Source organism: Microbacter margulisiae (assembly GCF_014192515.1).
Classification (GTDB): domain Bacteria; phylum Bacteroidota; class Bacteroidia; order Bacteroidales; family Paludibacteraceae; genus Microbacter; species Microbacter margulisiae.
Genome location: NZ_JACHYB010000001.1, coordinates 980,415 through 1,038,085, shown reverse-complemented (window position 1 = coordinate 1,038,085; position 57,671 = coordinate 980,415). Strand labels below are relative to the sequence as shown.

Sequence of the window (57,671 nt, the reverse complement as noted above, 5' to 3'; positions counted from 1 at the left end):
TTATATTGTTCCAATACATTCTCAAATTCATTTTTGCGAAGCAACCCATTATTGACAAAAATGCAGGTTAAGTTACTACCGATGGCATGATGCATTAAAACGCCTGCTACGGTAGAATCTACACCTCCGGAAAGGCCCAATACAACTTTATCATTTCCAAGTTTTGCTTTTAGCTCATTAATGGTTGTTGTAATGAATGATTCTGGTGTCCAATTTTGTTGGCACTGGCAAATATTGACGACAAAGTTTTTTAGAAGCTGAGAGCCCTCGGTTGTATGGTAAACTTCAGGATGAAACTGGATACCGTATGTTGGTTCATTTTTTATCTTGAAAGCCGCATTTTTTACGGTGTCTGTTGACGCAATACACTCAAAATGATCTGGAAGCAAGGTTATTGTATCCCCGTGCGACATCCAGACCTGTGTTCGTTCACTGATTCCTTCAAATAAAGGGGATTGGGAGAATCCAACATTTAACATGGCACGTCCATACTCGCGGGTTTCTGAAGCCTCCACTTTCCCTTTTTGGCTGTAGCATAAATATTGCGCTCCGTAACAAATACCAAGTACCGGTACATGGCCTTCTATTTTTTCTAAATCCGGGATTAATGCATCCGGTTGATGGACGGAATATGGACTTCCGGAGAGGATTACACCTTTTACCGTTTGGTCAATCGCCGGGAAATGATTGTAAGGGTGGATTTCACAATACACATTCATTTCACGAATGCGCCGACCAATTAATTGGGTATATTGAGACCCGAAATCAAGAATAAGAATTTTGTCAGTCATGCTGCTATGAAGGATTTTGCTGCAAAGATACGTTTTTTTGCTAACTTTGCAGCGAGTTTGGCTGTCCTTTTAGATGCAATGAGGTTAGTCCTTGTTGATTCGTATTTAGTGTTTTGTCGAACTATTAGATTTATTTTAATTTTGAAAGTATGGGAAATAACTTATTATCCGGTAAGCGCGGAATTATTTTTGGAGCTTTAAATGACATGTCAATTGCATGGAAAGTTGCAGAGCGTGCAGTTGAAGAAGGGGCGATAATCACTTTGTCTAACACAGCTTTAGCTGTTCGGATGGGAACTGTAGCTGAATTAGGAAAGAACTTGAATGCAGAGATCATTCCTGCTGATGCAACCAAAGTTGAAGATTTGGAAATGGTATTTGCCCAGTCGCAGGATATTTTAGGTGGAAAAATCGATTTTGTATTACATTCGATCGGCATGTCGCCTAATGTACGTAAAAAACGTGCTTATGATGATTTGGACTATAATCTGTTGCAAAGTACCCTTGATATTTCAGCTATCTCTTTTCACAAGATGATGCAGGTTGCAAAAAAGATGGATGCAATCAACGAATGGGGGTCTATTGTTGCTCTTTCTTATGTTGCAGCTCAACGCACTTTGTTTGGATATAACGATATGGCAGATGCCAAAGCTATGTTGGAATCAATAGCGCGTAGTTTTGGTTACATTTATGGTCGTGAAAAGAATGTGCGCGTGAATACAATCTCGCAGTCACCAACTCTTACAACTGCTGGTAGCGGCATCAAAGGTTTTGATGGCCTGATGGATTTTGCAGATCGAATGGCTCCTCTTGGAAATGCTACGGCTGATGAATGTGCAAATTATTGTATCGTCATGTTCTCAGATTTGACCCGTAAGGTAACCATGCAAAACTTGTATCATGATGGTGGTTTTGCTTCTATGGGGATGAGCTTAAAAGCCATGAATCAATATAATAAGAGCTTTGAAAACGAGTTCAAAGACGAAAACGGACATATTATTTACGGATAAACAATCCATTTAACTCAATTTTTCATGTCATCTTTAGCAAAAAAGTCCATTTTGACCGTTTTTTTCGTTCTGGTGGCTGATCAAAGTTTGAAATTTTTCATCAAGTTACATTATCCTCTGGGGTATGATCATCCTATTTTTAGCTGGTTTCACATCTATTTTATAGAAAATAACGGGATGGCTTTTGGCATGGAACTTTTTGGTAAATTATTTTTGAGCCTTTTCCGTATTGCTGCGAGCGTATTTTTGATCTATTATATTGTTAAAATCATTAAACGTAATTATCCTGCAGGTTATGTAATTGCGATCTCACTCATTTTAGCAGGTGCAATAGGGAATTTGCTTGATAGTATGTTTTATGGAGTGCTTTTTTCTGATAGTGCAGCTGGCATTGCCCAGTTATTGCCAATAGGAGGCGGATATGCACCTTTGTTTTATGGAAGGGTAGTGGATATGTTATATTTCCCGTTAATTCATGGACAGCTTCCTTCGTGGGTGCCATTCTGGGGTGGGGAAGATTTTATCTTTTTCCGTCCTATTTTTAATCTGGCTGATAGTGCTGTCACAGTTGGCGTTTTTATTATTCTGCTCTTTTATCGTCGATATTTGTCAGACACAACGGAGACAAGTAATAATGAGACTAAAATGAAAGAATGAAGCGATTAATGTTTTTTTTAGGGTTGGCTGCGTTGTTGCTAAGTTGCAGCGAGCAACCGAGAGGTATATTGTCAGAGCAAAAAATGGCAAACATCATTTATGATGTTACATTAGCCAGTAATTGCATGATGACAAGAGGTTATATGCCTCACAATGACAGCCTTAAAAAAAAGAATTTTGAATATGTGCTTCAGAAATATCATGTTTCACCAGCGGAATTTGATTCGTCAGCAGTATGGTATTCACAACATACAGTGAAATATGAACATGTTTATACACTTGTGATTACGAAATTCCAGGTGCTGCAAAAGGATTTAAATGCTGAAAAATTTAAAGATAAAGAGGTTGTGCGTACCAAGATTGATACAATAAATTTGTGGTCTATGCCCCGCGATTTTCATATCAAACCTTCTAAAGTGCCTCTACTCAAGAACCAGTCCCGGAATAAAATTCCTTTTCGAATAGAAGGAAGCCAATTGAATTTAGGTGATAAATTATTAATGACTTTCTTGTTGAATGTTTCTTCTGCTGACAAGGCAACGAAGCAACGCATGTGGATTAAAGTTCATTATTTCCCAGATAAAACCGATAGTTTGGTGTCTTATATTAAAAATGACGGGAAATGGCGGAAATATTCACTCATCTTTCCTTTGTCATCTACACAAAAAGTAAAATATGTGGAAGGGGCAATTTTGGATTGTACTTTAGCCAAAGGCAAACAACATGCTGACGTGGATAGCATCCGATTCGTCCATATCTCATATCCTACACCTAAAATAATACCTAAAAAAATTGTCAAACACAAACCATGGTATTGGCCATTTTGATACATAACTAATTAGACTTAAATTCAAAACATGAGTACATCACTTTATCCGTTAAAATTTAAACCCATTCTTATGTCTCGAATTTGGGGTGGACAGCGGCTTAGAGAATTAGGGAAACCTGTTGCAGGCAACGAATGTATCGGAGAAAGCTGGGAATTATCTGGAGTTGAAGGAAATGAATCGGTGATCTCAGAAGGGTTCTTAGCTGATAATAGTTTATCTGAAGTCATTGAAGTCTATATGGATGAAATGGTAGGTAAGAAAGTGTTTGATCAATTTGGTACTCAATTTCCTTTGCTTATTAAGTTTATCGATGCGAATGATGATCTTTCCATTCAGGTGCATCCAGATGATGCTTTAGCTCAGGAACGTCATAATTCTTTTGGTAAAACGGAGATGTGGTATGTACTTGATGGTAAGCCTGATGCAGAACTAATTTCCGGTTTTATGCCGAATATGGATAAAGCTATATATCTGAACCATTTACAAAATGGGACACTGGATAGCATTATGGAACATTTCCCGGTAGCAAAGGGGGATGTCTTTTTTATTCCTGCGGGTCGCGTCCATGCTATTGGGAAAGGATGCTTTATTGCTGAGATTCAGCAAACGTCAGATATTACTTATCGTCTTTTTGATTATAATCGAAAGGACGATCAAGGGCATCAACGGGAATTGCATACTGAATTGGCATTAGATGCAATTGATTTTCAATATATTTCTGATGCTAAACAACATCCGGCTGTTACACCAGATGTACCTTGCGAGCTTGCTTCATGCAATTATTTTACGACTAATCTGGTGAAATTGACTCATGCATTATCACGGGATTATTATTTATTGGATTCTTTCGTGATTTATCTCTGTATCGAAGGTTCTTTTGTAATTGAATATTCCGGTGGCAAGACAACTGTTATGAAAGGTGAAACTGTTTTACTGCCGGCTTTGTTATCAGAGGTTACATTGCATCCTATGCCTCAGGCAGAATTATTAGAAATTTATATACAGTAATCTCAAATGCCTGTTACCCTTGCTCCACGTAATAGAACGCTTCTTGTGACAGAAGAAGAGAGGTCGCTATTAAAAGAGCTGTTAATCGACTTTTCTGAATCTATTCCTGTTGTTGCTTTGAACCAAATTGACAATAGGATTATATGCGGTGATACTATAGCTGTTTTGCCAAAATTACCACAGGCCTTTGCTGATCTGATTATTGTTGATCCCCCGTATAATCTTACGAGAAAGTTTGGCGACCAGGTTTTTGCGAAAACTTCGTTTGCTGATTATGTGTCCTATCTTCAACGCTGGTTTTCTTCATTAGTTGCTTGTCTAAAGCCGAATGGCTCAATTTATGTCTGTGGTGACTGGCAATCAAGTTCTGCTATCCAGATGGTAATGGGTGAGTATGTTACATTACTGAATCGCATTACCTGGCAAAGAGAAAAGGGTCGGGGAGCTGCAAATAACTGGAAAAACGGAATGGAAGATATCTGGTTTGGGGTGAAAGATCCAAAACATTATTACTTTAATGTTGATGTGGTTAAAATGAAACGTAAAGTGATTGCTCCCTATCGAAAGGATGGTAAACCCAAAGACTGGATTGAAACGGATGATGGTAATTTTCGGATTACACATCCATCTAATTTCTGGGATGATATTACGATTCCTTATTGGTCAATGCGTGAGAATACAGAGCATCCTACTCAAAAGCCTGAAAAACTGATAGCAAAGTTAATTTTGGCTAGTTCACAAGAAGGAGATGTAGTGTTCGATCCTTTTCTTGGTTCGGGAACGACAGCTGTGGTAGCAAAAAAATTGAATCGTCATTTTTGTGGCGTTGAAATGGATGAAACCTATTGTTGTGTGGCACAAAAGCGCTTGCAAATAGCTGATTATGAAACTTCCATACAGGGTTACGAGGATGGCGTGTTTTGGGAGCGTAATACGCTATCATCCCATTCTAAGAAACGAAAATAGTTGCTACAACTTATCATGTTGGTTGAACGAGATTAGCTCTTTCAATTGACTAAAATGCTTTTTGCGGTATAAATGATATGCCAATACTAAACTTCGATTAAGAATTCCTGACGGTTTGGTAATAATTTTATTTTTTTGATTTTCAATTCTTTGGTTGGCGTATAAATTGCGCATTGATTTGAAATCATGCCTTGCTTTCCAAACATGATAGGCATGACCACGCTGAAATGTAAGCACCATTTGTAACGCTGCGACATAATCAAAAAAGAAGCGGAAGAAATAAATAGGGAGAAGCTCCTCATCAGTCAGATTTTTATATAGCATCAACCAGTTATTTCGAAAATTCAGATATGTTTTTCTCACATTTTTTGCATCCAGACTTCCTCCACCAACGTGATAAATAGCACTTTGAGGGATACATACGATTTGATATCCTCTGTTTTTTAACCGCCAGCAAAGGTCAATTTCTTCCATGTGTGCAAAAAAGGTATCGTCAAAACCACCCATTTGAGCAAATAAGACTGAACGAATTACCAGACAAGCACCGCTTGCCCAGAAAACGTCGGCAATGGTATCATATTGACCAAGATCTTCTTCCAATGTTGTAAACATCCGTCCTCTACAAAATGGATATCCATATTTATCGATATATCCTCCACAGGCACCTGCATGTTCAAATCGGGATGGTTCTGCATATGAAAGAATTTTAGGCTGGCAGGCTGCTACATTAGGATGTTCGTCCATGTAGTTTATCAATGGCAATATCCAGTTTTCTGTAACCTGTACATCAGAATTGAGTAAGATGAAATATTCGGCATCAATTTGTGTCAAGGCATGATTGTATCCACCTGCAAATCCATAATTTTTATCCAGCAAAATAAGACGAATTGCAGGATAGCTATGTTTTAAAAATTCAATGGAATTATCTGTTGATCCATTGTCTGCTATAATAACTTCGTAATCATTGTTATATAATGAATTTGTAAGCACAGAAGGCAAAAATTGTTCTAACAATTTTTGCCCATTATAATTTAGGATGACAATGCTTACTTTCATTGATAGTCGTTTTGATTATGCAGTTTTCTCTTGATTTCGCTTATGTTTCCACCGTTTGTGTGTCCATAGGTATAAGGATGGATTAGCCATAATAGTTTTTTCTACATTACGAATAAATTGCTCACTCAGTGCTTCTTCCGTCCATACAGATGCATCTTCTGCCAGTATTGACAGTGTACTGGTGTAATAGCCACGTTTTACCTGCTGCATGTCAATATAATAAATTGAAAAATGCATTTGTTTGGCTATATGCGACATGCCGGTAATGACTGCTGTGTCCTGATGTAAAAAAGTTGTCCAATAATCGAGTTTATTGCGTGATGGCGATTGATCGGAGACCATTGCTACAATGAATGGATTATTTTGTTGTTTTAATCGGATAATCTCGCGTAATGTGTTGTTTTTTTTTATATTATATATGTTGAACCGATCGCGGATGCCCAGAAAGAATTGGTCAAAGTGAATATTACTTAAAGGTTGATATACAACTGCCATTGTTGTTCCTGCATGTAACTTTCGTTGTAAAACATTGAGCCAATCCCAGTTGGCATAGTGTCCCATCACAAGAATGACATTACGCCCCTGATTCAGCTGCTCATAAAAGAGTTCAATATTGGGCAATGTCATGCGTTTATCCAATTCTTTTTGTGATATATGCATAAGCTTGATTAATTCTACCCCGTAGTCACAAAAATGATGATAAAACTGTTTTTGAAGTTTTTGTAATTCTTGTTTGTTTTTGTCTGGAAACGAGTTTTGTAAGTTTGTTTGTACTACTCTGACCCGATATCGAACTATATAATGTACTAATGGATATAGGACAAAATCTGAAATAAAGTATAACAAAGATAATGGAGCCCAGGATAAAATCCAAACGATAACGTAGAACAACGAAAACCCTATAATATGCACTGTTTTTTTCATTTCACAAGTTTCAATACGCTTATTTTGAAGGAATTATATATCCTATACTATAAGTAAATCCCCATCCTGAACCATTTACAATACCAAAGCCAGGAACATACCAGGGTGAGAATGTCTTTTTTGTTATCGATAACCCTGTTTTGAGCCGGGCTGTCCATCCTAAAGTGATATTTTTGATTACGTTTACCTGTACTCCTGCAACGAATTCTCCCCAGGTAGCTGAAGCGTTGTTATTATCGCTTGATATCGCCTGTGTCGTTTTCCAGTAATTATCTGTGATTGTTATGTTGTTAATGTTATAATTAAAAGAAGAATGTCCTAGACGTAACCCGGCATAAAAAATTGATTTTACAGGTTTGATGATATTTTTATTATTGAGGATACTTATATTAAACCCAATTCGGTTAAATATTGCTTTGGTCGTAAATTGGGCACCATCTCCGTCAGTATGGTTTATATTAGCATAGCCAAATTCCCACACAGGAAACCAGGTGTTACGTATATTTACATTTAGCGATGCTTCGGACGAAAAAATATCTGGTGTGAAAAATTTACCGGAAATGGGAGAAGCAAGATCCAGTTGAACACTCCAAGCTCGAAAAAAAGGCTGCTTTACTTCTGATTTCTTCTCTGTTTTATCTTGTTTGGATTGCTCTTTTTGGCCAAAACATGGTTGAATCAGAAAGAAAGCTATCAATAGGCTAATAGAAGATTTGAATATTTTCTGTGGCTTGACTGGTAACATTTTTCTGAACGATTTGAACCGATTTTATTCGATGTGTAGTTGTTTTCACTGAATCCAACTGAAAATTTATTTCACATCCACATTCAAGAGAAATATATTGTTGAATGTTGGTATGATAGCAGGTCAGGGTGTCGTATACGCTATTACTACGAATAACAAACTGGGTAATGTTTTTGTTTTCCTGCAAAGGTAAGCTTAGCTGCGATACTGATGCTGTGTTATCGTACAATACGGAGTCATTTCTAACGCCTGCAACCCAAACACTATCCAATGTCATTGTTTTAACGGTATCATTTTGTATAGTATCCAAATTTGCTGTCATTACCACATAAAGATTTTGATGGCAACCTCCGGCATTGGAACAATTGATTAGCAACAAGGAAAGAATTATTCCGGTAAAAACCAAAAGTAATTTAGATTTCATGGTAGTTGGCTAGCGATATTCAACCAATTCACTTAATGGTTTACGCACTTTTTCATCTAAATCTTCTTCTTTTTCATCAGAATATCCGATTGGAATGAGTGCCAGTGGCTCTATATTTTTAGGCAATGACAAAATGATTTTACATTGTTTGGCGTCGAAGTTACTAATCCAACATGTTCCCAGCCCTTGTTCCGTGGCAGCTAGCATTAAGTGCGTTGTTGCAATCGCTACATCTATGTCACAATAATCTTTTTCGTCACTTGATCGTTTCCATGAGCGGTTATGATCTCCACAAGCTACGATGCACAATGGAGCTGTTTCAAACCAATTGCGTGGATAGCAAGGCTGAATTTCTTGGAGTTTTTTACCTTGTAAGACAATAAATTTCAGTGGTTGAAAATTGACGGCTGTTGGAGCTATCTGCATAGCTTGCAATATATAATCCAATTTTTCCTGTTCAACAAGCTTTTGTTGAAATTTTCGTACCGAGGTACGCTTGGAGGCTAATTCTAAAAAGTTCATATTGTTCTTGTTAATAGTTTGCGTTTAATTTTTACTTTGTATTATCCAAAGCGTTCGTTCATCTCTTTTTTTAATAAATCGATAGCTATCTGAACTGGTGTTTCGTCAACTGCATGATATGTATCAAGAATCAAACTCGCTAATTGTATTCCGCTATCTTGCGGTGTAAGTTGAGCTGCACATGTATTCACAAGTTGTACCATGCTTTCTTTGGCATGTTGAACCATAATCCAAACATCATTGCCTACATAAAGTTGTTGAGAAAGATTATGTTCGTTTTCCTTTCGAATAGTTTCTAATAAGCTGGTATGTAGTTGATTTGCATTTAGTTGGTTACAAGGGATTCTGGTGACTAATTGGTCGGGAACTATACGCTCCAGAAAGAGCGTTAATCGTTCGTAAGCTTGTAAGCGTACTGGGGTTAACGATGACGAATAAACACGTAATAACTCTGTGCGACGTCGTTCTGCTTCACCTTTTAAGAGCTGCTTTTGAGTGAAATAAATTGCAATCAATACAAATAAGGCTGGAAGCGTATATTGTAATATGTTTAATGCAATTTCCATTATGGATAAGTAATTAGCGTTATGATTTTATATTTCCTTTTCGATATTATATCTGTTTCTTTCAACCGAATTTCTTGAAATTAATTCGCCAACAAATCCTGATAAAAACAATTGTGTCCCAACAATCATCATCGTGAGTGACAAATAAAAATAAGGAGTCGAAGTTACTAATGGAGCTCTTGTGTGAGTGATTAAAGCATGCCATTTCATAATTCCTACGACAAGTACAGCAATAAATCCCAGTAAAAACATAACGCTACCCCAAAAGCCAAAAAAATGCATGGGTCTTTTCCCGAAACGAGCTAGAAACCAAAGAGAAAATAAATCCAAATAGCCATTTATAAAACGATTGAGTCCAAACTTGGATTTTCCGAAGCGACGAGCCTGATGTGTCACTACTTTTTCTCCGATTTTTGTAAATCCAGCAACTTTAGCTAAGTAGGGAATATACCGATGCATTTCACCATATACTTCGATATTTTTAACTACTTCATTGCGGTAAGCTTTTAGGCCGCAATTCATATCGTGTAGTTTTAGTCCGGTAACTTTTCTTGCTGTTGCATTGTATATTTTTGATGGTAGATTTTTGCTAAAAGTGCCATCATGTCGTTTTTTCTTCCAGCCAGATACCAAATCATATCCCTGATGACCAATCATATCATACAATCCGGGAATTTCTTCAGGACTATCTTGCAAATCAGCATCCATTGTGATAACCACATTTCCCTGAGCTTTTGCAAATCCAGAAAAAAGAGCCGGAGATTTCCCGTAATTTCGACGAAACTTAATGCCTTTTACGACGTTAGGTGCCTTTTGATGCAGTTCTTCTATTACGTTCCAGGAATGATCTGTACTTCCGTCATTGATAAAAATGATTTCGTAACTATAATGATTTTTTTCCATGACTGTCGTGATCCAGAAAAATAATTCTGGAAGAGATTCTTCTTCATTGAACAGTGGTATGATGATGGAAATATCCATAGGTAAAGCTCTGAAAATTATTGATATGGATTCGCTTTTCGTTTGACAAATGCTGCTATAATAAGCGAAAGGATTGCCCCGCTAATTAAAGTATACATGATAAAGTCGGTTAACACATATAAATTCGGATGTGTCATGATTTTTTCCATGATATCAAGATTCTGATGTGGCATAGACAAGTTCATCTTATCCATCATTTGCGTGGTTTGCTGCAATATGTCAGGCAAATATGTTGTGTTGATGAATTGAAAATAAACGAATTGTATAACTTCCAGGATCATTCCTCCGAAAAATATAATCCAAAAACTAAGTGACCACCCCTCATGAAAAGATATAAATCCCCCTAATTGTTCATCGCGATATTTTTTTACGATTAAATAAATGAAGAATGGAATAGCCAGCCACATAATCATTGCAAAGAAACTTAGAAACGCACTTTGGGTCATGGCCAAAAAGAATTTTGCACCTAGAATGAGGCCAAGATAAAGGCCATATTGCATGGCATGTTTAATAATATCTGCTCGCATTTGGCTTTATTTTAATGATAATTTTGTTTTTGAAAGTTCGGATTTTGAATATTACGTTTATACTTTTGTGTTTAATCACTTCGCGAAGATGAAGACTGAGTATTGTTATAAAAATAAAAAATCCCTGCTTTTTAGTGTACAAAAGTAGGGATTTTTTTTTGCAATATGAAACGTATCTTCTGGATCAAGAGATTGTCCTAAATAGTTCTTTATGTGATATAAAGCTTTTTTGTATCATGTTTTTTGATTGGGACATACCTGATCATACTTGGTTCATTGTTTTGCCGGAGCTTCTTGCAGCAAAATTTCATTGATAGCTTGTTTTAATGTTTCTTTGGGAAGTGCTCCTTGTGCCATTTGTGGCTTATCGTTTAATGGACAAAACAAAATTGAGGGAATACTTTGAATGCCAAAAACAGCCGCTAATTCTGGTTCGTCTTCTGTATTCACTTTATAGAAATCTACTTTACCAGCATACTCAGGTGATTCTGCCAATTCCTCCATAATCGGAGATAACATTTTGCAAGGGCCGCACCAGTTGGCATAGAAATCTATAATACAAGGTCTTTTCCCTTCAAAAACCCATTGTTGTGGGTTTTTTTCGTAATTCATTACTTTTGCCAGAAAATCGGCTTTTGTTAATTCAATTGTTCCCATTTTATTTACTTGTTTAGTATTGTTATTTGCTTCTTTTTTATTGTTGCACGACAAAAACAACAAAGGTAAAGCCAAGCTTAGAAAAACCCATTTTTTGAGATGATTCATATTGATGGTTGTTTAATCGTTGTTTTCTTCGATATGCTTTTGTTTTTTCTTATTTGGCTTGAACATGCTGAAAAGCAGCCAGCCAAGAATAGCGCCATACAGGGTGCTATAATAAGGTGATCCTGTAATAGGGCAGTGCCCGGAAGTACATCCTACAAAATGCCAATAAAAAAAACCACCAATAGCGCCTAAGACAATACCTATGATATTCAAATAGTTATTTTTCAAAAACTTTGTAATCCAATTTTTCATAAAGCGGTTTTTGTATAATTGTTTTGATTAATTGCCTGTCGAAGTTCTATAATAATGGTTTTAATAATTCTGGGATGTTTTGCTGAAAAGCATTCACAGCCTTCAACATGGCTTCTCCTTTTTCTGAGAGTCCAAAAAACATGTTTCTTTTGTCAGTTTTGCCTAAGGTTCGTTGTATTAATTCTTTATCTTCTAATGATTTCAAAATCTTTGATGTTTGAGAACATTGTAAATCACTTACTTCTGCTAATTCAGACGCACAAAGACTTTTGGTCTCTAAAGAACACAATATCATGGCTTCGTTAAGTGTAAGTCCGTACTTGCTCGCAAATTCCTTTTCGCACTGATTAACGGCTTTATAGATATTTCTCAAAGTACAAATGCAGTTCACGCGAAGAGTATATTAGTTGTTAAACTATTTATTTTACAGTAATGTTTTGCAAAGGTACGACAATGTTTTCTCATTTCAATATTTTCCAATGGAAAATATTTATAAATAAAAATAATTGCATCAACTTTATTTCGTCAATGCAATTATTATTTTGATTTATAGTGAATTAAGTATGGATTTTACTTTTTCTGCAATTACCTTCCCTTCAGCTTTACCGCCTAACTGTTTGTTAGCAGCACCCATTACTTTTCCCATGTCTTTTGGTCCACTGGCTCCAATCTCAGTAATTAGGGCACGGATTGCTACGTCTAATTCTTCGTCACTGAGAGATTTAGGAAGATATGTCTCAATGATTGCTGCTTCGGCTAATTCGTTTTCAGCCAATTCTGGACGATTTTGTTCTATATAAATTGTAGCGCTATCTTTCCGTTGCTTGACCATTTTTTGCAAAATCTTCAAGGCAACATCGTCATGCAATTCGCCATCGGATCCTTTTGCGGTTTTTGCCTCAATGAATTCTTTTTTTACCCCACGCAACGCTTCGAGGCGTACTTTTTCCTTAGCCAGCATAGCGGCTTTAATATCTTCGCTTATGGTTTCAAACATGCCCATAATATATTGTTTTTGATTGTGTTATTGTAGCTGATGAATTTATTTTTCTTGTTTGCGTTTGTAAGCCGGAATATTTTCGATCTTTGAAAGTGTTTCATCATCATCCATGTCTTCTAATTGAAAACTAAGTTGAGGCTTACGTTGCGAAAAAGTTTTATTTCCATAAAATTTTTCGATTACCGGTTGTTGTGCTACTGTTTGCGTTGGACTAGCCGGTTTAGATGTTATTGGCTGTGGTGATTCAATGGTGAAGGTAATATCCTGATCGACTTCGGTTATGAGGGGTTGCCTTGCTGGAGACTTCTTGGTAATCTTCAGCTCTTCAATGTTTTTGTCACCAATCATATCGGGTATTTGATCAATATCGAATCCTGTTGCAATGATGGTTATTTTTACTTTTTCTTCTAGTCCATCTTCGAAACTTGCCCCCCAAATTACTTCAATGTCAGAACCAGTTGTTTCCATAAACCGGTTGATTTCAGACACTTCTTCCATTTTTACAGGATCGGTTGTTGAGCAGTAGACATTTAACAAAATTTTCTTGGCTCCTTGAATGTCGCTGTTATTCAATAATGGAGAATGTAAAGCATCTTCAATCGCCTTAGTTACCCTGTTTTCACCTTCTGCATATCCTGTGTTCATAATAGCAACACCACCATCTTTCATAATGGTATAAACATCGGCAAAGTCAACATTGATGTAGCCGGGAACCGTTATGATTTCTGCAATGCCTTTGGCCGCATTAGTTAAAACATCGTCAGCTCGAGCAAAAGCATTTGGAAGTTCAAGGTCAGGGTAGATGAGACTGAGCTTTTCATTGTTGATGACCAATAATGCATCTACATATTTTGCCATTTCGTCGACACCATCCAGCGCTTGTGCTATTTTTTTCTTTCCTTCAAACGCAAAAGGAATGGTAACAATCCCAACTGTGAGAATGCCCAATTCTTTAGCGACTTTTGCTACTACAGGTGCAGCACCGGTTCCTGTACCACCACCCATACCAGCAGTAATAAATACCATCTTGGTATTTGCTTTAAGCACTTGTTCAATTTCTTCAATTGATTCTAACGCAGCTTCTCGAGCGCGTTCAGGGCGGCCACCGGCTCCTAATCCTTCTGTGGTTTGGGCACCTAATTGAATTTTAATTGGAACTGGTGATTTTTGTAATGCTTGATTGTCTGTGTTACATACCACAAATGTGACATCAGTGATACCACGATGAAACATATGATTTACTGCATTGCTTCCGCCTCCACCTACGCCAATTACTTTTATGATAGATGTGCTTTCCATCGGAAGAACGAAGTCGATAAATTCGTTGTCTGGTCCCATAGTATTTCAATCGAAAAATAATTTGTTAATTTCTAGCTCTTTGTTTTGTTATTGTTCGTGTCTCCTTTTGTCAATGTGTTGTAATGCTTGGATAATTCATCGTTGGAAGACTTTATGTTATTTATATTAAATTCTTTATGATTCGTTTTTGAAAAGATCTACTAAACTATCTGCCAACTTATTCCCAATTTTGGAAAATGGATTTTTCCGTTTAATTTTTGGTTCATTTACTTCAGATGATTCTTGTGTAGTAACTTTGTAGAGGCAATCCTGATTGGCAGTAAGCAATAACCCAATAATCGGTGCATATGAAATGTCATGATATTGCGGATGTGTACCATCAGCCAGAAAACGACTGTGGGATCCAAATCGAACAGGTAAATTGGTTTGTTGTTGCAACAATTGATCTAAGTTTTGTAACTTGGCTGCATTGCCGGCAAGTATAATGCCAGCTCCTAAATCATTTGAAACTCCGGAACGTTGAATGGCTTTCCAGACTGCATCTACTATTTCTGTTGCGCGTGCTTCGGTTACCATGGCTATGGTTTGAAGAGGGAGTTTCAGAATGGTCGTTTCATCGGCTTCTGAACGTACATTTACACGTTGTGTCGCATTAACAGATTTTGAAATAGCATTTCCAAAACGTATTTTCAATTCTTCGGCGATTTCTTCTGATACGCCCAATGACATGAGATCCCGGGTAAGGTTATTTCCACCCAAAGGGAGCACCCATAAATAACGCATCAGGTTATGGTGATATACAACGATGGATGTGCAGCTTGCTCCAAAATCCACCAACACACATCCTTGTTCGCGCTCAATAGGGGAAAGCATCGCCTGTGCGGTTTTTATAATTTGCAGAGGAGTCTCCACTGTTGTATACCCTGTTCGGTCAAAACATCTATTGACGTTTTCTCCTAATTCGGGCTTCCCAACAACTACGCGAAAGTTTGAAGCAATAGATAAACAATTGCATCCGACAGGATTCATTTCTGGTTCTCCGTCAATAAGAGTTTCTTGTTGAAAAATGTCGTAAATCTTTCCTTCTTCAAGTTGAGCCTGATTAATTTCCTGATACATATCTTCAAGTACAAACGCTTGAATATTTTTTTGTTGTGGAAATTCACGTTCAAGAGTTGTATTGAAAGTTTTCAGGGAACGTCCATTAATACCGACATAAACGCGTGCAATCTTTTCTTTAATCCGATTCTCCAATAATTCAAGCGTGTTTTTGACTACAAAACCTGTGGCACTGGGATTAAGAATCTCTCCATGACGAATGCCTTCAGAAGGTCTTCTTTCAGATGCTAGGATACGGATTTGACTTTCGTCATTGACTTGTGCCGCTACTGCAGTGATGTATGCACTTCCTATGGATAGAGCTATATATGTGTTTGTCGCGTCCATTGTGAATAATCAGTTTATCAGTTTGTGAGAGTCCTAATGTGTAATTTTAGAGCTTATTTGCTCTGTTGTTCTAGGTTACGTTTGGTGCATATAACCCGATTCGTATATTGTAAATCAATATATGAATATCGGTTCCACCCTACTTGATTTAATGCATGTTGATACAAAGCCATTAACTTGTTCATTTTTTGCTCATATCGGTCAATTGTGCCTAAGTTTATAATACAATCACCCAGACGTGGAACTAATTGAACAATAGAATCACTTGGAAGATAAATTTGTTCTATTTGTGCATTCCAAAATGTATGTTGATGTATGAATTGTATAAAAGGGAACAGATCCCGTTGCAAAAATGTATCACTTACAGCTCCCGAAATGATTGGAACAAATGCTGGTTTACCTCTCAAAACAGGCAGCTTATTTAATTTATTATCAATATAATAATTTGTTATCCCCATAACTTCAGCAATAGGTTCGCGTTGGGATACTCTTATATTTATTTTGTTGTCAAGAGTTTTGTAACATTCTACTTGATTAATATAAGAATTGTTTGAAAGTAAACGGTTGATCTGTGATAAATGTAGCCTGTCCATGATAACACCTTTCATAGAAATTCCGCTTTCTTTCAATAATTGCCTGATTTCATAAGATGTTACGAAATTTGCAGAAGCACTGTCAGTTACAACAATATTTACTCCACGACAAATTTCTTTAGCTGATTTTCCTGAAAAAATTACCGTTATAGCAATAATATACGAAGTAACTGCTAAACAGCCTATTATAATTCCGATTATTTTCCAAGAAAATTTCATTCACAAATATGTCTTCTTTCAGGGTTGTTGTTTGTTTTTCTGTTTTTATAAAAAGATCACGTTACATTTCCTTTGAAAAAGGCAGATGATTTTCTCGGGATTTTCGAGCATTATCCATTAACACAATATAATGCACTGGCTAAACAAACTGCATCTTGCATGAAAAACAATTATTTAATAGCCCCCTTATTTTATAGACAAAGATAGAAAAACTATTTTGATCAAATGGATTATTGATAAAAAAAGCTGTAAATATAAAAGTCGGGGAGGGTATGGTTTTTATTGAGGTACGCACAGATTATAGGCCTATACGTTTCAGAGTGTAGTTTACTACAAATCCGAAAAACTATTTGTTTGTAGAGCGAGAACTGATTAAATCGCGTAAGCGTGCTGCTTCTTCATATTGTTCGTTTTCAATTGCTTGTTTGAGTTGCTCTTGTAGTTCTTCTAATGTAGGCGGATTTTCGTTGTCCTCTTTGTCGTTTTCCTCGTTCTCAACTGTTGTTTCTTCCATCTCAATGGCGAATTCATCAAAAATAGCTTTGTCCATATAAATCGGGCAACCAGTTCTTACTGCCAAGGCAATTGCATCAGAAGTTCGTGCATCTACCACTTCAGAGTGTTCGTTTCCTAATAGCAGAAGCTCGGAATAAAAAATGCCATTTTCAAAGCGATGAATATATACTTCGGAAAGCTGAATGTTAAACATTTCTAAAGCATTGAGCATCAAGTCGTGTGTCAATGGTCGTGGTGGAGTAATCTCCTGAAGTTTTAAAGCGATCGATTCTGCTTCCATAGGTCCGATGATGATGGTAACACGACGTGTTCCCGTTTCTTCACCCAAAAGTAAGGCAAACGTTCTAACGGTTGTTTTACTACTGATAAGTCCCTGGATCGATATTTTTACTCTGCTATTCATATTTTCATCTATTATAAAGCAAATGTATATTCATTTTTCTAAAGTTGGATAATAAATCGTGTTTTTTTAGGACGATTTTGAGACTTTAGTGCCTAATTTGTTAGACCTTTATGTAAATGAATTGCTTATCAACTACTGATTTGATTTTATATTGTAAGAAGGACGATGCGTATATCTATGGTTTACCCAATGTTTCAAATTGATATTATACGCCGTTTCTCTATTAAATATTTTTTTCATTAATCAGGGGTTTTTGTGGTAAAAGTTTTTTATCTTTGAAGCGTTAAAAGAGGCTCGTATAATTGCTCTGTTTTTTGAATAAATTATTATACATCAATTTATTATGTCGAATCCAGATTTTTTCTATCAAGAACCGTTTCCATTGGGGAAGGATAAAACCCAATACACTTTGTTGACCAAAGAACATGTGTCCGTTAGTAATTTTGAAGGGCATGAGATGTTGAAAATAGAACCGGACGCGCTTACTTTATTGGCTAGAACAGCATTGCGGGAAGTGTCGTTTAAATTAAGACCTGCACATAATGAGCAAGTTCAGGCAATTCTCTCGGATCCTGAGGCAAGTCAGAATGATAGGGCTGTAGCTTTGACAATGCTTTTGAATGCTGAAGTTGCTGCTGAAGGCCAACTCCCATTTTGCCAAGATACCGGCACTGCAATTGTAATTGCCAAAAAAGGCCAGCAGATATGGACAGGCTGTAAAGACGAAGAAGCTTTGTCGAAGGGAATTTACGAGACTTATACCAAAGAGAATTTGCGCTATTCTCAGACAGTTGCGTTGGATATGTATACTGAAAAAAACAGTGGATGTAATTTGCCTGCTCAGATTGATATTTATGCCACTAAAGGTATGGAATACTCATTTTTATTTATGGCAAAAGGAGGTGGATCAGCTAATAAAACTTATTTATATCAGGAAACAAAAGCTTTGTTGAATCCGGCTACTTTGGAAAATTTTCTAATCGAAAAAATGAAAACTTTAGGGACTGCTGCTTGCCCTCCTTATCATATAGCTTTTGTGATTGGGGGCACGTCTGCTGAGACTTGTTTGAAAACTGTCAAACTGGCTTCTGCAAAATATTTGGATGAACTACCTATGCAAGGTAATGAATATGGCCAGGCTTTCAGAGATCTTGAATTAGAGGCTAAACTTCTTAAAGCCGCTCAACGTATTGGATTGGGAGCTCAGTTTGGAGGTAAATATTATGCTCACGATATTCGGGTTGTTCGGTTGCCGCGCCATGGCGCATCCTGTCCTGTAGGTATGGGGGTCTCTTGTAGTGCAGATCGTAACATTAAAGCCAAAATCAATAAAGATGGAATTTGGTTGGAAGAAATGGATGCAAACCCAGGAAGATTGATTTCTGAAGCTTTTCGAAGTGGAGATAGCAAGCTTCAAGGCGTGCCAATTAATTTAAATCGTCCAATGAAAGAAGTTTTAGCAGAACTTTCAGGTTATCCAGTTTCCACCTTCTTGTCCTTGACCGGAACCATTGTAGTGGCACGTGATATTGCACATGCAAAATTAAAAGAGCGTTTAGACCGAGGCGAAGATTTGCCTCAATATTTAAAAGAACATCCAGTGTATTACGCTGGCCCGGCTAAAACTCCGGCGGGTATGGCATGTGGGTCCATGGGGCCTACGACAGCCGGAAGGATGGATGGATATGTTGATTTATTTCAGAAAAAGGGCGGTAGTATGATCATGATTGCCAAGGGAAACCGTAGTCAGGAAGTGACGGATGCCTGCAAAAAACATGGTGGTTTTTATTTAGGTTCTATTGGAGGCCCTGCTGCCATTCTTGCTAAGGAAAATATTAAACATATAGAATGCCTTGAATATCCTGAATTGGGAATGGAAGCCATTTGGAAAATAGAAGTTGTCGATTTTCCTGCATTTATTTTGGTTGATGATAAAGGGAATGATTTTTTTAAGCAGATTCGTTCTACTATTTCGGTAAAATAAAGTGACTAGTCCTAAAAAACCGTTACAGGTTTAATGAACAAAAATACTCTTTTTATCAAACCTTATCAAGGCTAGCCTTGATAAGGTTTTGCTTTTTATAATTTCTAATTTTTATCTCTTTTTGGCAGTGCATCCGTTCAGGTGTTTTCATGTAACAAGACCAGTGTGGCCTTTGTGTATTGTAAATATGAACAGCATCTTCTACCAACAATTTCATTGTTTTGATATCTACCGGATAATCCTCCAGAAAAAACTCCTGTTTTAATATCCCATTTACCCTTTCAGCTATCGCATTGGCATAAGGGTCATAATGCTCAGTCATACTTGGTATAATCTTTTTCTTTTTCAATACATTTTGATAATCGTTACTGCAATACTGTAATCCTCTATCCGAATGGTGGATCAGTTTGTTTTTATATCTCTTTTGTCTAATGGCCATGTTTAAAGCTCTTAAAAAACTTTCTGTGGACAAGCTATTAGAAACATCATAACCCATGATCTTTTTGGAATATGCATCTGTAACTAATGCCAGATAGCAGTTCCTATTCCTGCCCCCGATGTAAGTTATATCCGATACCCAAACCTGTTCGGGATGGGTCAGTTCTATATCTGCCACCAAATTCTTGTGCTTTCTAAAACGATGGTGGGAGTCTGTGGTTATACGATAATTTCTCTTTGGTTTAATCAACATCTGATTAGCCTTTAGTATAGATAGAAACTTGTCACGGCCAACATGTAGATCTTTAAGTCGGTCATAAAGAAGATAATATAACTTCCTGAATCCTATTCGGGGCATATTCTTCCGTATGGAACGAACCATAGCTAATACTTGCTCTGCCTGTTTTTCTAAAAATGCTTTTTGCTTTTCTAACACCTTGATCTTTTGATCTTTACTTTTTGGTATATTACCCGGCGTTTGATTTTCCCAATCAAAGGTACCATATTTTCTGAGCCAACCAACTACTGTGGATCTTCCCTGTATACCATATTTCTTCGTAGCTGATGTGACTGAGATGTCTCCTCGTTCTATCTCTGAAATAATCGATAATTTTAAGGACATGCTATAATCCTTTTGAGTGCGCTTTACATACTGATTCTTAATTCCTCCCATTATTTTACGCTTTTTGTGTAACGCTATTTCAGGACGAGACAAAAGCACACAATAAAAAAGGCGTTGGAATTTTCCAACGCCTTTTTTATTGTGTTGTGACAACCACTTTATTTTGTTTTCTTCTTTGTCGCTGGAGCTGTTGCAGGTGCAGGAGCTGCAGCGGATGTGGCTCCAGGGGTAATTCCTAATTGTTTTAGAACTAATGGAGTTACATCAATACTTTGATCGGATTGATAGACAATAGAAGGGACTTGCATGTCGAAAATATAGGTGAATCCATTTTCTTTTCCTACTTCTTCGATAGCCTTTTTAATTTTATCAACAATAGGTTGAATCAGTTCCTGTTGTTTCTTTTGTATATCATTTTTAGCTGTTTGATTCAAAGTGTTAATACGTTGTTCCATGTCAGCGATTTCACTTTGACGGGCTTGTTGAATTGCTGCAGGTAAACTATCCCTTTGATCAACAAATTGTTTTACTTGCCGATTGTATTCATTTTGCATTTCGGTAAGCTGTTTCTGATAAGTAGTTGCCAGATCTTGCAACGTCTTATTTACAGTTGCTGCTTCAGGCATAGCATTGAAGATCTCTTGTGTGTCCAAATGCCCAAATTTGTATTGTGCAAATAACGTGATGGGGGCAAAAAGTAAAGCCAACACTAAAATTTTCTTAAACATGACGAATTGATTTTTTAGGGATTAAAAACTGAGTGACAAATGTACGTATTTATTTTGAATATCCAAGTTTAGCTAATATATCGTCGCTAATATCAAGCTTTGGAGAGACAAAGATAATATTGGTCGCCGATGATTTATCCAGAATTAATTGATAACCACGATCGGAAGAAATTGCCTGAATTGCATTATAAATTTCATCCTGAATTGGTTTGATTAAACTTTCTCGTTTTTGAAATAGTTCTCCGTTTGGGCCAAAGAAGTGTATTTTCAAATCTTGTACCATTTTTTCTTCGGAAGCAATTTCATTTTCGCGTTTTGTTTTCATTTCTGGCGATAGAAATACAATCTCTGCCTGAAAGGTTTTATACTTATTCTGAGCATTTTGATTTGCCGTGTCTATTTCTGCCTGCCATTGCTTCGAAAGTGCATTTAATTGATCATTTGCTGCTTCATATGCAGGTATATGCTTCATTATATATTCCATATCAACTACAGCAAATTTTTGTGCCTGAGTTGTTCCAATGGATACAATACACAGCCCCAAAAAAATAACTGTTGTTCTGATTATGGTTTTCATCTCTAAAATTCTTGACCGATGACAAAGTGAAAATGACTTCCACTATATTGTTTGCTCCCATTAATCGGATCAAACCCATATCCCCAGTCAATACCCAAAAGGCCAAACATAGGCAAGAATATTCTAACCCCTACGCCTGCAGAACGTTTCAAATCGAATGGATTAAACTGATTAAATGAGCTCCAGCAGTTTCCTGCATCGAAAAATGCCAAGGCATAAATATTGGTCGATTGTTGCAAAAGAAGCGGATAGTGTATTTCAGCACCGACACGGGAATATACATAACCCATTTGTCCGGTTTGCCCTCTATAGGTAGAGATGGGGGTCAATGAGCCATTTTCATAACCTCTCAACCCAATGGTTTCTGTTCCATAAGTCGTGTATCCGCTCATTCCATCTCCTCCCATATAGAATGTTTCGAATGGAGACTGTAAGTTTTTATTGTAATATCCCAAAAAGCCATATTCAGCGCGTGCCATAAGAACAAAAGGATGTTCTGAAGCTGTCAGCGGAACGAATACTTTAGAGGCAAATTTGATTTTATAAAACTCAACCCATTTATAAGCCTGTGCATCCGTCATATTTGCATAATCTTTGTGTGGTGAAAACAAAGAATAGGGTGGAGTGAACTGTCCGGATAATGAAAATGTGGAGCCGGAACGTGTGTAAATAGGATTGTCTATTGAATTGCGGCTTAAAACGACATCAAGACTAGCCAAATTTGACGTTCCATTTTGCATTATGAAATAATCCCAATTACTCAGTGAATAATGTTGGTACTCGAGGCCAAGATTTAGTTGGAAATAATCATCCGGCCATTTTAAACGTTTGCCCCAACTGGCGGATAACCCAAATGTGTGAATGTATTTTGTCGGATCTGCTTGATAGCTCAAAGCGCTTGAGCTATAAGGACTTCCTCCATACATCGAACTTGCATAATAACTGTTATAATAGCTATTTAGATAATTTGAATAGTTGCTACTTACTCCTGTTTGAATTGAGTAATATGCTGAAACTGAAAGTGAATTTGGTCGCTTGCCTCCTAACCAAGGTTCTACAAAATTAACGCTATATGCTTGATAATAGCTTCCATTTGTTTGTGCTGAGATAGCAAATGTTTGACCTTCTCCTTCCGGTACAAATCGATAAGTGGATGGCTTAAATAAATTTTGAATAGCGAAATTGCTGAATTTCAATGATAAGCTTCCGACAATCCCCGTTTGTCCCCATCCAGCCGAAAATTCAATTTGATCGTTGGATTTTGACACCAAAGGCCAACTGATATCAACAGTTCCATCGTCTGGATTAGGCTGAATATCAGGAGTTAGCTTTTCTTGTTCAAAATTACCCATTTGTGCTAATTGTCTCATTGTTCGGGTAATATCGGATTCATTATATAATTGACCAGGACGAACAAACATTTCACGCCGAATTACATTTTCATACACATGGGTATTGCCGCTAATTGTCACATTATTTACAGTAGCCGGCTTTCCTTCGTATATGTGCATTTCAAAGTCAATTGAGTCATTCGAGGTATTTACTTCAATAGGATCTACGCTCATAAACAAATATCCTTTGTTTTTGTATAGTTTGGCAATTGCGTCGTCATCAGTATTCAAACGATCATCCAATAATTTAGCATTGTAGATATCGCCTGGCTTTATGCCAAGCACCATGCTTAAATATTCGGAAGGATATACTGTATTTCCAACCCATGAAATGGAACGGATATAATAGCGTTGCCCTTCATGTACCTTAATATAAACGTCTACTTTATTGTTGCCGACATTTGCTATGCTATCCCAGACAACAGCAGCGTCGCGAAATCCTTTGTCATTATATCGTTTCACTATAAGCTTTTTATCGGCTTCAAAATTAGCATCAACAAATTTCTTTGTTTTGAAAAGATTCAAAAGAGTAGGCTCGTTTGTTTTTTTCATTGCCCCAACTACTTCGTGATATGTTAGCGCATTATTTCCTTCTAGGTATATTTTGTGGACTTTGATAACCGGTCCTTTATCCACGTTAATGCTTACCCGCACCATCCCTTTTTGGTCTGGATCATCTTTTTCCACAACGTTGACACTTGCATATCGGAATCCTTTATCCAGTAGATATTTTTTGATGATCTCTATGGCTTTGTCACGCGCATCTGGAGTCATTTGATTTCCTTTCGTAATGCCAATTTTTGAAGATATATCATCAAAATATGACTTGGACAATCCTGTATAGGTAACCTGAGAAATACGGGGTAATTGTTTTAATTCAATAGTTAGCCATATTTTATCTCCTTCAATTTTTGATGCTAATATTTTTACATCCGAGAAAAAACCCTGCTTCCAGAAGCGTTTGACTGCATTCGTAATTTCATCACCCGGAATTTTAATCCTTTCGCCTACAGTTAATCCGGAAAATCCTATAATGACATAGCTTTCATAAGTTGTAGAGCCTGTAACATTGATTCCTGCGATTTCGTATTCTTTCGGATTCTGTGTATAACGAATCACTGGAGCGGAATTGATTTTTGCAGTGTCAGATTTTATAGCCGGAATTGAATCTTGTGTTTGGCCAAAGACAATGATATTTACAAACAAAGTAAGTAACGTAAAAAAAGTGCGTTTTGACATAAGATGTTTTTAGATGAATGGGCGTTTGTTGATCTCTTTTGAGGTCATTGATTTTTTAGTTGCTCTCCGGTTTTACCAAATCTGCGCTCTCTGTTTTGGTAATCATAAATGGCTTTACAGAAATCTTCCTTTCTAAAGTCTGGCCATAAGGTTTTTGTAAAATACAATTCAGTATAGGCTAATTGCCACAGTAAAAAGTTGCTTATTCTTAACTCTCCACTAGTGCGAATCAATAAGTCAGGATCAGGAATATTTTTTGTAGTCAAATGATTTGAAAATACTTTATCGTTTATTAAGTCTGGCGATAGGGATCCTGCTAAAGCTTCCTGACATAATTGTTTAGTGGCACTCACAATTTCCCAACGGGCTGAATAGTTGAGAGCCAATACTAAAGTTAATCCTTGGTTATTTGCTGTTAATGACATGGATTCATCCAGTTTTTTCCAAACTGTTTCGGATAGACGCGTTTTATCTCCGATCATTAAAAGCCTTACGTTATTTTTATGTAACGCCGGCGTTTCTTGCTCTATCAAGGTCGCAAGCAATTCCATTAATGCATCAACCTCACTACTTGGCCTTCCCCAGTTTTCAGTTGAAAATGTATAAAGAGTTAAGTACTGGATACCTAATTCAGAGGCGATTTCGACTACATCCCTTACCGAAATAGAAGCTTGCTGATGCCCATAGATACGACTGAAACCTTTTTGGGTTGCCCATCTTCCATTTCCATCCATAATTACAGCTACATGATGCGGCAATCTGGTTTTGTCTATTTGATAAAGTGTCGAGTTTTCCATTCTGAATGACTAAAAACCTTTTAATAATCCTGTTCTGCATGAACAACGTTTCGTATAGAAGGCAAATGTGAGTGATACAGATAATACAGAAAAATAATCGTTATTTAAAAACAGAGATTTGTTCAGGGTATATGGATTGTTTAATGGAGCTACTCCTTCAAAATCATCTGCAAAAGTTTTATTCATGGTCCATTGACAATTTAAATCCCAACGACTATTTAGTTTGAATTTAACTCCTAGACCGCCAGTTAACACTGATGTGGCTGATTGGTAAGAATAAGAAACAATTCCCACACCACCCAGTATGTAAGGATCAATGGTTGAACTTTCAAGGGTTAGATTGTATCGGTCATAAGAAAAAAAATTAAATTCAATGTGAGCACTTGAGAAGAAATACGAATTTTTAAATGATTGTTCTGTCTTATTTGATTGATTTATATATTGTCCAGTTATACTACTGCGTAACCCTTCAAAACTTATTGCAACGCGTGTATTTAAGGGGAATCGTATGACTCCACCCCATGCAGGCTTATCGTTTCTAAACCATGTGCCATTAGCATCTCCAAGATAGAAGGATGACCCAACAGTCGGCCCAATTTCAATGGTTGGTTCAAAAGCTTGCGCTACAGTGAGTTGGCCTGTAAATAAAACTATCAGAAAAACAATTGTTTTTTGAACCATTTATACTGTGTTTTTCAGTTCTGCTAACTTTTTTGTTCCACTTTGCACAAGGATTCAAATCAAAAAATTGATACAAAAGTAGCAATTATCTTGCTATGCCGTGAGATACAATTTCTTTTCGAGAATTATTTAACATAATATCACAAACTCATTCCTCTATTGATTCAAATTTGTAGAATTCATTACAATTGACCTTTTGTCGATTAGCATACTGGAGTTTATTAGTTAGCGCTTCCATTCAAAGCCGTCTTTTGTATCCTTAACTTCAAATCCAAGTTCTATGAGTTTATTACGGATATTATCAGCTGTTTGCCAATCTTTTTTTGCTTTTGCTTCCAATCGTAGGGTTAATAACAAATCTACTGCTTTATGATAAGCTTCTGTTGATTCGTCGGCGGAAAGATCATCAGAGGTTAAGCCAAAAATATCTTCTACGAATGTTTTCATTGTGGCTTTTAATTCTACCAAATCATTTAGAGAGATCGAGGCATGACCATCATATATGGAATTAATTGCTTTTACAGCTTCAAATAAGTGAGCAATGGCAACAGGGCTATTTAAATCATCATTCATAGCTTCTTCGCATCGCTGTTGTAATCCTTTTACATCAACAGTTGAAGTTACTGAGGCTTCAAGTTTGTGTAATCTTTTGTAGCCATCCATCAAACGTGAAAATCCTTTACTGCTTGCCAGGAGTGCTTCATTGCTGAAGTCAAGCGTGCTTCGGTAATGCGCCTGCAAAATGAAGAAACGAATACTCATTGGCGAAAATGCTTGATTTAAAAGAGGATGCGAGCCGGAAAATAGCTCTTCTAAAGTAATGAAATTCCCGAGCGATTTTCCCATTTTTTGACCATTAATAGTTATCATATTGTTGTGCATCCAATAATGAACTGACTCATGTCCTAAAGCAGCTGTCGATTGGGCTATTTCGCATTCATGGTGAGGAAACATTAGATCCATTCCGCCTCCATGAATGTCAAAAGTCTCACCTAAATATTTAGTTCCCATGGCAGAACATTCCAGATGCCAACCGGGGAAACCCTCACTCCAGGGAGATGGCCAATGCATTAAATGTTCTGGACTGGCTTTTTTCCAAAGAGCAAAGTCAATTGCGCGACGTTTTTCCTGTTGCCCGTCAAGATTGCGGGTTGCATCCATCAGTTCGTCAATGTTTCTTCCCGATAGTTTCCCATAATGATATTTCTGGTTGTATTTTTCAACATCGAAATAGACAGATCCTGCGCTTTCGTAAGCTAGTCCACTGGCTAAGATTTTCTTTACAAATTCTATTTGTTCTATAATATGCCCTGATGCATGAGGTTCAATGCTTGGAGGAAGCACATTAAGTGCACTCATTGCCACATGATATCTATTGGTATAATACTGAACTACTTCCATGGGCTCTAATTGTTGTAGACGGGCTTTTTTCCCAATTTTATCCTCGCCTTCATCTGCATCATTCTCCAAATGTCCCACATCTGTTATGTTTCTTACATACCTTACTTTGTAGCCTAAGTATCTAAGATAACGAAATAACACATCAAAAGTAATAGCTGGACGAGCATGTCCTAAATGAGCATCGCCATAAACTGTTGGGCCGCAGACGTATAATCCAACATGGGGAGAATGCATAGGGTGGAAAAGTTGTTTTTCTCTTCCTAAAGTGTTATAAATAAAAAACCTATCTTCCATATGAGCTGTCTTTATTACATGTGAAATAAATGTTTGTTTTGTTTGAAGTTTACTTTGATGATCTTCTTATTGAAGTCATCTTGACTTTTTCTGTTTAGTAATTTTCTTAAGTAGTATCACGATAAAAGCGATAAGGTTAAAGCTTTGCCAACTGGAGCAAGTAACATCAAATCTGTTCAATAGAGATCTGAAACTATCCATCCATGCATTGGTTCTTTCTATGCAATAGCGTTGCTGATAGAGCAATTCATCGAAGAATATATCATCCGTATGTGCTGCGTTACGCCAGTTAATAGCGATGTTGGGTATTATTTCATGGGAAGAACAGAATTCTCTGAACTCCGCAGAGTCAAAACCTGCATCGGCATTAAGAAAAAGACCATCAACTCTTATATCGGAGTTATTCAGCGAATCAATAATGTCGGTAAAACGTTCTTTAATTTGATGTAAATCATTGTGATTCCCTTCTATCGGGTCTGATATGGCCAATGGGATACCTTGTCTGTCTGTAAGATAAAGAGCATTGGTAGTCTTCCTTTTCTTCCGACCCTGATAAGCAACCTGTTCTCCTCCACGTAATGCGGGGGTATGGCTGCCATCCAAATCAACACTGGACATGTCCAATGAGGCTCTGTATTTATTCAATAAACCAAACCAGATTTGTTGTAACACTCCTGATTTACACCATGTACGAAAATAACCGAAAACAGTCTTATAATGCAATACGACATTAGAAAATAAACTTTTAACGGGCAACATATGCCATTGACAACCTGTTTTTAATTTGTACAATATGCAGTTAACAATCTCGGCGATATCACACTTTGTCCTGAACCCTCTCTTGGGTACAGGGATGAATGGCACTATTTCTTTATTTATTGTATCTTTGTCGAGTACTAAGTACATGGGGAAGAGTGGTGTTTTATAGTTTTGCTTTTCATAAAACGGCTCTTCCCTTTTTTTAGTATTTAAAGCTTGTAAAAGTCAAGACGAATTCATTTAATTCAAATGAGCAAAAGTCTGTATCAATTAATTTAACAACAAAGGTACAATTATTTTCATTACTGAAACTAAGGCTGTGTCTGTAGTAGCTTTGCTTTGACCTTCAAATAATTTCAAAGAAGTTATTGTTTCAGAGAAAAATCTCAATTAAACAGAGGAATACTCTTCCAGTTTGCATGAATAAGAGCTTTAAATATTGTATTTGGAAAGCTAGATAGTCAAAAAAAAGTGTACATTTGCACTTTGTTTTGATATAAAAGTATGACGAAAAGTACATTCACCGGGATGGGCGTAGCCCTTATTACTCCTTTTAAGAACGATGAATCTGTTGACTTTGATGCTTTACAACGTTTGGTTGAGTATCAAATTAAAAATGGTACTGATTATTTAGTCGTTTGTGGAACTACAGCTGAAACAGCAACATTAACGGATGAAGAAAAAGAGGCTGTTACCCGCTTTGTCGTTTCAGTGAATGCCGGGAGATTACCTATTGTTCTTGGTATTGGTGGCAATAACACAAGGGCTGTTATTGATAAAATACAACATCAGAACCTAGAAGGCATTGATGCTATTTTGTCAGTGACTCCATATTATAATAAACCGTCACAGGAAGGTTTGTATCAACATTTCAGATCTATAGCTCTGGCATCTTCCTTGCCAATTATTTTATATAACGTTCCAGGGAGAACTGGCGTCAATATGTCTGCTACTACTACATTGCGTTTAGCAAACGATTATAAAAATATTATTGCCGTTAAAGAAGCGTCGGGAATTTTTTCTCAAATTGATGATATTATAAAAAACAAACCAGATAATTTTGTAGTTATATCAGGTGATGATGGAATTACTTTCCCGTTAATTACCTTGGGCGCTGTAGGGGTAATTTCGGTTATTGGTAACGCATTCCCATATGAATTCAGCCGTATGGTAAGGTTAGCTTTAAATGGACAATATGATGCTGCACGTGAGATCCATCATCGTTTTACTGAGTTGATTGCGCTATTATTTGTCGATGGAAATCCTGCTGGTGTTAAAAGTATGTTGTCTGTAATGGGTATGATTGAAAATAAATTGCGTCTTCCTTTGGTACCGACGACCATTACAACATTTGAAAAGATTCGTACTGTATTAAACCAGTTAAGTATTAAATGCTGATATTGGCAATGGAATTGCGTGTCGCTGCTATTTATTGATATCTACCTATAAACAACTCCTAAAATTAGAAGTTATGACAGATGTGAAACAAGTTCTGAAGTCGGCTGAAACTAAAATGGCCGCTTCTATAAGTTTTTTAGATGAAACGTTTGCACATATTCGGGCTGGTAAAGCCAATCCCAGAATATTAGATGGCTTACATGTGGAGTATTATGGCAACCATGTACCTATTAGTGCGGTAGCTACGATTACAACACCTGATGCTAAAACGATTACGATTCAACCATGGGAAAAGGCTATGATAAGTGTAATCGAAAAAGTTATTATGGCATCTGAAATAGGGATCACTCCAATTAATAACGGAGAAGTCATTCGTTTATCCATACCTATTGTAACTGAAGAAAGACGTAAGCAATTAGTAAAACAGGCTAAACATGAAGCTGAAGAAGCTAAAGTCAGCATTCGGACTGCAAGACGAGATGCTATTGATTTAGTTAAAAGAGCAACTAAAGATGGTATGCCTGAAGATGAAGTGAAAGATGCTGAAAATGAAGCACAAAAGATTCATGACAAATTTATAAAGAAAGTGGATGAGATGCTTCTGGCTAAGGAGAAAGAAATTATGACTATATAAATCTATTGGTTTACGCCATAAAAAAACGTCTCTATTTTTATGATAGAGACGTTTTTTTATTTATATATTTTATTTACAATAGATTACCATCTGTTGTTGCGGCGTTCGTTCCCATAACCACCGCTATTTCTGTTGCTAAATTCTCTACGAGGACGTTCTTCACGAGGTTTTGCTACATTAACGTTAATAGTCATTCCATTGACTTCTGATTGATTGAGCGCCTCAATAGCTTTATTTGCTTGATTGTCATCAGGCATTTCAACAAATCCAAATCCTCTGGATTTTCCTGTAAACTTGTCAGTAATTACCTTAGCAGAATCTACTTGCCCATAAGCTTCAAAAACTTCTCTTAAGCCGTTGTCATCAACTCCATAGCTGAGATGCGAAATGTAAATGTTCATTTGATAAATGATTAAAAAATATGAATACTAAATTATGCTATTGAGAACAACCTTACTTAAGAAATCGCTATCAACCATAATCCGTTGCAAAGATAGTCTATTTTTGTCATTTGGTGCAGGTTGGGCGAAAAAATCTTCCTTTTTGCGTTGATTTTAATATAAAAAAACATAAATGTTGTATTGGCGGTATTACTAAGGCAAATGAAAACAGTTGTTTTATGCCTCATGACTGCTAAACAATAGTTTTTTGTTTGAATGAGTCATGATGAGTAAAACAAATTTATCCTCATTCGAAGATAAATTTTATCCATATATCGTAATATCCTGTTTTGTTGTGATTAATATTTATCTTTGCCTTGAAATGTGTTTATGATAGGTTGATAAGATATTGATTCATTGCTAGTGAAAGATATTTACAAACATTTATGTGAGCGGGAAGATATTCCATTGTTTCAACAGGCATGGTGGATGGATACTGTATGCATCAAAGGTGACTGGGATCTGTTTCTTTATAAAGTGAATAATGATATTGTGGCTGCTATGCCTTTCCATTTTCGTAAAAAATTTGGATTGAAATTTATTATTGAACCTCAGTTAACTCCTTACAGCGGCATTTGGATAAAACCTAATCAGCCTTTTCTGTTGAGGAATCAATATGAGCTTGAGAAAAAAATTGTTACATATTTTATAGAAGAACTTTATAGATTCGGTTTTGTGTATTATTTGCAGACATTTCATCCTTCTTTTACCAATGGGTTACCTTTTTATTGGAAAGGATTTGGACAAACTACACGCTATTCATTCGTTATAGAGGATATTTCTAATCCAAAACTGGTTTTTGAAGCTTTTAGCAATCGGAAAAAGCGAGATATCCGTAAAGCTGAAGCATCCTTAATGATTTCTTTTGATCTGAATCCGAATGCATTTTATGAATTTACCCAGATGGTTTGGGCTCAGCGGAAAAAGAAGCTCTCATATTCTTGGGAATTTTTTTGTCGAGTGGCGACTACTGCTTTGGAAAGAAATCAGGGAATAATAATGGCTGCTCATGACGATCAGAATAAATTGCATGCTGCACTTTTTGTGGTTTGGGATAAACGAAGCGCATATTGCTTGACATATGCCATTGATGAAAGTTACAAAGGTTCGGGAGCGCTCAGCTTGTTAATTTGGAGCGCTATTCAATATCTTTCGGATAAAACAATTGCTTTTGATCTGGAAGGTAGCATGATAGAGTCCGTAGCAGATTCTTATGTGCAATTTGCCAGTAGCAGGTTGTCCTATTTTGAAATAAAAAAAACGAATCTCCTAGTTGATTTGTTGATGAAATTCAGGAAATAAATACTCTTCAAATTTTTAGGCTATCACCATTTGGTATATTTTCAAAATTTGTTTTGCAACTATATCCGGATGTGCCAAAGCAAGTGCAGTTCCTCTTATTTTTTTTATGTCGAACTCCTGATAATGTTCAATCATTTTCAACATAGCTTTAGCAAGCATTGGAGGATCATTAACAGGAACACGATATCCGACATTTGAAGTCAGCATAACTTCGGGGATGACTGCTGTTCCCACGACAGGTAAGCCTATGCACATTGCTTCCAGAGTGGCAATAGATTGTGACTCTTCACAGCTTGATAATACGAAAGCATCGGCATTGTACAATAAACTTCTGATTCCTTCCGGTGATTGCCATCCCAATAATTCAATTTTATCGTGATGGATGGTTGCGCGCATTAATTGTTTCCCTAATTTTGTATTAAATCCATTTCCTGCTATATGTAACTGTACATTGGGATTATGTTCACAAAGTATGTCAAATGCTTGAAATAAGATATGATATGCTTTGGCTGGTACATTAGAATTCGCAGCAGCAAAAATAAAATTATCGTGTTTAGTGAGTTTCAATTGGCGTAAACTAAAAAAATCAACATCCAAGAGGTTGGAGACACAAAATAGGGGGACATCAGTCTGGAGAAACTGTCGAATACCATCCAAAACTTCGTTTGAAACTCCGATAATAGCATCAGCATGATTGTATGCTGTTCGTATTTTATGATTAATCCAATCATCCGATTTCATTTTATCAATAAAATCAGAGTTTGGATTCAGTTTGCCGGAATGTTCGGTGATAATATAAGGAATTTGATATTTTTCTTTGATGATGGAACAGGCGTATCCAGCGCATTGCCAACCATGAGCGTGAATTAAATCAGGTTTACCATTTTTTTTAATGTATGCCGATACCCTATTTACTGTTCCTTTGATCCATCGTTCTAAATTTATTTTGTTTGTTTTTGGGATGTTGCGTTGGTATGTGCGATATATAGGAATGCCGTTTTCTTCTGTCATGTGCTCAAAGGGAGAATATCTGATATTGAATGCAGCTTGAAAAGGTAATATGACATGTGCGATAATGACCGGGTCGATTCCTGATTTTTTTAATGCAACACTCTGTTCCATACAAAACTCACCACCTCCGAATGGCATGAAATAGGAGGGGAGCTGTACTATGTGCAATGGTTTATTCATAGTCATTGAAGTGTTCGTTTACGGGTTATATAGGGTTGCAAAAAGTGAAAGATGAATTTTGCTCTGCTAAAAAGGGTGACCAATGCAAATTTTCGATCTTTCCGCCATGTTAGTACAAAAGGAAATGTTTTTGCAACACGACAAGCATAGTCAAAATCATTATGTTTCCAAGCGATTAGCAATTGATCGCTTTTGTGGATATATTCATTTTTTAGCAAACTGGATTTTTGATTTTCTCTTGCTTTTTGGATAAAAAAGAGACGAATACGATAAATAGACTCACGAAATTGAAGTTCATCATGTTGTAATATTGGACGGCGTACACTTCCGGCTTTCCAGGTATAAACTGTTGTGACGTCTGATAGAAATGTTCCTGTTGATGTAAGGCTAAATTGCAGAAATAGAGGTAAGTCAGGAGTTAAGAAATGATTTTCAATGAATCGTTGGAATAATGCGAAATCGAATATTTCTCTACGAAACATGATGGTAGATGACGTGATCGCCTGATCAAATAATGTTTCTTCGAATAAATTATTCGAGGGTTTGTAGTGTTTCATTCCTTGAATCAGGGTGTGGTGTTGTTCATCGGAATAATAAAAATCGGTGTATACAAATCCCACCTGATCTTTCTTCAGGATAGCCAGTTGTTTGCTCAACTTTTCTGGATCAATCCAGTAATCATCTCCTTCTAAAATAGCAATATAAGGCGCAGATGCCGCTTTTATCGCCTGATACCAGTTTGACAGGACTCCTCGGTTAATTGACGAACGGATGAACCGGATAAGAGCAGGATAGTTTGTCTGGAAGTTTGTACATATCTGAGCTGTTCGATCGGTAGATCCATCGTCGCTGATTATTATCTCTATACCAGCATCTATTTTTTGTGCAAGAACACTTTCAATAGTGCGTTGGATATAATGTTCCTGATTATAGGTGATTATGCAAACGCTGATAATATTTTCTATTATTGCCATGAGAGAATAAATGTAGAGCCTCCTATTTTAACCGCCAGGGACATATTGCTATTTTGCTATTTAGCTCTAACTGGAATCTATAAGCAAAAATAGGCAAAATTTTTGTTTGTAGTGTGTCTTTTTTTGAACAAAAATCAGCTACGAATGAAGATGATTTAGAAAAAAAGAGTATCTTGCACTGGTTTTTTACCGTAAAATAGCAACGCTTAAAAACAAAGGTGTTATGTCGTATTTGAAATTTGATAAAAGCAGTTTGACTAATTTAGAAAAGTCTTTACGTAAGGAAATTCTGAGAACTAATAAATCAGGAGCCTATAGTGCTACTACATTGGTTGATTGCAATACGCGTAAATATCATGGCTTATTAGTTGTTCCAGTCCCTGAATTAAGTGATAGTAATCATGTCCTGTTATCATCTTTAGATGAGACTGTTATACAACATGGAGCTGAGTTTAATTTAGGTGTGCATGAATACGAAAATAATTTTTATAGTCCTAATGGGCAGAAATATATCCGGGAATTTCATCTTGAAACAGTTTCAAAAACCATTTATCGTGTAGGTGGCGTTATTTTGTCGAAAGAGCGCATTTTTATTTCTCATGAAAATCGTTTTGTGATTCGCTATACCCTTCTTGATGCTCATTCTCCTACAACGCTTCGTTTTCGGCCTTTTCTGGCTTTTCGTAGTGTACACGAGCTTTGCATTGAAAATGATGTGCTGAATGATAGTATAAATGATGTAGCGAATGGCATATCGATGTGTTTATACCAGGGTTATCCAGCTTTGTATATGCAATTTTCAAAAAGTAATCAATTTGTATCTGATCCTCATTGGTATAATGGAATTAAATATTTCAAAGAACAGGAACGGGGATATGATTACAAAGAAGACTTGTATGTCCCAGGTTATTTTGAATGTGCAATAAAAAAAGGAGAAGCACTTGTTTTTTCGGCAGGGACCAGCTCTGTAGAACCGAGGACTCTTTTTAAATTATATGATGATGAAGTAGCTAAGCGTACCATAAGGAGTGATTTTTTTCACACTTTGAAGAATGCGGCTCAGCAGTTTTATTTGAAATCTGGTGATAATTATTATTTGCTGGCAGGTTATCCGTGGTTTAAAGTAAGGGCGCGAGATGAATTTATTGCGCTTGCAGGAGCTACCCTGGTGATTGATGACAGGGATATGTTTGAGAAAATTATGCAAACGGCTTCTGTTACCATTCTTTCTTTTTTAGAGGGTAACCTTATTGAAAAGAATCTATATGAGTTAGAAGCTCCTGATGTTCTGTTGTGGGCTATTCGTGCTATACAGTATTATGCTGATTTTTATGGAATAAAAGATACAACTGCAAAATATGGAGATTTGATTCTTTCTATTATAAACTTCATTCGGAAGCAGAAACATCCAAATCTATTTTTGCATGAAAATGGACTTCTCTATACCAACGGAAATCAAAAAGCTGCAACGTGGATGAATGCTACTGAAAATGGAATTCCTATAATTCAACGTAGTGGGTATATAGTTGAAATTAATGCATTATGGTATAATGCTTTGAAATTTTCTGTTCAAATTGCGACAGAACAAAAAGATGAATATAATGCTGATTTGCTTGATTATCAGTCAGAAGTTACTAAGCAATCTTTTGTTGATGTTTTTTGGAATGGTACATACTTGTATGATTTTGTTGATGGACAAAATGCTAATGTTGAGGTCAGGCCTAATATGGTTATGGCTGTTGCATTACCTTATTCTCCCTTAGATAAAGAACAACAAAAATCGGTACTTGATTTGATAACCAGAGAACTATTGACTCCTAAAGGATTGAGGACATTAAGTCCTAAAAGTTCACTTTATAGACCATTTTATGTGGGAAGTCAATTGCAACGGGATCGTAATTACCATAATGGTCCGGTTTGGCCATGGTTGGCGGGGGCTTTTGCTGATGCTTACCTGAAGATTTATAAACGTAGTGGATTTTCGTTTATTGAAAGACTTTTAATCGGTTTTGAATCAGAGATGAAAGAATTATGCGTCGGAACACTTTCGGAATTGCATGACGGAAATCCTCCTTTTTTAGGTCATGGGGCAATGTCGTTTGCAATGAGTGTTGCCGAAATTTTGCGTATTTATCGTATCGTTTATATTGATCAAATTCAGCTATAGAATGGAGAAGAAAGATAATTTAAAATAAGCAAATTCAGCTAACTTAAGCGATGTTCGAGGTTGTTATGCCTCACTTACTTCAAAATTTTAATTACCCCGTTTTTCTAGCAATTTAATACACGAATATATGAAAGCACTGATGTTCGGATGGGAATTTCCTCCTCATATTTTAGGCGGTTTAGGTACAGCTAGTTATGGCTTAACCAAAGGAATGTCTTTGCAGCAGGATATGGAAATAACATTCGTAATTCCAAAAGCGTATGGAGATGAAAATCAGCGTTATTTGAAAATTATTGGTGCTTGTTTTATCCCCGTTGTCTGGAAAGATGTAGATTGGAATTTTGTGCAAGAGCAATTGGGTCAATTTATGTCACCTGATGAATTTTATCACTTGCGTGATCATATTTTTTATGATTATAGACGCATAGGAACCAATGAGCTGGGATGCATCTCTTTTTCCGGACGGTATCCGGATAACCTATTGGAAGAAATTTCTAATTATGAGGCTGCGGCAAGCGTAATTGCACATACATATTCATTCGATATTATTCATTCTCACGATTGGTTGACTTATCCGGCCGGAATATTTGCCAAACAGATTACAGGCAAACCTCTGGTGATTCATGTACATGCAACAGACTTTGACCGGAGTAGGGGGAATGTCAATCCTATTGTTTATAATATAGAAAAACGGGGAATGGATGCTGCTGATCATATTATTACAGTGAGTGATCTGACTCGCAATATTGTAATTGATAAATATCATATTGATCCGAGAAAGGTGACGACGGTGCATAATGCAGTTGAACCTTTGTCAGACGTTGATACCTTTAAAAAACTACCACATAAGAATAAGATTATTACATTTCTAGGGCGCATTACTATGCAAAAAGGACCTGAATATTTTGTTGAATCTGCTGCACGAGTTTTGCAAAAAACCAAACATGTTCAGTTTGTTATGGCAGGCAGTGGCGATATGATGAATGCTATGATACGCTTGGTTGCTGAACGTGGTATTGCTGACAGATTCCATTTTACAGGCTTTTTGAAAGGCCGGGATGTATATGAATTGCTTGCTCAAAGCGATGCTTATGTAATGCCATCTGTTTCGGAACCCTTTGGAATATCTCCATTAGAAGCCATGCAAGTGGGGACTCCTACCATTATATCCAAACAATCCGGTTGTGCGGAAATTCTCACTAATGCAATTAAAATTGACTATTGGGATGTAGAAGCAATGTCCGACGCCATGTATTCAATTGTCAAATACCCGGCAATGTACAGGCATTTACACGAAGAAGGACTGAAAGAAATCAACACGATTAAATGGGAATATGCCGGACAGAAAGTACGAAATATATATAATCAGGTATTGGGATATCACTAAGCATTCAAGCAAGTCTCTTATTCTTCTTTTCGATCAATCCAATTTCGCAATAATAAGCCATTTCTTATTAGATTATTATAAGAATTGCTTTTTCATTTTTGTCGATTGCATTTCAATTAATATGTTTAATTTTGCGCTCTCAAATTTCTTGGTATGAAATTAAATTGAAGCATAGGAATGTTTGCTTTGTTTGTTTTATGTCAATGTGAATGAATTAGATCGCGCAATATTTGAATATCTAACTTAGCTATTTCATATATATACGACATGAAAAATAAGTATATTGATTTAATTGAACAATCTTTTGAGTTTCCGAATGAAGAGTTTTCTCTAGTGGATAATGAATTGTATTGGTTTAATATCCCTTTGATGGATATTATAAAACAATATGGTACTCCGTTGAGAATAAGTTATTTGCCTAAAATCGCAAAAAATATACAACGTGCGCGAAGGATGTTCAATGTGGCAATGGCCAAAGTTGATTATAATGCTGAATATCATTACTGCTATTGTACGAAAAGCTCACATTTTTCTTTTGTTATGGAGGAGGTTTTAAAACATGGTGTTCATGTAGAAACTTCATCTGCATTTGACATTAATATATTGGAGTCTTTATTTGAAACTGGTCATCTTAAACCAGATACTTATGTCATATGTAATGGGTTTAAGAGGCCTCAATATATAGAGAATATTCAAAACTTGATTAATGTTGGATTTGAGAATGTAATTCCTGTTCTGGATAATAAGTTTGAGCTGGATCTTTTACTGAAGGACTTTGACCAGCCGGTGAAAGTAGGCATTCGGATCGCTTCAGAAGAAGAACCCAAGTTTGATTTTTATACTTCACGATTGGGTATTCGTTATAATGATATTATTCCATATTTTGTTGATAAGATCCAAAATAATCCTCAGGTTGAGCTGAAAATGCTGCATTTTTTTATCAATACTGGTATCAAAGACACTGCCTACTATTGGAATGAATTAAATAAAGCTGTCAATTTATATTGTGAATTGAAGAAAATTTGTCCGCAATTAGATAGTTTGAATATTGGAGGAGGGTTTCCCATTCAAACACATTTGGATTTTCCTTATGATTATGATTATATGGCAGAAGAAATTGTGGCGCAAATTAAAAATACTTGCACTCAAAATGAAGTGCCCGAACCTCATATTTTTACCGAGTTTGGTTCTTATACCGTAGGTGAAAGCGGAGCAATGCTTTATTCCATTGTCAACCAGAAGCAACAAAACGACCGTGAATTATGGAACATGATTGATAGCTCATTTATGACTACACTTCCTGATACATGGGCTATAGATCAGCGGTACGTTTTTTTGGCAATCAATAATTGGGATCTGGAATATCAACGGGTTCATCTGGGGGGGCTGACTTGCGACAGTGAAGATTTTTATAATGCGGAAGCTCATTCCAATGCTGTGTTTTTGCCAACCATTTCTGAAAACAATGAACAATACATAGGTTTTTTTCATATGGGTGCTTATCAGGAAGCTCTTAGTGGTTTTGGTGGCATTCAGCATTGCTTGATCCCTGCTCCGAAAGTTGTAGTAATTGATGTTGATGAACAAGGAGAATATGTAACGAAATTATTTGCTAAGGAGCAGAGTTACAAGTCGATGCTGAAAATTCTCGGATATTAATTTTTGATTTGCTCTTTTGGTTTAAAATTCTCATATTTGTAGCATTAAATAGAGCTAGCCTTTACTTTTAAAAATACTTTGACAATGAAAAAAACAGCTTATTTATTGATTATTCCTGTTGCTTTAATGTTGGGTTCATGTAAGACGCTTCATCCGGCAGGAATCTATGAGAAAGCTCCGGCAGTATCCCAAAGTCAACCTGCAACAGAGATTACGTCTCCTACGGTTTCGTCTTCAACAACAACGTCAACTGCCTCTCAGAATCCGGCTCCTGCTAATCCTGTGGCTACTACCAACGAAAATGTTAGAACAGAATCATTTACGCTGGCACCTTCTGAAACGAATCAAAATCCAATTCACATGAAATACAATGTGGTGGTAGGTAGTTTTGAAAATCAATCAAATGCACAAAGATTGTCAGCTACGCTAAAAGCAGAGGGGAAGGATCCAGCAATTGTGGTGAATAAGAATGGAATGTTCCGGGTGATCTACGATTCGTTTAATGACTATGCTAAGGCTACTCAAGAGAAATTAGGCCTTCAAGGCAGATTTCCTGGTGCTTGGTTATTGGTACAAGCTGGTCAATAGTAGTATTATATCGAATTTCTGAAATACATTTTTAGGAGTGATTTTTCAGTTGTATTTCAACCTAACAAATACATATGTTTGTTAGGTTTTTTATTTATCGTCCTGTTAGATAACTCAGATAACGATGCCTTTCTTGTATGTATAGCAATAAAAACATTTTCTCGCTTTCATATCCTATCTTTTTGACTTTGCTTGCACAAAGCGTGGTGAATGTTACTGATTCTGCTTTTTTAGGACGCATTGGAGAAGTGGAACTTGGGGCGTCAGCTTTAGGTGGCGTTTTCTATATGGCAATCTTTGTCGTCGGGATGGGATTTGCTAACGGAGCGCAGATCCTTATGGGAAGACGTAATGGGGAAAAGAATTTTATTCCTTTGGGAGATATATTCAATCAGGGAGTTTTATTTTCCTTCATCCTTTCACTGGTCGTGTTTAGTTTATCTTATTGGTTTACATCGCCTTTATTGAGGATGTTTATCCACTCAAAAGAGATATATGCAGCCACGGTTATCTATTTGGATTATCGTGTTTTTGGCTTCTTCTTTGCTTTTGTGAATTTGATGTTTCGAGCTTTTTATGTAGGTGTCATGCGTACAGGTATTCTTACAATCAGTGGTTTTATTACTATGGGCGTCAATGTTTTGTTAAGCTATACGCTGGTATTCGGCCATTTTGGTTTTGCACGAATGGGAATTGCCGGGGCAGCATTGGCTTCTGTACTTTCAGAAGCTATTACGATGCTCTTTTTTGTTGGATATACCGTGTCATTTGTGCATATTGATATTTATAAACTATTCCGATTTAATCAAATTCGAATTCATGTGATTAGGGAGATCTTAGACGTTTCCCTTTTTATGATGTTGCAGTCATTTATATCTATTTCAACCTGGTTTCTCTTCTTTGTATTTATCGAAAAATCAGGAGAACAACCTCTTGCCGTTTCGAATATTATCCGGAGTTTATATTCGCTTTTAGGTCTTCCTGTAATAACATTTGGTATTACCGTTAGTACGTTGGTCAGCAATTTAATGGGAGAAGGTAGGGTTTCTCAGGTGTTACCCATGGTACGTCGTGTAGAGAGGCTAACCATCCTTATCAGCATCCCAGTTGTTTTACTGACTGCATTTTTCCCTCAATTGTTTGCATCAATCTATACCAATGATTTAGTGTTAAGGCTGGCCACTGTCCCAGTGTTACATGTTTTTTGTTTAATTCTGGTCGTATTTTCTTTTGGCAATATTTATTTCAATGCTGTTTCCGGGACAGGCAATACACGGGTAGCTTTGTTGTTTGAATTGATAGTTATGATTGTTTATCTGGTGTTTATCTATTCAGTCAATTTTATATTTCATGCACCTGTTGCTGTCGCTTGGCTGTCGGAAGTAATCTATTGGGTTGGTCTCGGATCGATGAGTTATGTTTATTTGAAGCGAGGCAATTGGCAGACAAAGAAGATTTAATGAAAAGAAAAGCCGTACCCAAAATAATTGTTGAATACGGCTAAACCATGCATGAATAAAAACGAGTGTTTATTTGTTTTTCTTTTTCCAAAGGCTCTCCATCTCTTCCAACTTTTTCCCTTTTGTTTCAGGGACAAACTTCCACATAAATATAGCGGATAGAATTCCCATGATTCCATATATCCAATATGAAAATCCATGATGGAATTGATTTGTGAGCCAAGTGTTGTCATTCATCATAGGGAATGTTAGCGATACTATCCAGTTGGCAATCCATTGCGCAGCGACTGCAATAGACATTGCTCCCCTGATGGAATTCGGAAAAATTTCTGCCAGTAAAACCCAGCAAACAGGACCCCAACTCATTGCAAAGGCTGCTGTGTAAAGAAGCATAAAGATCAAAGCTAACAGTCCAACATGTCCTGAGAAGAATGTGAATCCAAGAGCGATCATGCTAATAGCCATGCCGATAGAGCCAATGATCATTAATGGTTTACGGCCAAACTTATCTACTGTCAGTATAGCAACAACTGTGAATGTCAGATTGACAATGCCAACGATAATAGTTTGCAAAAGGGATGAATCTGTAGAAGCACCCATATTTCGGAAGATATTTCCTGCATAATAAAGTACGACATTAATGCCTACAAATTGTTGAAACACAGAGAGCATGATGCCAATAAAAATCACCAGAAACCCGTATGAAAGCCACGGAGCATTAACTTCGTGCAACGTACTTTTGATTTCTTCCAGTACAGTGGGGGCACTGTCTTTGCCAGCAATCTTTTCCAATACTTTTAATGCTTGGCTATCTTTCCCTTTTAATGCAAGATAACGGGGTGTTTCCGGTACAAAGAATAAAAGAATTAAGAACAATCCAGCTGGGATAGCTCCTGAGAAAAACATCCATCTCCATCCGGTAGCAACCAACCATTGTTCATTTCCTTGTTTGGCTATGAAATAATTGACAAAATAGATAACCAACATGCCAAAAATGATGGCGAATTGGTTGAATGATACTAATTTTCCTCGACTATTAGCAGGTGCTATCTCTGCAATATACATAGGCGAAATCATAGATGCAATACCAACTCCAATGCCACCAATAATCCGAAAGATCACGAAAGCATAAACGTCTAAAGTTCCGAAAATATTGAAACTTTCAGGATGCCAGGCTCCGATGGCTGAAATGAAAAATGCTACTGCTGCAATGATTAATCCGTTTTTACGTCCAATAGCACGTGAGATAAAACCTGCTAAAGCACCTCCGATAATACATCCGATTAGCGCGCTGGCAACGACAAATCCCTTCACAGCGTCTGCCGTATCTTTGATGTCAGCCGGATTAGTCGGAATTGCTTTGGTAAGAAAATTTACTGCCCATATGGTAAAAATCGCAATAATCAGGATACCGACAATACCTCCTTTCTTTAATCCCATCAGTTTGATTAATTGTCCACTTATGATAAAAAAGACAAGATATAATACAATAACCATCATCAGACGATATTGGCTAATAACTGAAACAATATCTGATACATAATTATATCCAGTGGCTGTCGTTTTGTAAATATAAAATTCTACCAATGATTTTTCTGCTCCATTAACTACAGCCGTGTCATATCCAAATAATAAACCTCCCAAAGTTGCTACTAAAGTCAGCAACATAATATAGACCGGATTCCCTTTATTGTAAGAGCTTACGGTGTTTTTCGATGATGTGTCTATGAATGACATTGTAAATGAATTTAATAGTTTCCGGTTTTTGAATTAAGGCAAAGATAATCTGCCGGCAATTTAAAACCGGCAGATTTAGAGCGATCAATTAGATATACATATTAATTAGAGCTTCGTACAATTCTTGTTTACCACTGATTTGTTTGGGTTCTCCGTCGCGAAGTGCAATTTTATGCAAATCTTCCAGAGTTAATTGGCTTTGAGTAAACAATTTTCCTTCTCCATTGTTAAAAGAAGCATAACGTTCTGCACGCATTTTCTTGTAATCAGATTGTTCAAGAATAGTAGCTGCTGTTTCTAATGCACGGGCAAACACATCCATCCCTGCAATATGAGCAATGAAAATGTCGTCAAGATCTGTCGAATTCCGACGTGTCTTTGCATCAAAGTTTGTCCCCCCAACTAATCCACCTGCTTCAAGAATGATTAACCAGGCCTGTGTTAGTTCATAAATATCAATTGGAAACTGATCAGTATCCCATCCGTTTTGAGCATCGCCGCGGTTGGCATCTATCGAACCAAGCATACCTGCATCCACTGCTGCCTGCAATTCATGTTCAAATGAATGCCCGGCCAAAGTGGCATGATTTACTTCAATATTTAATTTGAAATCTTTGTCAAGGCCATGTGCTCGCAGGAATCCGATGACAGTTTCCGAATCTACATCATATTGATGTTTCGTTGGTTCCATTGGTTTTGGTTCTATAAAGAAAGTCCCCTTGAAACCTTGTCCCCTTGCATAGTCTCGTGCCATGGTGAGCATTCTGGCCAAATTTTCTTTTTCCAGCTTCATGTTGGTGTTGAGCAAACTCATATAACCTTCACGTCCACCCCAGAACACATAATTTTCACCTCCTAAAGCGATAGTAGCGTCTAATGCATTTTTGATTTGAAATCCGGCGCATGCTACTGCTTGAAAATCAGGATTTGTGGCGGCTCCATTCATAAAACGAGGATTACTGAAGACATTTGCTGTACCCCAAAGCAGTTTAACTCCCGAAGCAGCTTGCTTTTGTTTTGCATAATCAACAATTGCATGCAGATTCTTTTCATACTCATTGAATGAAGATGAATCGACTAAGTCAATGTCATGAAAGCAATAGTAGTTTATGCCTATTTTGGTCATGAACTCAAATGCAGCATCCATTTTGTCCTTAGCCCTTTCCACGGCGTTTGATTTTGCGTCCCACGGAAATACTTTGGTGCCTGGTCCAAATGGATCGCCTCCTGTTCCACATAATGTATGCCAATAGGCCATCGAGAATCGCAACCAATCTTTCATTTTGCGTCCAAGAACTACTTTTTCAGCATCATAATAACGAAATGCAAATGGATTTTTGCTTTCTTTTCCTTCAAATTTAATTTGGCCAATGCCTGGGAAAAATTCTTTATCCCCTAATAAAATACTCATGATAGTTTTTGATTAATGTGATTTATAAATTGTCTTTGTGTGTATTTTTGATTTATTTTTCTGTACACGAAGATGATAAAACAGTATTTAATGTGTTCTCCCATTTGTCATAAGCAATATGAACAGCTTCTTCTTGTTTTCTGTTTGGGGTGATCGTTTCCATTTTTGTAAGCGAAGCAAAAGCTTCTTCATTATTTTTGAAGATTCCTACGCCAATACCTGCTCCCTTGGCTGCTCCTATAGCTCCGTCAGTATCATAAAGTTCTATTGTAGCTCCCGTAATGGTTGAAAGCGTCTCACGGAACAAAGAACTGAGGAACATATTCGCTTTGCCGGCACGAATTACTTTGATTTCCATGCCCAAATTGTTCATTATATCAATGCCATATTTGAACGAGAACGCAATTCCCTCTTGTGCAGCACGTATGACATGGGCTTTGCTGTGAATGTTGAAATTGATTCCGTTTATTGAACAGCCGGTTTCTTTATTGCTCAAAACTCTTTCCGCCCCATTCCCAAAAGGAAGCACGGATAATCCAGCCGCTCCGACAGGAACGGTTGCGGCTAATTGATCAATTTCTTTGTAACTAAGATTCTCCGGTGCCACATTATTTTTAATCCATGTGTTGAGAATACTTGTACCGTTGATGCATAGCAATACTCCTAAACGAGGTTGATCGACAGAATGGTTCACATGGGCAAACATGTTGACACGTGATAATGGATCGTAATTTATTTGGGCATTAACACCGTACACTACGCCTGAAGTTCCAGCTGTGGCTGCTATTTCTCCTGGATTAAATACATTAAGCGATAAAGCATTGTTAGGCTGATCACCTGCCCGGTATGTTACCGGAATTCCTGCTGCCAATCCTAGTTCTTTGGCAATATGAGGCATAAGCTCTCCTTGTATGCCAAAAGTTGGTACAATATCAGGCAAGATATTAGATGAGAATCCGAAATAATCAAGTAAAGGTTTGGATATATAGTTCTTTTTGAAATCCCAAAATATACCTTCCGATAATCCTGATATAGTTGTCACCGCTTTACCTGTCATGCGCATGGCAATATAGTCTCCGGGCAACATAATCTTGTCTATCTTGTCATATAATTCCGGTTCATGTTGTTTTATCCATGCAAGTTTTGCCGCTGTAAAATTACCGGGAGAATTTAGCAAATGTTCTAAACATGTTGTTTTTCCAATAGTTTTGAAAGCATTTTCGCCATAAGGAACCGCACGACTATCGCACCAAATAATAGACGGTCGAAGCACCTGCTGTTGCTTGTCTATTATGACCAATCCGTGCATTTGATAAGAAATGCCAATGGCTTTAATATCTGCCGGAGATACTTTTGACGTATTTAGTATGGACAATGTGGCTATTTTGAGATTATTCCACCATTGATCTGGATGTTGTTCTGCCCATCCGGCCCGTAAAGCAGTTATAGACATTTCCTGTTTCGGCGAAAAATCTTCTGCTACACATTTCCCTGTTTCGGCATTAACTAAACTTGCTTTTATGGATGAGCTGCCAATATCGTAGCCTAATAAATACATATAAGTGTTTTTTGTTTAGATTGAAAAAATTAGCGATGTATCTGATTATAAATGATTTTATCAAAACGATAATAACGGGCAGCGCGATGTGCCACATTCTCTTGCTTTTCGTCAAGTGGCACAACATAGTGCAAGGACAGAAATTTTTTATGAAAGTTGCGAATATCCACTTTTGTGCCAAAAATGATCTCGTGCAAATTACGCAATTCCGCTTCAGTAAAACGCTTTGGAAGCAATTCGTAAAGTCCAATAGGATCATCTTCGAGTTTTAGCCTTACGTAGTCAAGCGCTTTTTCTACAATGATATTATGATCGAACGCCAGTTGTCCAATGTTATTTATATCGCACCAATGCGCCTCATATTTGTCGGAAAAGTTTTGTAGTTTTTGTCCTATCTTGATAAGTGCCACATACCCGATAGTAACGATTCTGCCTATTTTCATATGAATGGCATTTTCCAGCCAAACTATATCCTGTGGATTCTTAGTTCTTTCAGGAGAACCAAAACTATGGAACTGCTGAAGATAGATATTTTTGATCCCGGTTAATTCATGAAGAACACGATAAGCAGCATCGTCAAGATCTTCATTTTCATAAATCACACTTCCCGGTAACTTCATGTCATTATAACACTCTTCTTCGTTGATTCCACTCCTTGAAATCAACAGGATGTTGAGCTTTTCACCGGTAAAGCCAAAAATAACGCAATCGACTGATACATGAGGGTATAGTGTTGATTCTGGCATAAGACGAAGATTAAAAATATGAACCTGTAATATTCTTATGCAAATAAACTCATTTATTTTCTTATTCACAATATTATTGGCATAAAAAACTGATAATAAGAATTTTGTAGAATGTATATTTTACATTAAGACATGTGATAAAACAAGATGTTTTTCAATACAATGAGACTAGGTTATAAGATGTATTAATTACAATAAGATGATCGAGTTAAATAATATAAAATATTTGAGTATCTAATGATTATGCCCTTGCAGAAGTTCGGAATAGTAATTTTACTTGCTGATGGTTGATTAATGTACAACTGAGATTTGAAATTATTGTCGTAATTTTGTCTTTGAGTTGATTCTGTATTTGATGTCAATTACAAAAATTGCTATTATCGTTTGTGTTGGAGTATGAAAAAATTGGTGTTATTGTTTCTTTTAAGTAACATATTGTTACGCCTTTCTGCTCAGGAGCTGAATTGTCATGTGCAGATAAACGCCAGCATGATACAAGGTACCAATACGCGTGCTTTTTCTACTCTCGAGAAAGCTCTGAATGATTGGATGAATAGTCGTCAGTGGACCAACCTCGATTATTCACCTGTCGAGAAGATTGATTGTAATTTTATTTTTACGGTTAAAGCATATTCTAATAATTATTTTACTACTGAGTTACAGGTTCAATCACGTCGTCCCGTCTTTAATTCTTCTTATGAGACATCTCTTTTTAATTTTCAGGATAAGAATGTAAACTTCAATTATGTGGAAGGACAATCCATGGAAATCAATGAAAATCAGGTCGATAATAATTTGTTGGCAGTCATGATGTTTTATGGATACATTATTTTAGGCGAAGATGCCGATTCATTTGCTTTAAAAGGGGGAACCTCATTTTTTCAACGCGCAAATTCTATTGTCAACTCAATGCAATCATCTACCGAATCAGGATGGAAAGCTTTTGAAAGTGATCAAAATCGATATGCATTGATTAATGGCATTTTAGATCCAAAATTAGCTTCAATACGAACTTTGAATTATGAATATAATCGTCTCGGCTTAGACATGATGGCTGATAATCCGGATAATGGTCGGGCAACCATTGCTCAGGCTCTAACTTTATTAAAACAGGCCAATAATAATGCTCCCTCAAATATTGTGATCTCAATATTTCTAAACTCAAAAATTGACGAAATTGCCGATATTTTTACTCAAGGAACTACCAGTGAACGAAATGGAGTCTATTCTGTCCTAATGCAAGTTGCCCCAGCATTAGCTAACCGTTTTGATAAAATACAAAATAACAATTAAGAAAGATGCATAGATATGTTATGTTCTTTATACATTGAAAATTATGTTCTGATAGAACGCCTTTCCATAGATTTTGGCCAAGGCTTTTCGGTTATAACTGGTGAAACAGGTGCTGGAAAATCTATTATTTTAGGGGCCTTAGGTTTAATTTTAGGACAGCGAACGGATTCAAAGGCAATTCGGGAAGGGGCGTCAAAGTGTGTGATAGAAGGAACTTTTACTATTGTATCATATGACTTGCAGCCTTTCTTTGCAACTAATGAATTGGAATATGCAGATGAAACCATTATTCGGCGCGAAATTTATGCTTCAGGCAAATCACGGGCCTTTATAAACGACTCACCGGTTGGGCTGCTACAATTGAAGGAATTGGGAGAAAAATTAATCGATATTCATTCTCAACACCAGAATCTATTACTTCAACATAGTGCTTTCCAATTGAATGTTGTTGATATAGTTGCAAATACCAGACTCCTTTTAAAAGAATACCAGAATGCTTTTGCTTCCTATCAAATAAAGCAAAAACAATTAGTCGATTTACGTAGTCTGTCTTTACAAAAACAGGCCGAGCGGGATTATTTATTGTTTCAATGGCAGCAACTACTTGATGCAAAATTAGTTGATGACGAGCAAGAAATGCTCGAAGAAGAACTAAATATTTTGCAACATGCAGGAGAGATCAAAGATTATTTGCAAAAAACGTTACATATAATTGATGGTCACGACAATGCTGTATTATCTTCTTTAAAAGAAGCCATGGGAATGATGCGCCACGCCCAACAACTCTTTCCTGCCATGGAAGAGTATGAACGACGTATTGATTCTATACAGATAGAACTAAAAGATATTACCGGAGAGCTAGGCAAGCATGAAATGTCAATTGATGTGGAGCCGGATCGTTTGCTACAAGTACAACAGCGGCTGGATGAACTTTATAGCCTGGAGCAAAAGCATCGTGTGACTACACTTTCAGCGTTAATTGATTTGCGTGATAAGTTTGCGACGGAATTAAAACATATTGAAGAATTTGATGAGGATATTTTGACACTTGAAAAAGAAACTGCTCATTTGCTCCAGGAAGTTGTTGTTTTAGGTGAGCAATTATCTGTTGAAAGAGAAAAATCTTTTTCTGTAATAGTTCAACATGTTGAAAAACAACTTAGACAATTGGGGATGAAACACGTTGTTTTTCAGGTTGAGCGAAAACAACTGACCGACTGGACATTGATAGGACACGATGAAATACAATTTTTATTTTCTTCGAACATGCAGGTCAAACCGCAGCCGGTAGCCCAAATTGCATCCGGAGGAGAAATTTCACGTGTAATGCTAAGCCTTAAATCCTTAATTGCTAATACGAAATCATTGCCAACTATTATTTTTGATGAAATCGATATGGGTATTTCAGGTGAAATAGCAAATGCCATGTCATTAATAATGAAACAATTGGGTGGTGTTATGCAAGTAATTGCAATTACTCATTTGCCTCAGATTGCAGCTAAAGGAATGTTTCATTATCGCGTTTCTAAAACAATTCATAATGCAATATCAGAAACAACAATTCAAAAATTATCTGAAACAGAAAGAGTTGCCGAAATTGCGACAATGCTGAGCGGAGCTTCCGTAACCCAGGCTGCGATTGATAACGCTAAGCAGCTACTTGCCGGAGCATAAATTTCATTATAGAATAGTACATTTTCCAAAAAGAAAGATTATTTTTGTGATAAAATCCGAGGCGCATGAAACAATCTTTACTCTACATTTCTTTTATTCTTACTTTATTCATCACAACAAATCTTCAAGCACAAAATCAACGACAAAATTCAATGTCCATAAGTGCTTCGCAGCGAATGACTGTTGTGGTGAATGAAGATCATGTAATGACTGTCACCAATGCTCCGGCAAATTCGATACTTGAGATTTTTAGTTTAGTAGGAACGAAAGTTGCTGAAAAAAGAGTGGTATATAATCATCAGGAATTTGCCTTGGATTTACCGGTGGGTTATTATATTGTGCGCATTGGAGATCAGACACAAAAAATTGTAATTCGATAGTTGAGGGTTATTATCAGCAAAAAGCCGTTTACTGTTTATTAGTAGCGGCTTTTTGTTTGTTGAAAGAGTTATTATTCCAATGTATGAATAACAAGTCCTGATCGTAATTTTGGCTCAAACCATGTTGTTTTTGGGGGCATGATATTTCCCGTATCTGCAATTGCTATGAGTTGTTGCATAGAAACAGGATACAATGCTAATGCTAACTTCATTTCACCACTGTCAACCCGTTGCTGTAACGCGTTCAATCCACGAATTCCTCCTACGAAATCAATCCGTTTGTCGCTTCTTAAATCTTTAATGTCTAGAATTTCGTCTAAAATAAATCGTGAAGATATGGTTACATCCAGTACTTCAATCGGATCGTTGTCATTGTATGTTGCAGGTTTGGCTTGCAACTCGTACCATCTTCCTGAAAGATACAATGAAAAATGATGTAGAGCATTAGGTTTGAACGGAGATGACCCCTTTTCATTGATTATAAACGAGTCTGATAACCTTGATAAGAATTCCGAATCTGTTAAGCCATTCAGATCTTTGACTAAACGGTTGTAATCCATAATAGCAAGCTGATTATCAGGGAAACATACGGCCATAAAGAAATTATATTCTTCATCCCCTTTATGACCTGGATTTTGTAGCTTTTTTTCATGGCCAACTAACGCTGCAGCAGCTGAACGATGGTGACCGTCTGCTATGTAAAGGGAGGGAATCTCTGAAAAAATTTCTGTAATATAATTAATCGTTGCGGCATTGTCAACAATCCAAAACAAATGCTCAATGCCATCAGAAGCTATGAATTTGTATTCCGGTTGTTGCAGCACGATTTGGCTTACTATTTCATCCAGTTCCTGATGATGGGGATATGCAAGAAAAACCGGTTCCATATTAGCGTTGGTGATGCGAACATGTTTCATTCGATCTTCTTCTTTGTCTCGGCGTGTCAGCTCATGTTTTTTTATAGCCCCATTCATATAATCTTCTACAGAAGCGGCAACACATAGGCCGTACTGAGTTTTTCCGTTCATTACCTGAGCATAAATATAATAATTTGCAGTGGTATCTTTAACAAGCCAGCCTTTTTCTTGAAAGAGATGAAAATTCTCTGCTGCTTTTTCATACACACGGGGATCGTGTTCATCTGTTCCGGTAGGAAAATCAATTTCAGGTTTGATAATGTGATACAGTGATTTGTCGTTTCCAGCTGCTTCGTTACGTGCTTCATCAGAATTTAGTACGTCATAAGGACGAGATGCGATTTGTTTAACCCATTGTTTTGGTGGGCGTAAACCACAAAAAGGTCGTATCGTTGCCATGATTTTAGTTGTTAAAAATTATAAGCAAAGATATTGATTTTTGATGACTTACGAAAACAATCGAATGTATGGTGCTTTTTATATAAATGTCTGAAAATTAATGCATTGACTGGGGTAGATTTTTTTATAGTTCTCCAGCTTCTACCAGTATAATAACACGTTCGATAATGCGGTCTCTGTTTTCAGGATCATATTGAGCTTTTAAATTTGATCCGAATAATTTTGCAATTCCCTGCCAAAACCAAGCTGTGACAGGACCTTTGAACTCCTGAATAATGGAATACGCAGTTTGGTTACATTCCCGGTCGATCATTCTGACTAATAACTTCCCTTGGTTAATGGTCATGGAACGAAGATCTTTGTCATATTGCTTGAATAAGGTTTTTTGCACTTGTTTGATATATGCTTTTTTTTCTTGTTCTGTTTGCAGTGTTGCCAAATGTTGATCTACTGTTAGTAGTAAACGGGATGCCATTCGTGCATAGGGGAGTACGCGTTTTACATCGTACACAGTTTTCCAGTAAAATCTTTCTTCCCGCTTATTTTTAAATTTCAATGGGGGGAAACAGTATACATCATTCATGGTGTAAAGAAACAGTGTATCTTTCCCATCAATTTCATATGCACATACCTTGCTTTTGGAAGGCAAATGGAGAGTATAACATAAATCGTTGTATATTTGTTGCTTCCGCTGAAGATCATTCAGCCACTGGTCGTAATTCGTCTGTTGACCATAGGCTGATACCATGATAAACGGCAACAATATCACCAATATCTTTTTCATTAGCGTTTTACAATCAACAAATAAAAGCAGTCAGGTATAAAAATTCTTGGCAAAGATAGTGGGTAATCATGTTAAGTGAACTTGAATCTTGGTTGAAAAAGTGTAATTTTGTGGGTATGAAAACAGCATCAATAGAACCATATCTTGCTATTTTAAAACAATATTGGGGGTATGATGAGTTCCGTCCGTTGCAAAGTGAAATTATTCAAAGTATTGCTTCCGGGCACGATACGTTGGGTTTGATGCCAACAGGGGGGGGGAAATCTCTTACTTTTCAAGTACCTGCTTTAGCGCAGGAAGGTCTTTGTTTGGTGGTAACTCCGTTGATAGCACTAATGCGTGATCAAGTTGATAATTTACAATCACGTGGCATTAAAGCTGCAATGATTTGTACGGGAATGTCAAGAACTGAAATTCTGACCACTCTTGATAATTGTACTTTTGGAAATTATAAATTTCTGTACGTTTCTCCGGAACGTTTATCTACAGACATATTTATCAATCGATTATCTCATTTAGATATTAATTTAATTACCGTTGATGAGGCTCATTGCATTTCTCAATGGGGCTACGATTTTCGTCCTTCTTATTTGAAAATAGCTGACATCAGATCATATCTGCCGGCTGTGCCTTTGCTGGCGCTTACGGCAACCGCAACTAAAGCTGTCATTGATGATATTCAGCAAAAACTGCTTTTTAAAGAATCCAATATTTTTAGCGTAAGTTTTGAGAGACCTAATCTGGCCTATGTGGTACGCCGTGTCGATGATAAGCTACCTCATATTATCCATATCTTATCCCGGGTTTCTGGAAGTGCAATCATTTATGTCAGAGCCAGAACCAAGACAAAAGAAGTCGCAGATTTTTTGAATAAGAATTCTGTTTCAGCAGATTATTTTCATGCAGGATTACCCCGGGAAACAAAGGATGCCAAACAGTCGGCTTGGAAAGGAAACAAAGTGCGAGTGATGGTTGCGACGAATGCATTCGGGATGGGAATCGATAAGTCTGACGTCAGCGTAGTCATTCATCTGGATTTACCAGATTCCATTGAGGCCTATTTTCAGGAAGCGGGTAGGGCAGGACGGGATGGGAAGAAAGCATATGCAATCCTGATTTATAGCAAAACAGATGGTGCAGTTTTAAAGCGTCGCATTTCCGATGCTTTCCCACCAAAAGAGCGTATTATCCATACATATAACTGTTTGTGCAATTTTTATCAGATTGCGATTGGTTCAGGATTTGGATTCGTGGTTCCTTTCGATTTAACGAAGTTTTGTGTCACTTATCATTTGCCACTAAATAGTACCTATCATGCATTTAAAATTTTAGAACAGGCTGGTTACATAGAACTTACGGATGAACTGGATAATCCTTCCCGGCTAATGATTACGGTGACTAAGGAAGACTTGTATCTCTTAAGACACAAAAATGATCTCTGGGATACGATCTTGCAAGTTACTTTGCGATCGTATACCGGTCTGTTCTCCGATTATGCCCATATTAGCGAAGAGATTATTGCCCAGCGGGCAGGAACAACGCGCGAAGAGGTTTATATAGCGTTTTCGCAACTAACAAAAGAAAATATTGTCAATTATATTCCTGCCCGAAAATCCCCCTTTGTTTCATTTACACAATCTCGCGAAGATGAGCGCTATATTACTATTTCGAAAGAAGTTTATGAGGATCGGCTTTTACAGTTTGAAGGTCGCATCAAGGCTATGTTGTCCTATGCTGAAGAGGAGAATATTTGCCGAAGCCAGCAGTTATTGTCATACTTTGGACAACTCTATCAAAAGGTTTGTAATCAATGTGATGTGTGCTTGAAAAAGAAAAAGTCAACCTTTTCGGAGGATGATTTCGAAATATATAAAGAGACTCTTGGGCGGATATTAAAGAATGCGCCGTCAACTGTTCAGGAAATCTTGACTAAAACTAAGTTACAGGAAGAGAAGATTCAACAGGTACTTCGATATTTACAGGATGATGGTACTATTACCGTGAATGATGCTTTACAATTATGTTGGCGGAAATGAATTCATAAAATAAAGTTTGCTATTAAATATATGACAGAATTGGTGATTTTTGATTTGGATGGAACATTACTCGATACCATTCATGATTTAGGGAATAGTGTGAATTATGCTTTACAGAAAAATGGATTCCCATTACACGATATAGAAACTTATCGTTATTTTGTGGGCAATGGTATTACAAAGTTGATTGAACGATCATTGCCTGATGACCAGAAGAATGTTGAAATAATTCAGCGGGTTAGACAGGATTTTATGATTCATTATATTCCTCACTCAGAGGATTTAACCAGACCATACCAAGGCATTCCTGAAGTATTATATACGTTGCAACAAAAAGGAATTCAGCTTGCTGTAGCTTCTAATAAGGTGCAGCTTGCGACGGAGCGTGTTGTCAATCACTTTTTCCCATCTGTTCATTTTGCAGCTGTTTTGGGACAAAGAGAAGGTTTCCCTGTTAAACCTGATCCGTCTATTTTACTATCTATTATGGAGCAAACTGCTGTTTCAAAAGTTAATACTTTATATGTTGGCGATTCAGGCGTAGATGTGTTAACCGCTAAACATGCCGGATTATCTTTTGTGGGCGTTTTATGGGGATTCCGTCCGCAATCTGAACTGGAAGCGCTTGGAGCCGTTTCATTTGTTCATACCCCCGGTGAAATTTTGCATTATATCAAATAATAAAGGGAATTAGCAGAAACATTTCCACGAATTCCCTTTATTGATTTTGAAAACAAAATAATGTTTCAGCTATTAGTTGTTCAATAAAGAAGCGGGATCAAGGTTTTTACTCTCAATATCCAAAAAATAATTGTAGGTTCCAACCGTCAGTTCATCGCATGCTGCTTTATCGCATACAATTATTCCTTTAGGGTGAAGCTGCAACATGCTGATTGTCCATTTATGATTCACTCCTTCTTCAACAGCATGATTTAAAGCTCTTGCCTTGTTATGACCGTTAACCAGAATCAGCACTTCTTTCGCGTCCATAATAGTACCAACACCTACTGTAAGGGCTGCCTTAGGTACCTGATTGACATCATTGTTGAAAAACCTGGAATTTGCAATCATGGTGTCCATTGTCAACTCTTTGTCGCGTGTGCGTGAATAGAGCGACGAGCAGGGCTCATTGAAAGCAATATGTCCATCAGCGCCAATCCCTCCCAGAAACAAATCAATGCCTCCAACTGCTTTTATTTTATCTTCATAGCGTTGACATTCTGCCGCAATATCAGATGCCATACCATTTAAAATATTGACATTTTGGGATTGGATATTAATGTGGCTAAAAAAATTTGTCCACATAAAAGTATGATAACTTTGCGGATGATCTGCCGAAAGTCCAATATATTCATCCATATTGAAAGTGATCACATGCTGAAAAGAAATTCTTCCTGCTTTATAATGGTCGATTAGTGCCTGATAGGTGCCTATGGGCGTTGATCCGGTTGGCAAACCCAATACAAAAGGTTTTTCAGCCGTAGGATTTGCTTCTTTGATTTTTGAAACAATATAATTAGCTGCCCATTGCGACATTTGTAAATAGTCCTGTTCAATGATTAGTCTCATATTTCTCGAGATTTTGAAGGTTATATTATTTTCATGCCTTGGCAAGTTCTTTGCCTAATGCAATACAAGCTTTGTATGCATTTTCTTTAAGGCTTTGTTGCTCTTCCACAGCAGTTCCAATGACCTCCCATTTCATCTTTTCAGCAAATGCTGCAAAAATACGCATAGTCGCGTTTGACCACGTGGAAGATCCAAAATAGGAAAATTTACGATGTTTGATATCTCTATTTTCAATTTTGAGAAGGAAAGATGCCATTTCAGGGAATAGTCCGTTATTGTATGTGGGACTACCCATTACAAGCCTGTCGTATCTGAAAATATCCGTCAGAATGAAGGATGCATCTGTTTTAGCGACATCATAAATCATGATATTTTTTTCTCCTGATTCTGAAAGCCCTTCTGCAATAGCTTCAGCCATCTGTTCGGTATTACCATACATGCTTGCATAGACAATGACGACTCCGCGTTTTCCTTCATAACGACTGAGACTATTGGTCATATCAATAATTTTCGGAATCTGTTCACGCCAAACTGGTCCATGTGTCGGGCAGATATAATCAATCTGCACTGAATGCATCTTTTCTAATGCCTTTTGCACAGGAGATCCATATTTTCCTGCTATATTCGAAAAATAACGATCAAATTCATCCAGATATTTATTAACCATTAAATCAGCATCGACAACACCTCCATCCAATGCTCCGAAAGCTCCAAATGCATCGCCGGTAAAGATCGCTTTATCACTTGCATCATAGGTCATCATCGTTTCCGGCCAATGGATCATTGGTGTCAGAAAAAATTTCAATTCATGTTTTCCTAATGATATTGTAGAACCATCCGTGACTTCCATTAGACCGTCTTCAATGCCGTAATACCCGGCTAACATTTTAAACGTGCGGGCATTGCCAATTATCTTCACATCAGGGAATAATCTTTTGATAGCACGGATTGATCCTGAATGATCCGGTTCCATATGATTGATTATCAAATAATCCACACTGCGCCCTCGCAAAACATCTAATAATTTGTCGATATAAATTTCAGCAAATGGAATTTCTACCGTATCGATGAGAGCTATTTTTTCATCTACAATGACATACGAGTTATAAGAAACGCCAAAAGGAAGCGGAATTTGGTTCTCAAACATCAACTTTTGTCGATCGTTGACGCCAACATAATAAATATCGTTTGTTATAGATTTAGCTTTGAACATAATGATTTATTGAGTTTATGAGTTACGAATGAATAATGTCTTCATGGTACTCATATTGAATGCTATATTTTACGGTGATGAATGAATTTTATGATTATAATCTTATTTGTTTTTCAATACCTTAATGACATTAGAATAGCCAAACATCCTATTTTTCAAGTAATTTGACGACTTGTTCAACTACATTTTGAGATGTAAACCCAAATTTTTCATCCAATACTTTGAAAGGAGCTGAAAATCCAAAATGATCCAATCCAAAAACCACACCATTTGCTCCAACCAGTCTTTGCAGAGTGGATGGCAGTCCCGCTGTCAGTCCGAATGCAGGTATGTTTGACGGAAT

General features: G+C 36.9%; 56 protein-coding genes (2 of these 56 cut by a window edge). 19 read left to right on the top strand and 37 right to left on the bottom strand.

The window, feature by feature from the left end; all coding sequences use genetic code 11:
- A protein-coding gene (gene guaA / locus FHX64_RS04295) for a glutamine-hydrolyzing GMP synthase (RefSeq protein ID WP_183412587.1) crosses the window boundary here: on the bottom strand, window positions 1–791 show its 5' portion. 739 nt of this gene lie to the left of the window's left edge; 791 of the gene's 1,530 nt are visible here — the first part of the coding sequence; it begins with the start codon at window positions 789–791; the stop codon falls past the left edge of the window.
- A 149-nt stretch (window positions 792–940) separates the two neighbouring features.
- On the opposite strand from guaA, the gene FHX64_RS04290 reads away from it, so the two are divergent.
- From FHX64_RS04290 to FHX64_RS04270, 5 genes are all read left to right on the top strand, one after another.
- Window positions 941–1,801, top strand: coding sequence for an enoyl-ACP reductase FabI (locus FHX64_RS04290; protein ID WP_183412586.1), 861 nt, complete (start codon window positions 941–943; stop codon window positions 1,799–1,801).
- A 24-nt stretch (window positions 1,802–1,825) separates the two neighbouring features.
- Window positions 1,826–2,458 carry a lipoprotein signal peptidase gene (locus FHX64_RS04285; protein WP_183412585.1) on the top strand — a complete coding sequence of 211 codons (633 nt, stop codon included), beginning with the start codon at window positions 1,826–1,828 and terminating at the stop codon, window positions 2,456–2,458.
- The gene (locus FHX64_RS04280; protein ID WP_183412584.1) at window positions 2,455–3,285 is read left to right on the top strand and encodes a DUF4296 domain-containing protein; all 831 of its coding nucleotides are present in this window, start codon (window positions 2,455–2,457) and stop codon (window positions 3,283–3,285) included. Before FHX64_RS04285 ends, FHX64_RS04280 begins: the two co-directional genes overlap by 4 nt.
- Before the next feature lie 72 nt (window positions 3,286–3,357).
- Window positions 3,358–4,296 (top strand): type I phosphomannose isomerase catalytic subunit, encoded by a 939-nt coding sequence (locus FHX64_RS04275; RefSeq protein WP_246392294.1) that lies wholly within the window; start codon window positions 3,358–3,360, stop codon window positions 4,294–4,296.
- 6 nt (window positions 4,297–4,302) lie between these two features.
- Window positions 4,303–5,262 carry a DNA-methyltransferase gene (locus FHX64_RS04270; protein WP_183412582.1) on the top strand — a complete coding sequence of 320 codons (960 nt, stop codon included), beginning with the start codon at window positions 4,303–4,305 and terminating at the stop codon, window positions 5,260–5,262.
- A gap of 3 nt (window positions 5,263–5,265) precedes the next feature.
- On the opposite strand, the gene FHX64_RS04265 is transcribed toward FHX64_RS04270, so the two are convergent.
- From FHX64_RS04265 to FHX64_RS04190, 16 genes are all read right to left on the bottom strand, one after another.
- A complete protein-coding gene (locus FHX64_RS04265; RefSeq protein ID WP_183412581.1) occupies window positions 5,266–6,318 on the bottom strand; it encodes a glycosyltransferase family 2 protein in 1,053 nt (350 codons plus the stop codon).
- 15 nt (window positions 6,319–6,333) lie between these two features.
- Window positions 6,334–7,242 carry a lysophospholipid acyltransferase family protein gene (locus tag FHX64_RS04260; protein WP_183412580.1) on the bottom strand — a complete coding sequence of 303 codons (909 nt, stop codon included), beginning with the start codon at window positions 7,240–7,242 and terminating at the stop codon, window positions 6,334–6,336.
- 19 nt (window positions 7,243–7,261) lie between these two features.
- Window positions 7,262–7,987 carry a DUF6048 family protein gene (locus FHX64_RS04255; RefSeq protein WP_183412579.1) on the bottom strand — a complete coding sequence of 242 codons (726 nt, stop codon included), beginning with the start codon at window positions 7,985–7,987 and terminating at the stop codon, window positions 7,262–7,264.
- A complete protein-coding gene (locus FHX64_RS04250; protein WP_183412578.1) occupies window positions 7,944–8,411 on the bottom strand; it encodes a DUF6452 family protein in 468 nt (155 codons plus the stop codon). Before FHX64_RS04250 ends, FHX64_RS04255 begins: the two co-directional genes overlap by 44 nt.
- 9 nt (window positions 8,412–8,420) lie before the next feature.
- Window positions 8,421–8,933 carry a nitroreductase family protein gene (locus FHX64_RS04245; protein WP_183412577.1) on the bottom strand — a complete coding sequence of 171 codons (513 nt, stop codon included), beginning with the start codon at window positions 8,931–8,933 and terminating at the stop codon, window positions 8,421–8,423.
- A gap of 41 nt (window positions 8,934–8,974) precedes the next feature.
- Complete coding sequence (locus FHX64_RS04240; protein ID WP_183412576.1) at window positions 8,975–9,499, bottom strand: DUF7935 family protein; 525 nt, start codon at window positions 9,497–9,499, stop codon at window positions 8,975–8,977.
- Between the two features lie 27 nt (window positions 9,500–9,526).
- Entirely contained in the window at window positions 9,527–10,480 is a 954-nt protein-coding gene (locus FHX64_RS04235; protein ID WP_183412575.1) for a glycosyltransferase family 2 protein, read from the bottom strand.
- A gap of 17 nt (window positions 10,481–10,497) precedes the next feature.
- On the bottom strand, window positions 10,498–11,007 hold the full coding sequence (locus FHX64_RS04230) for a DUF4199 domain-containing protein (protein WP_183412574.1): 510 nt from the start codon (window positions 11,005–11,007) through the stop codon (window positions 10,498–10,500).
- A gap of 273 nt (window positions 11,008–11,280) precedes the next feature.
- Window positions 11,281–11,772 carry a thioredoxin gene (gene trxA / locus FHX64_RS04225; protein ID WP_183412573.1) on the bottom strand — a complete coding sequence of 164 codons (492 nt, stop codon included), beginning with the start codon at window positions 11,770–11,772 and terminating at the stop codon, window positions 11,281–11,283.
- Between the two features lie 12 nt (window positions 11,773–11,784).
- Window positions 11,785–12,024 (bottom strand): DUF6132 family protein, encoded by a 240-nt coding sequence (locus FHX64_RS04220; protein ID WP_183412572.1) that lies wholly within the window; start codon window positions 12,022–12,024, stop codon window positions 11,785–11,787.
- Between the two features lie 46 nt (window positions 12,025–12,070).
- Window positions 12,071–12,397, bottom strand: coding sequence for a MarR family winged helix-turn-helix transcriptional regulator (locus FHX64_RS04215; protein ID WP_221202142.1), 327 nt, complete (start codon window positions 12,395–12,397; stop codon window positions 12,071–12,073).
- 174 nt (window positions 12,398–12,571) lie between these two features.
- A complete protein-coding gene (locus tag FHX64_RS04210; protein ID WP_183412570.1) occupies window positions 12,572–13,027 on the bottom strand; it encodes a GatB/YqeY domain-containing protein in 456 nt (151 codons plus the stop codon).
- A gap of 39 nt (window positions 13,028–13,066) precedes the next feature.
- Entirely contained in the window at window positions 13,067–14,362 is a 1,296-nt protein-coding gene (gene ftsZ, locus FHX64_RS04205; RefSeq protein WP_183412569.1) for a cell division protein FtsZ, read from the bottom strand.
- 135 nt (window positions 14,363–14,497) lie between these two features.
- Window positions 14,498–15,769: a cell division protein FtsA gene (gene ftsA / locus FHX64_RS04200; RefSeq protein ID WP_183412568.1), complete on the bottom strand. Its 1,272-nt coding sequence runs from the start codon at window positions 15,767–15,769 to the stop codon at window positions 14,498–14,500.
- Between the two features lie 53 nt (window positions 15,770–15,822).
- Window positions 15,823–16,581 (bottom strand): cell division protein FtsQ/DivIB, encoded by a 759-nt coding sequence (locus FHX64_RS04195; protein WP_183412567.1) that lies wholly within the window; start codon window positions 16,579–16,581, stop codon window positions 15,823–15,825.
- 346 nt (window positions 16,582–16,927) lie between these two features.
- A complete protein-coding gene (locus tag FHX64_RS04190; RefSeq protein WP_183413520.1) occupies window positions 16,928–17,500 on the bottom strand; it encodes a bifunctional nuclease family protein in 573 nt (190 codons plus the stop codon).
- Between the two features lie 343 nt (window positions 17,501–17,843).
- On the opposite strand from FHX64_RS04190, the gene FHX64_RS04185 reads away from it, so the two are divergent.
- Complete coding sequence (locus FHX64_RS04185) at window positions 17,844–19,484, top strand: fumarate hydratase (RefSeq protein ID WP_183412566.1); 1,641 nt, start codon at window positions 17,844–17,846, stop codon at window positions 19,482–19,484.
- A gap of 55 nt (window positions 19,485–19,539) precedes the next feature.
- On the opposite strand, the gene FHX64_RS04180 is transcribed toward FHX64_RS04185, so the two are convergent.
- From FHX64_RS04180 to FHX64_RS04145, 8 genes are all read right to left on the bottom strand, one after another.
- Window positions 19,540–20,595 carry an IS3 family transposase gene (locus FHX64_RS04180; RefSeq protein WP_183413519.1) on the bottom strand — a complete coding sequence of 352 codons (1,056 nt, stop codon included), beginning with the start codon at window positions 20,593–20,595 and terminating at the stop codon, window positions 19,540–19,542.
- Between the two features lie 107 nt (window positions 20,596–20,702).
- Window positions 20,703–21,272 carry an OmpH/Skp family outer membrane protein gene (locus tag FHX64_RS04175; protein WP_183412565.1) on the bottom strand — a complete coding sequence of 190 codons (570 nt, stop codon included), beginning with the start codon at window positions 21,270–21,272 and terminating at the stop codon, window positions 20,703–20,705.
- Window positions 21,273–21,321: 49 nt separating this feature from the next.
- On the bottom strand, window positions 21,322–21,849 hold the full coding sequence (locus FHX64_RS04170) for an OmpH/Skp family outer membrane protein (RefSeq protein WP_183412564.1): 528 nt from the start codon (window positions 21,847–21,849) through the stop codon (window positions 21,322–21,324).
- A gap of 2 nt (window positions 21,850–21,851) precedes the next feature.
- A complete protein-coding gene (gene bamA / locus FHX64_RS04165; protein ID WP_183412563.1) occupies window positions 21,852–24,479 on the bottom strand; it encodes an outer membrane protein assembly factor BamA in 2,628 nt (875 codons plus the stop codon).
- A 44-nt stretch (window positions 24,480–24,523) separates the two neighbouring features.
- The gene (gene uppS / locus FHX64_RS04160) at window positions 24,524–25,276 is read right to left on the bottom strand and encodes an undecaprenyl pyrophosphate synthase (RefSeq protein ID WP_183412562.1); all 753 of its coding nucleotides are present in this window, start codon (window positions 25,274–25,276) and stop codon (window positions 24,524–24,526) included.
- A gap of 9 nt (window positions 25,277–25,285) precedes the next feature.
- On the bottom strand, window positions 25,286–25,957 hold the full coding sequence (gene porG / locus FHX64_RS04155; RefSeq protein ID WP_183412561.1) for a type IX secretion system protein PorG: 672 nt from the start codon (window positions 25,955–25,957) through the stop codon (window positions 25,286–25,288).
- A gap of 225 nt (window positions 25,958–26,182) precedes the next feature.
- Entirely contained in the window at window positions 26,183–27,652 is a 1,470-nt protein-coding gene (cysS, locus tag FHX64_RS04150; RefSeq protein ID WP_183412560.1) for a cysteine--tRNA ligase, read from the bottom strand.
- A gap of 75 nt (window positions 27,653–27,727) precedes the next feature.
- Window positions 27,728–28,558, bottom strand: a complete 831-nt coding sequence (locus FHX64_RS04145) for an IS5 family transposase (RefSeq protein ID WP_183411862.1) — start codon at window positions 28,556–28,558, stop codon at window positions 27,728–27,730.
- Between the two features lie 357 nt (window positions 28,559–28,915).
- On the opposite strand from FHX64_RS04145, the gene dapA reads away from it, so the two are divergent.
- Window positions 28,916–29,809 carry a 4-hydroxy-tetrahydrodipicolinate synthase gene (gene dapA, locus FHX64_RS04140; protein ID WP_246392292.1) on the top strand — a complete coding sequence of 298 codons (894 nt, stop codon included), beginning with the start codon at window positions 28,916–28,918 and terminating at the stop codon, window positions 29,807–29,809.
- Between the two features lie 73 nt (window positions 29,810–29,882).
- Window positions 29,883–30,443 carry a ribosome recycling factor gene (gene frr / locus FHX64_RS04135; RefSeq protein ID WP_183412559.1) on the top strand — a complete coding sequence of 187 codons (561 nt, stop codon included), beginning with the start codon at window positions 29,883–29,885 and terminating at the stop codon, window positions 30,441–30,443.
- A gap of 83 nt (window positions 30,444–30,526) precedes the next feature.
- Here frr and FHX64_RS04130 read toward each other — a convergent pair whose 3' ends face one another.
- Window positions 30,527–30,844, bottom strand: a complete 318-nt coding sequence (locus FHX64_RS04130) for an RNA recognition motif domain-containing protein (RefSeq protein ID WP_183412558.1) — start codon at window positions 30,842–30,844, stop codon at window positions 30,527–30,529.
- A gap of 402 nt (window positions 30,845–31,246) precedes the next feature.
- Here FHX64_RS04130 and FHX64_RS14380 point away from each other — a divergent pair, with 402 nt between their 5' ends.
- Window positions 31,247–32,185, top strand: a complete 939-nt coding sequence (locus tag FHX64_RS14380) for a GNAT family N-acetyltransferase (protein WP_183412557.1) — start codon at window positions 31,247–31,249, stop codon at window positions 32,183–32,185.
- Between the two features lie 15 nt (window positions 32,186–32,200).
- Here FHX64_RS14380 and FHX64_RS04120 read toward each other — a convergent pair whose 3' ends face one another.
- Window positions 32,201–33,376, bottom strand: a complete 1,176-nt coding sequence (locus FHX64_RS04120) for a glycosyltransferase (RefSeq protein ID WP_183412556.1) — start codon at window positions 33,374–33,376, stop codon at window positions 32,201–32,203.
- Window positions 33,377–33,378: 2 nt separating this feature from the next.
- Entirely contained in the window at window positions 33,379–34,350 is a 972-nt protein-coding gene (locus tag FHX64_RS04115) for a glycosyltransferase family 2 protein (protein ID WP_183412555.1), read from the bottom strand.
- A gap of 223 nt (window positions 34,351–34,573) precedes the next feature.
- Between FHX64_RS04115 and FHX64_RS04110 the strand changes: the two genes are divergently transcribed.
- From FHX64_RS04110 to FHX64_RS04090, 5 genes are all read left to right on the top strand, one after another.
- A complete protein-coding gene (locus FHX64_RS04110; protein WP_183412554.1) occupies window positions 34,574–36,517 on the top strand; it encodes a glycogen debranching enzyme N-terminal domain-containing protein in 1,944 nt (647 codons plus the stop codon).
- Between the two features lie 127 nt (window positions 36,518–36,644).
- On the top strand, window positions 36,645–37,904 hold the full coding sequence (locus tag FHX64_RS04105) for a glycosyltransferase (protein WP_183412553.1): 1,260 nt from the start codon (window positions 36,645–36,647) through the stop codon (window positions 37,902–37,904).
- 267 nt (window positions 37,905–38,171) lie between these two features.
- On the top strand, window positions 38,172–39,563 hold the full coding sequence (locus tag FHX64_RS04100; protein ID WP_183412552.1) for a type III PLP-dependent enzyme domain-containing protein: 1,392 nt from the start codon (window positions 38,172–38,174) through the stop codon (window positions 39,561–39,563).
- Between the two features lie 84 nt (window positions 39,564–39,647).
- A complete protein-coding gene (locus tag FHX64_RS04095) occupies window positions 39,648–40,151 on the top strand; it encodes an SPOR domain-containing protein (protein WP_183412551.1) in 504 nt (167 codons plus the stop codon).
- Between the two features lie 137 nt (window positions 40,152–40,288).
- Complete coding sequence (locus tag FHX64_RS04090; RefSeq protein WP_183412550.1) at window positions 40,289–41,611, top strand: MATE family efflux transporter; 1,323 nt, start codon at window positions 40,289–40,291, stop codon at window positions 41,609–41,611.
- Between the two features lie 69 nt (window positions 41,612–41,680).
- Here the strand turns inward: FHX64_RS04090 and xylE are convergent, their stop codons facing one another.
- The 4 genes from xylE to FHX64_RS04070 all read right to left on the bottom strand — a co-directional run bounded on the left by xylE (window position 41,681) and on the right by FHX64_RS04070 (window position 47,063).
- On the bottom strand, window positions 41,681–43,348 hold the full coding sequence (gene xylE / locus FHX64_RS04085) for a D-xylose transporter XylE (RefSeq protein WP_183412549.1): 1,668 nt from the start codon (window positions 43,346–43,348) through the stop codon (window positions 41,681–41,683).
- Between the two features lie 88 nt (window positions 43,349–43,436).
- A complete protein-coding gene (gene xylA, locus FHX64_RS04080) occupies window positions 43,437–44,759 on the bottom strand; it encodes a xylose isomerase (RefSeq protein WP_183412548.1) in 1,323 nt (440 codons plus the stop codon).
- A gap of 52 nt (window positions 44,760–44,811) precedes the next feature.
- A complete protein-coding gene (locus tag FHX64_RS04075) occupies window positions 44,812–46,317 on the bottom strand; it encodes a xylulokinase (RefSeq protein WP_183412547.1) in 1,506 nt (501 codons plus the stop codon).
- A gap of 29 nt (window positions 46,318–46,346) precedes the next feature.
- Complete coding sequence (locus FHX64_RS04070) at window positions 46,347–47,063, bottom strand: NrtR DNA-binding winged helix domain-containing protein (protein ID WP_183412546.1); 717 nt, start codon at window positions 47,061–47,063, stop codon at window positions 46,347–46,349.
- Between the two features lie 396 nt (window positions 47,064–47,459).
- Here FHX64_RS04070 and porD point away from each other — a divergent pair, with 396 nt between their 5' ends.
- The 3 genes from porD (at window position 47,460) to FHX64_RS04055 (ending at window position 50,410) form a co-directional block, all read left to right on the top strand.
- A complete protein-coding gene (porD, locus tag FHX64_RS04065) occupies window positions 47,460–48,356 on the top strand; it encodes a type IX secretion system protein PorD (protein ID WP_183412545.1) in 897 nt (298 codons plus the stop codon).
- Window positions 48,357–48,371: 15 nt separating this feature from the next.
- Window positions 48,372–50,030: a DNA repair protein RecN gene (recN, locus tag FHX64_RS04060; protein WP_183412544.1), complete on the top strand. Its 1,659-nt coding sequence runs from the start codon at window positions 48,372–48,374 to the stop codon at window positions 50,028–50,030.
- Window positions 50,031–50,095: 65 nt separating this feature from the next.
- On the top strand, window positions 50,096–50,410 hold the full coding sequence (locus FHX64_RS04055; RefSeq protein WP_183412543.1) for a T9SS type A sorting domain-containing protein: 315 nt from the start codon (window positions 50,096–50,098) through the stop codon (window positions 50,408–50,410).
- A 71-nt stretch (window positions 50,411–50,481) separates the two neighbouring features.
- Here FHX64_RS04055 and FHX64_RS04050 read toward each other — a convergent pair whose 3' ends face one another.
- Both FHX64_RS04050 and FHX64_RS04045 read right to left on the bottom strand, forming a co-directional pair.
- Window positions 50,482–51,726, bottom strand: a complete 1,245-nt coding sequence (locus tag FHX64_RS04050) for a DUF1015 domain-containing protein (RefSeq protein ID WP_183412542.1) — start codon at window positions 51,724–51,726, stop codon at window positions 50,482–50,484.
- 124 nt (window positions 51,727–51,850) lie between these two features.
- Window positions 51,851–52,510: a DUF4294 domain-containing protein gene (locus FHX64_RS04045; RefSeq protein ID WP_183412541.1), complete on the bottom strand. Its 660-nt coding sequence runs from the start codon at window positions 52,508–52,510 to the stop codon at window positions 51,851–51,853.
- Window positions 52,511–52,641: 131 nt separating this feature from the next.
- Here FHX64_RS04045 and FHX64_RS04040 point away from each other — a divergent pair, with 131 nt between their 5' ends.
- Both FHX64_RS04040 and FHX64_RS04035 read left to right on the top strand, forming a co-directional pair.
- The gene (locus tag FHX64_RS04040; protein WP_425487958.1) at window positions 52,642–54,546 is read left to right on the top strand and encodes a RecQ family ATP-dependent DNA helicase; all 1,905 of its coding nucleotides are present in this window, start codon (window positions 52,642–52,644) and stop codon (window positions 54,544–54,546) included.
- Window positions 54,547–54,576: 30 nt separating this feature from the next.
- A complete protein-coding gene (locus tag FHX64_RS04035) occupies window positions 54,577–55,227 on the top strand; it encodes an HAD family hydrolase (RefSeq protein WP_183412539.1) in 651 nt (216 codons plus the stop codon).
- Between the two features lie 72 nt (window positions 55,228–55,299).
- Here the strand turns inward: FHX64_RS04035 and nagB are convergent, their stop codons facing one another.
- From nagB to FHX64_RS04020, 3 genes are all read right to left on the bottom strand, one after another.
- Window positions 55,300–56,115, bottom strand: coding sequence for a glucosamine-6-phosphate deaminase (nagB, locus tag FHX64_RS04030; protein WP_183412538.1), 816 nt, complete (start codon window positions 56,113–56,115; stop codon window positions 55,300–55,302).
- A 31-nt stretch (window positions 56,116–56,146) separates the two neighbouring features.
- Entirely contained in the window at window positions 56,147–57,328 is a 1,182-nt protein-coding gene (locus FHX64_RS04025) for an FprA family A-type flavoprotein (protein WP_183412537.1), read from the bottom strand.
- A gap of 148 nt (window positions 57,329–57,476) precedes the next feature.
- A protein-coding gene (locus FHX64_RS04020; RefSeq protein ID WP_183412536.1) for a transketolase family protein crosses the window boundary here: on the bottom strand, window positions 57,477–57,671 show its 3' portion. The gene runs 1,836 nt beyond the window's last position; only the last 195 of its 2,031 coding nucleotides appear in the window; the start codon falls outside the window, past its right edge; it ends in the stop codon at window positions 57,477–57,479.

Bases quoted from the DNA above. Each gene is read 5' to 3' on its own strand.
- FHX64_RS04290 (WP_183412586.1), top strand. From the start codon at position 941: ATGGGAAATAACTTATTATCCGGTAAGCGCGGAATTATTTTTGGAGCT.
- FHX64_RS04285 (WP_183412585.1), top strand. From the start codon at position 1,826: ATGTCATCTTTAGCAAAAAAGTCCATTTTGACCGTTTTTTTCGTTCTG.
- FHX64_RS04280 (WP_183412584.1), top strand. From the start codon at position 2,455: ATGAAGCGATTAATGTTTTTTTTAGGGTTGGCTGCGTTGTTGCTAAGT.
- FHX64_RS04275 (WP_246392294.1), top strand. From the start codon at position 3,358: ATGTCTCGAATTTGGGGTGGACAGCGGCTTAGAGAATTAGGGAAACCT.
- FHX64_RS04270 (WP_183412582.1), top strand. From the start codon at position 4,303: ATGCCTGTTACCCTTGCTCCACGTAATAGAACGCTTCTTGTGACAGAA.
- FHX64_RS04265 (WP_183412581.1), bottom strand. From the start codon at position 6,318: ATGAAAGTAAGCATTGTCATCCTAAATTATAATGGGCAAAAATTGTTA.
- FHX64_RS04260 (WP_183412580.1), bottom strand. From the start codon at position 7,242: ATGAAAAAAACAGTGCATATTATAGGGTTTTCGTTGTTCTACGTTATC.
- FHX64_RS04255 (WP_183412579.1), bottom strand. From the start codon at position 7,987: ATGTTACCAGTCAAGCCACAGAAAATATTCAAATCTTCTATTAGCCTA.
- FHX64_RS04250 (WP_183412578.1), bottom strand. From the start codon at position 8,411: ATGAAATCTAAATTACTTTTGGTTTTTACCGGAATAATTCTTTCCTTG.
- FHX64_RS04245 (WP_183412577.1), bottom strand. From the start codon at position 8,933: ATGAACTTTTTAGAATTAGCCTCCAAGCGTACCTCGGTACGAAAATTT.
- FHX64_RS04240 (WP_183412576.1), bottom strand. From the start codon at position 9,499: ATGGAAATTGCATTAAACATATTACAATATACGCTTCCAGCCTTATTT.
- FHX64_RS04235 (WP_183412575.1), bottom strand. From the start codon at position 10,480: ATGGATATTTCCATCATCATACCACTGTTCAATGAAGAAGAATCTCTT.
- FHX64_RS04230 (WP_183412574.1), bottom strand. From the start codon at position 11,007: ATGCGAGCAGATATTATTAAACATGCCATGCAATATGGCCTTTATCTT.
- trxA (WP_183412573.1), bottom strand. From the start codon at position 11,772: ATGAATCATCTCAAAAAATGGGTTTTTCTAAGCTTGGCTTTACCTTTG.
- FHX64_RS04220 (WP_183412572.1), bottom strand. From the start codon at position 12,024: ATGAAAAATTGGATTACAAAGTTTTTGAAAAATAACTATTTGAATATC.
- FHX64_RS04210 (WP_183412570.1), bottom strand. From the start codon at position 13,027: ATGGGCATGTTTGAAACCATAAGCGAAGATATTAAAGCCGCTATGCTG.
- ftsZ (WP_183412569.1), bottom strand. From the start codon at position 14,362: ATGGGACCAGACAACGAATTTATCGACTTCGTTCTTCCGATGGAAAGC.
- ftsA (WP_183412568.1), bottom strand. From the start codon at position 15,769: ATGGACGCGACAAACACATATATAGCTCTATCCATAGGAAGTGCATAC.
- FHX64_RS04195 (WP_183412567.1), bottom strand. From the start codon at position 16,581: ATGAAATTTTCTTGGAAAATAATCGGAATTATAATAGGCTGTTTAGCA.
- FHX64_RS04190 (WP_183413520.1), bottom strand. From the start codon at position 17,500: ATGAATAGCAGAGTAAAAATATCGATCCAGGGACTTATCAGTAGTAAA.
- FHX64_RS04185 (WP_183412566.1), top strand. From the start codon at position 17,844: ATGTCGAATCCAGATTTTTTCTATCAAGAACCGTTTCCATTGGGGAAG.
- FHX64_RS04180 (WP_183413519.1), bottom strand. From the start codon at position 20,595: ATGGGAGGAATTAAGAATCAGTATGTAAAGCGCACTCAAAAGGATTAT.
- FHX64_RS04175 (WP_183412565.1), bottom strand. From the start codon at position 21,272: ATGTTTAAGAAAATTTTAGTGTTGGCTTTACTTTTTGCCCCCATCACG.
- FHX64_RS04170 (WP_183412564.1), bottom strand. From the start codon at position 21,849: ATGAAAACCATAATCAGAACAACAGTTATTTTTTTGGGGCTGTGTATT.
- bamA (WP_183412563.1), bottom strand. From the start codon at position 24,479: ATGTCAAAACGCACTTTTTTTACGTTACTTACTTTGTTTGTAAATATC.
- uppS (WP_183412562.1), bottom strand. From the start codon at position 25,276: ATGGAAAACTCGACACTTTATCAAATAGACAAAACCAGATTGCCGCAT.
- porG (WP_183412561.1), bottom strand. From the start codon at position 25,957: ATGGTTCAAAAAACAATTGTTTTTCTGATAGTTTTATTTACAGGCCAA.
- cysS (WP_183412560.1), bottom strand. From the start codon at position 27,652: ATGGAAGATAGGTTTTTTATTTATAACACTTTAGGAAGAGAAAAACAA.
- FHX64_RS04145 (WP_183411862.1), bottom strand. From the start codon at position 28,558: ATGTACTTAGTACTCGACAAAGATACAATAAATAAAGAAATAGTGCCA.
- dapA (WP_246392292.1), top strand. From the start codon at position 28,916: ATGACGAAAAGTACATTCACCGGGATGGGCGTAGCCCTTATTACTCCT.
- frr (WP_183412559.1), top strand. From the start codon at position 29,883: ATGACAGATGTGAAACAAGTTCTGAAGTCGGCTGAAACTAAAATGGCC.
- FHX64_RS04130 (WP_183412558.1), bottom strand. From the start codon at position 30,844: ATGAACATTTACATTTCGCATCTCAGCTATGGAGTTGATGACAACGGC.
- FHX64_RS04120 (WP_183412556.1), bottom strand. From the start codon at position 33,376: ATGAATAAACCATTGCACATAGTACAGCTCCCCTCCTATTTCATGCCA.
- FHX64_RS04115 (WP_183412555.1), bottom strand. From the start codon at position 34,350: ATGGCAATAATAGAAAATATTATCAGCGTTTGCATAATCACCTATAAT.
- FHX64_RS04110 (WP_183412554.1), top strand. From the start codon at position 34,574: ATGTCGTATTTGAAATTTGATAAAAGCAGTTTGACTAATTTAGAAAAG.
- FHX64_RS04105 (WP_183412553.1), top strand. From the start codon at position 36,645: ATGAAAGCACTGATGTTCGGATGGGAATTTCCTCCTCATATTTTAGGC.
- FHX64_RS04100 (WP_183412552.1), top strand. From the start codon at position 38,172: ATGAAAAATAAGTATATTGATTTAATTGAACAATCTTTTGAGTTTCCG.
- FHX64_RS04095 (WP_183412551.1), top strand. From the start codon at position 39,648: ATGAAAAAAACAGCTTATTTATTGATTATTCCTGTTGCTTTAATGTTG.
- FHX64_RS04090 (WP_183412550.1), top strand. From the start codon at position 40,289: ATGTATAGCAATAAAAACATTTTCTCGCTTTCATATCCTATCTTTTTG.
- xylE (WP_183412549.1), bottom strand. From the start codon at position 43,348: ATGTCATTCATAGACACATCATCGAAAAACACCGTAAGCTCTTACAAT.
- xylA (WP_183412548.1), bottom strand. From the start codon at position 44,759: ATGAGTATTTTATTAGGGGATAAAGAATTTTTCCCAGGCATTGGCCAA.
- FHX64_RS04075 (WP_183412547.1), bottom strand. From the start codon at position 46,317: ATGTATTTATTAGGCTACGATATTGGCAGCTCATCCATAAAAGCAAGT.
- FHX64_RS04070 (WP_183412546.1), bottom strand. From the start codon at position 47,063: ATGCCAGAATCAACACTATACCCTCATGTATCAGTCGATTGCGTTATT.
- porD (WP_183412545.1), top strand. From the start codon at position 47,460: ATGAAAAAATTGGTGTTATTGTTTCTTTTAAGTAACATATTGTTACGC.
- recN (WP_183412544.1), top strand. From the start codon at position 48,372: ATGTTATGTTCTTTATACATTGAAAATTATGTTCTGATAGAACGCCTT.
- FHX64_RS04055 (WP_183412543.1), top strand. From the start codon at position 50,096: ATGAAACAATCTTTACTCTACATTTCTTTTATTCTTACTTTATTCATC.
- FHX64_RS04050 (WP_183412542.1), bottom strand. From the start codon at position 51,726: ATGGCAACGATACGACCTTTTTGTGGTTTACGCCCACCAAAACAATGG.
- FHX64_RS04045 (WP_183412541.1), bottom strand. From the start codon at position 52,510: ATGAAAAAGATATTGGTGATATTGTTGCCGTTTATCATGGTATCAGCC.
- FHX64_RS04035 (WP_183412539.1), top strand. From the start codon at position 54,577: ATGACAGAATTGGTGATTTTTGATTTGGATGGAACATTACTCGATACC.
- nagB (WP_183412538.1), bottom strand. From the start codon at position 56,115: ATGAGACTAATCATTGAACAGGACTATTTACAAATGTCGCAATGGGCA.
- FHX64_RS04025 (WP_183412537.1), bottom strand. From the start codon at position 57,328: ATGTTCAAAGCTAAATCTATAACAAACGATATTTATTATGTTGGCGTC.